40 protein-coding genes and 1 pseudogene (2 of these 41 cut by a window edge) are annotated in these 57671 nt (G+C 61.8%); 18 read left to right on the top strand and 23 right to left on the bottom strand.

Annotated elements, in window-relative coordinates; genetic code table 11:
• The 6 genes from AC07UX_RS11535 to alr form a co-directional block, all read right to left on the bottom strand.
• On the bottom strand, positions 1-1542 hold the 5' portion of the coding sequence (locus tag AC07UX_RS11535; protein ID WP_495192142.1) for a TonB-dependent receptor domain-containing protein. Its footprint begins 423 nt before the window's first position; the window shows 1542 of its 1965 coding nt (coding positions 1-1542); its start codon is at positions 1540-1542; its stop codon lies off the left edge, out of view.
• A gap of 215 nt (positions 1543-1757) precedes the next feature.
• Positions 1758-2627, bottom strand: a complete 870-nt coding sequence (locus AC07UX_RS11540) for a LysR family transcriptional regulator (RefSeq protein ID WP_495192143.1) — start codon at positions 2625-2627, stop codon at positions 1758-1760.
• 92 nt (positions 2628-2719) lie between these two features.
• On the bottom strand, positions 2720-3589 hold the full coding sequence (locus AC07UX_RS11545) for a Rossmann-like and DUF2520 domain-containing protein (RefSeq protein WP_495192144.1): 870 nt from the start codon (positions 3587-3589) through the stop codon (positions 2720-2722).
• Positions 3590-3634: 45 nt separating this feature from the next.
• Positions 3635-3979 (bottom strand): RidA family protein, encoded by a 345-nt coding sequence (locus AC07UX_RS11550; protein ID WP_495192145.1) that lies wholly within the window; start codon positions 3977-3979, stop codon positions 3635-3637.
• Between the two features lie 19 nt (positions 3980-3998).
• A complete protein-coding gene (locus AC07UX_RS11555; protein ID WP_495192146.1) occupies positions 3999-5255 on the bottom strand; it encodes a D-amino acid dehydrogenase in 1257 nt (418 codons plus the stop codon).
• Positions 5252-6385, bottom strand: coding sequence for an alanine racemase (gene alr / locus AC07UX_RS11560; protein WP_495192147.1), 1134 nt, complete (start codon positions 6383-6385; stop codon positions 5252-5254). The genes AC07UX_RS11555 and alr overlap by 4 nt, the downstream gene beginning before the upstream one ends.
• 115 nt (positions 6386-6500) lie before the next feature.
• Here alr and AC07UX_RS11565 point away from each other — a divergent pair, with 115 nt between their 5' ends.
• Positions 6501-6965, top strand: a complete 465-nt coding sequence (locus AC07UX_RS11565) for an Lrp/AsnC family transcriptional regulator (RefSeq protein WP_495192148.1) — start codon at positions 6501-6503, stop codon at positions 6963-6965.
• Between the two features lie 128 nt (positions 6966-7093).
• Entirely contained in the window at positions 7094-7360 is a 267-nt protein-coding gene (locus tag AC07UX_RS11570) for a hypothetical protein (protein WP_495192149.1), read from the top strand.
• A 239-nt stretch (positions 7361-7599) separates the two neighbouring features.
• Here AC07UX_RS11570 and AC07UX_RS11575 read toward each other — a convergent pair whose 3' ends face one another.
• The 8 genes from AC07UX_RS11575 to AC07UX_RS11610 all read right to left on the bottom strand — a co-directional run bounded on the left by AC07UX_RS11575 (position 7600) and on the right by AC07UX_RS11610 (position 19741).
• Positions 7600-8190 carry a TetR/AcrR family transcriptional regulator gene (locus AC07UX_RS11575; RefSeq protein ID WP_495192150.1) on the bottom strand — a complete coding sequence of 197 codons (591 nt, stop codon included), beginning with the start codon at positions 8188-8190 and terminating at the stop codon, positions 7600-7602.
• A gap of 55 nt (positions 8191-8245) precedes the next feature.
• Positions 8246-9469, bottom strand: coding sequence for an FAD-dependent oxidoreductase (locus AC07UX_RS11580; RefSeq protein WP_495192151.1), 1224 nt, complete (start codon positions 9467-9469; stop codon positions 8246-8248).
• Between the two features lie 138 nt (positions 9470-9607).
• Entirely contained in the window at positions 9608-9850 is a 243-nt protein-coding gene (locus AC07UX_RS11585) for a hypothetical protein (RefSeq protein ID WP_495192152.1), read from the bottom strand.
• Between the two features lie 189 nt (positions 9851-10039).
• A complete protein-coding gene (locus tag AC07UX_RS11590; protein ID WP_495192153.1) occupies positions 10040-11773 on the bottom strand; it encodes an acyl-CoA dehydrogenase family protein in 1734 nt (577 codons plus the stop codon).
• Between the two features lie 127 nt (positions 11774-11900).
• Positions 11901-13547 carry an alkaline phosphatase D family protein gene (locus AC07UX_RS11595; protein WP_495192154.1) on the bottom strand — a complete coding sequence of 549 codons (1647 nt, stop codon included), beginning with the start codon at positions 13545-13547 and terminating at the stop codon, positions 11901-11903.
• Between the two features lie 23 nt (positions 13548-13570).
• Entirely contained in the window at positions 13571-15859 is a 2289-nt protein-coding gene (locus tag AC07UX_RS11600) for a TonB-dependent receptor (protein WP_495192155.1), read from the bottom strand.
• A gap of 183 nt (positions 15860-16042) precedes the next feature.
• Entirely contained in the window at positions 16043-16243 is a 201-nt protein-coding gene (locus AC07UX_RS11605; RefSeq protein WP_495192156.1) for a hypothetical protein, read from the bottom strand.
• A 96-nt stretch (positions 16244-16339) separates the two neighbouring features.
• Complete coding sequence (locus tag AC07UX_RS11610; RefSeq protein ID WP_495192157.1) at positions 16340-19741, bottom strand: acyl-[ACP]--phospholipid O-acyltransferase; 3402 nt, start codon at positions 19739-19741, stop codon at positions 16340-16342.
• A gap of 187 nt (positions 19742-19928) precedes the next feature.
• Here AC07UX_RS11610 and AC07UX_RS11615 point away from each other — a divergent pair, with 187 nt between their 5' ends.
• The gene (locus tag AC07UX_RS11615; RefSeq protein ID WP_495192158.1) at positions 19929-20543 is read left to right on the top strand and encodes a TetR/AcrR family transcriptional regulator; all 615 of its coding nucleotides are present in this window, start codon (positions 19929-19931) and stop codon (positions 20541-20543) included.
• A gap of 42 nt (positions 20544-20585) precedes the next feature.
• Here the strand turns inward: AC07UX_RS11615 and AC07UX_RS11620 are convergent, their stop codons facing one another.
• The 3 genes from AC07UX_RS11620 to AC07UX_RS11630 all read right to left on the bottom strand — a co-directional run bounded on the left by AC07UX_RS11620 (position 20586) and on the right by AC07UX_RS11630 (position 27071).
• Positions 20586-22841 carry a TonB-dependent receptor gene (locus AC07UX_RS11620; RefSeq protein WP_495192287.1) on the bottom strand — a complete coding sequence of 752 codons (2256 nt, stop codon included), beginning with the start codon at positions 22839-22841 and terminating at the stop codon, positions 20586-20588.
• Positions 22842-23036: 195 nt separating this feature from the next.
• On the bottom strand, positions 23037-24668 hold the full coding sequence (locus tag AC07UX_RS11625) for a Na+/H+ antiporter (RefSeq protein WP_495192159.1): 1632 nt from the start codon (positions 24666-24668) through the stop codon (positions 23037-23039).
• 75 nt (positions 24669-24743) lie between these two features.
• Positions 24744-27071 carry a putative bifunctional diguanylate cyclase/phosphodiesterase gene (locus tag AC07UX_RS11630; protein WP_495192160.1) on the bottom strand — a complete coding sequence of 776 codons (2328 nt, stop codon included), beginning with the start codon at positions 27069-27071 and terminating at the stop codon, positions 24744-24746.
• A 347-nt stretch (positions 27072-27418) separates the two neighbouring features.
• Here AC07UX_RS11630 and AC07UX_RS11635 point away from each other — a divergent pair, with 347 nt between their 5' ends.
• The 9 genes and pseudogenes from AC07UX_RS11635 (at position 27419) to AC07UX_RS11675 (ending at position 36907) form a co-directional block, all read left to right on the top strand.
• Positions 27419-28078, top strand: coding sequence for a hydrolase (locus AC07UX_RS11635; protein ID WP_495192161.1), 660 nt, complete (start codon positions 27419-27421; stop codon positions 28076-28078).
• Positions 28079-28140: 62 nt separating this feature from the next.
• Positions 28141-28296 (top strand): annotated as a pseudogene (locus AC07UX_RS11640) (DUF1427 family protein); the annotation flags it as partial.
• Between the two features lie 41 nt (positions 28297-28337).
• Positions 28338-30263: an amidohydrolase gene (locus AC07UX_RS11645; protein ID WP_495192162.1), complete on the top strand. Its 1926-nt coding sequence runs from the start codon at positions 28338-28340 to the stop codon at positions 30261-30263.
• Positions 30264-30426: 163 nt separating this feature from the next.
• The gene (locus tag AC07UX_RS11650) at positions 30427-31326 is read left to right on the top strand and encodes a VOC family protein (RefSeq protein WP_495192163.1); all 900 of its coding nucleotides are present in this window, start codon (positions 30427-30429) and stop codon (positions 31324-31326) included.
• 5 nt (positions 31327-31331) lie between these two features.
• Entirely contained in the window at positions 31332-31754 is a 423-nt protein-coding gene (locus AC07UX_RS11655) for a DoxX family protein (protein ID WP_495192164.1), read from the top strand.
• On the top strand, positions 31747-33105 hold the full coding sequence (locus AC07UX_RS11660) for an alginate export family protein (RefSeq protein ID WP_495192165.1): 1359 nt from the start codon (positions 31747-31749) through the stop codon (positions 33103-33105). Before AC07UX_RS11655 ends, AC07UX_RS11660 begins: the two co-directional genes overlap by 8 nt.
• Before the next feature lie 101 nt (positions 33106-33206).
• Positions 33207-33908: a YoaK family protein gene (locus AC07UX_RS11665; protein ID WP_495192166.1), complete on the top strand. Its 702-nt coding sequence runs from the start codon at positions 33207-33209 to the stop codon at positions 33906-33908.
• A 76-nt stretch (positions 33909-33984) separates the two neighbouring features.
• Positions 33985-35526, top strand: coding sequence for a right-handed parallel beta-helix repeat-containing protein (locus AC07UX_RS11670; RefSeq protein ID WP_495192167.1), 1542 nt, complete (start codon positions 33985-33987; stop codon positions 35524-35526).
• Between the two features lie 46 nt (positions 35527-35572).
• Complete coding sequence (locus AC07UX_RS11675) at positions 35573-36907, top strand: MFS transporter (protein WP_495192168.1); 1335 nt, start codon at positions 35573-35575, stop codon at positions 36905-36907.
• On the opposite strand, the gene AC07UX_RS11680 is transcribed toward AC07UX_RS11675, so the two are convergent.
• Positions 36868-39165, bottom strand: a complete 2298-nt coding sequence (locus AC07UX_RS11680) for a glycoside hydrolase family 3 N-terminal domain-containing protein (RefSeq protein WP_495192169.1) — start codon at positions 39163-39165, stop codon at positions 36868-36870. The genes AC07UX_RS11675 and AC07UX_RS11680 overlap by 40 nt on opposite strands.
• A 23-nt stretch (positions 39166-39188) precedes the next feature.
• Here AC07UX_RS11680 and AC07UX_RS11685 point away from each other — a divergent pair, with 23 nt between their 5' ends.
• The 4 genes from AC07UX_RS11685 to AC07UX_RS11700 all read left to right on the top strand — a co-directional run bounded on the left by AC07UX_RS11685 (position 39189) and on the right by AC07UX_RS11700 (position 44889).
• Positions 39189-39314 (top strand): hypothetical protein, encoded by a 126-nt coding sequence (locus AC07UX_RS11685; protein ID WP_495192170.1) that lies wholly within the window; start codon positions 39189-39191, stop codon positions 39312-39314.
• A complete protein-coding gene (locus tag AC07UX_RS11690; protein WP_495192171.1) occupies positions 39311-40369 on the top strand; it encodes a LacI family DNA-binding transcriptional regulator in 1059 nt (352 codons plus the stop codon). Before AC07UX_RS11685 ends, AC07UX_RS11690 begins: the two co-directional genes overlap by 4 nt.
• Entirely contained in the window at positions 40366-43341 is a 2976-nt protein-coding gene (locus AC07UX_RS11695) for a TonB-dependent receptor domain-containing protein (protein ID WP_495192172.1), read from the top strand. The genes AC07UX_RS11690 and AC07UX_RS11695 overlap by 4 nt, the downstream gene beginning before the upstream one ends.
• A 72-nt stretch (positions 43342-43413) precedes the next feature.
• Positions 43414-44889, top strand: coding sequence for a glucoamylase family protein (locus AC07UX_RS11700; RefSeq protein WP_495192173.1), 1476 nt, complete (start codon positions 43414-43416; stop codon positions 44887-44889).
• 290 nt (positions 44890-45179) lie between these two features.
• Here the strand turns inward: AC07UX_RS11700 and AC07UX_RS11705 are convergent, their stop codons facing one another.
• The 3 genes from AC07UX_RS11705 to AC07UX_RS11715 form a co-directional block, all read right to left on the bottom strand.
• Entirely contained in the window at positions 45180-47027 is a 1848-nt protein-coding gene (locus AC07UX_RS11705) for a gamma-glutamyltransferase family protein (RefSeq protein ID WP_495192174.1), read from the bottom strand.
• A 75-nt stretch (positions 47028-47102) separates the two neighbouring features.
• Positions 47103-50228 (bottom strand): TonB-dependent receptor domain-containing protein, encoded by a 3126-nt coding sequence (locus tag AC07UX_RS11710; RefSeq protein WP_495192175.1) that lies wholly within the window; start codon positions 50226-50228, stop codon positions 47103-47105.
• Positions 50229-50361: 133 nt separating this feature from the next.
• Positions 50362-50676 carry a hypothetical protein gene (locus AC07UX_RS11715; protein WP_495192176.1) on the bottom strand — a complete coding sequence of 105 codons (315 nt, stop codon included), beginning with the start codon at positions 50674-50676 and terminating at the stop codon, positions 50362-50364.
• Here AC07UX_RS11715 and AC07UX_RS11720 point away from each other — a divergent pair.
• Positions 50675-52555, top strand: a complete 1881-nt coding sequence (locus AC07UX_RS11720; RefSeq protein ID WP_495192177.1) for a gamma-glutamyltransferase family protein — start codon at positions 50675-50677, stop codon at positions 52553-52555. The two genes, AC07UX_RS11715 and AC07UX_RS11720, sit on opposite strands and share 2 nt — an antisense overlap.
• A gap of 17 nt (positions 52556-52572) precedes the next feature.
• Positions 52573-55530, top strand: a complete 2958-nt coding sequence (locus AC07UX_RS11725) for an amidohydrolase family protein (RefSeq protein WP_495192178.1) — start codon at positions 52573-52575, stop codon at positions 55528-55530.
• Positions 55531-55828: 298 nt separating this feature from the next.
• On the opposite strand, the gene AC07UX_RS11730 is transcribed toward AC07UX_RS11725, so the two are convergent.
• Both AC07UX_RS11730 and AC07UX_RS11735 read right to left on the bottom strand, forming a co-directional pair.
• Complete coding sequence (locus AC07UX_RS11730; RefSeq protein ID WP_495192179.1) at positions 55829-57154, bottom strand: NAD(P)/FAD-dependent oxidoreductase; 1326 nt, start codon at positions 57152-57154, stop codon at positions 55829-55831.
• 95 nt (positions 57155-57249) lie between these two features.
• Positions 57250-57671, bottom strand: the 3' end of a protein-coding gene (locus AC07UX_RS11735) for a carbohydrate porin (RefSeq protein WP_495192180.1). 883 nt of this gene lie beyond the right edge of the window; only the last 422 of its 1305 coding nucleotides appear in the window; its start codon lies off the right edge, out of view; its stop codon occupies positions 57250-57252.

The following is a 57671-nucleotide window of genomic DNA, read 5'->3' on the forward strand; positions in this document are numbered from 1 at the left end:
GGCCTTGTCCACATTGACATAGGTCGTGGGCGGGCGGCCGATCGAACTGAGCGGTTCATCGACGCACCAGGCATCCGCCGCCAGACAGGTAACGCGGGTGATCTTGTCATTGAAGCGCGTATCATAGGCAGTCAGGCTGGCGTTGAAGCGGCCGCGCGAAAAGAGCAGCGCCGCCTCGATCGTGCGGCTGGTTTCCGCTTCCAGATCGGGATTGCCATAGATGGTGCCACCCCGGCTGGACTGGCCCCAGTCAGGGATGGTCTGGCGCAGGCTGGGCGCGCGGAACCCCTGCGAATAGCCGCCCTTGAGCGTCAGCGCCGGGTTTATGTTCCACACAGCATAGACGCGCGGGGTCCAGTGGACGCCATATTGTTCGTCATTGTCCATGCGGATGCCACCGGTCAGCGCCAGGCCATCGAGCAGCTTGAGTTCATTCTCGGCGAACAAGGCCCAGCTGGTCCGGGTGGTGCCAGTCGTGGTGGAACCGGAAAGCAGGTTGCCGGTCAGGTCGGTCAGATCCTCATAGCGGTAGAAGCCACCCAGCGTCAGCGTGTTGGACGGCAGCGGAATTACCCAGAGGCTCTGAGCGACGGTGTTCTTCACTTCCTTTTGCGCGGTGACGTTTTCGGCATCCTCATATTGAATATAGGATTCCGAGGTCGCGAAACCCCATTTGCCGCTATGGCTGATGGAGCCGACCTTGCGTCGCTGATCCTGAATATTAACCGTGCCTGCGGGCGCGGTGGCGGATGCCTCGATCGTCTCGCCCGAAATCTGCGTGACCTTTTGGCGATAATAGCCCGCTTCCAGCAGGATTTCGTGATTGTCATTCAGCGCGAAGCCCAGTTTGCCGGCCAGGCTTTCGTCATGGCGTTCGGGTGTGCCGCCGATCACCTTGTCGCCCTCGCGCCGGTTGATCGCACCCTGCAACTGGATGCCGACCCCCTTCGTCACCGGGCCGGACAGATAGAAATTGCCGTCGGCGAAATTGCCATAGTCGGATCCCAGCTGCATCGTGCCGTTGATCCGCGCGCTGCCGCGCCAGTCGCCGCCGATGCGACGGGTAATGATGTTGACGACGCCGCCCATCGCATCCGATCCGTAAAGGGACGACATCGGCCCGCGCACAATCTCGATCCGCTCGATCGCTTCGAGCGGGGGCAGCTGGCCCCCTTCGCTGATATTGCCGCCGTTGGTGCGGGATTCGCGCGAGGACAGCCGCTTACCATCGACCAGGATCAGCGTATATTGCGGTGCCATGCCGCGAATGGAGATATCACGGCTATTGCCCTCGCCCGGCGTGACGGTGACGCCGGGCACTTCCATCAGCGCATCGGTGACTTCGCGATAGGGCATGCGATCCAGCGTCTCGCGATTGATGACGGTGATGGAGGCCGGCGCATCGCGCACCTCCTGCTCGCGACCCGCAGCGGTCACAACGATCTGGTCGCTGTCGGCGGTGACATCGGCGGCAAGGGCGGTAGCAGGAAAAAGAATGGCGGCAAGGGCGCTGCTGGCGCGCAAAAGGGTCTGGGCCTTCATGGAAAGTCCTTGGGTTGAACGACTGGACGGGCGTGCGAACACGCCCTTGGATCAGGCTGCGACAGGAAGCGCAGGCCGGCGATGATGGTTTTTTGGAAGTCCCCCGGCGCCTTGACGGCACTCTCAAATGCGATTGCTTCGCAGCTGCATTTGTCGCATCACTCCCATCATTCCAAATATCAATTTTGAATAGCGGACTTGCCGGATATGATCGTTCAGACGGCTTCGGCCAGCTGATCGATCAGCCATAATGTGGCAGGATCACGCGCCCTGCGCTCATGCCACAATATCCAATAGTCGAAGCCCTGGATCTCGGCAGGTGATGGCAGGCAGGCAAATCCATGCGACGAGGCGAAACGGTGTGCCGCACGGGTCGGCATGGTCAATATGGCGTCGGTGGCGCCGATCAGATCCGGCGCGGCGTAAAAATAGGGGAGCCGCGCCACCAATTGCCGCTCCGCTGCCCGATCGCCCAGGCAGGAATGGACATGGTCGATATCGGGATCGCCCACCTTGACCGCAACATGCGGCCAGGCCAGATAGTCGTCGAGCAAAACCGGCCGGTCCGGTCCGCGCGCGGTGATCGGATGACCGCGCCGCACGATCAGCGATTGCGTTTCGCGGAACAAGTGGCGCGCATGAGTGAGCGACAGGTCAGGCTCAAAGCCATAGATGATGAGGTCCAATTCGCCGGACGCCATCTTCTTGAACATATCCCCGGAAAAAGCGGATATGTCGATCCCGCAACCAGGCGCCGCCCTTCCCATCGCCTTCAACGCAGGCGATACGACCGACAAGACGCCATAATCGGTCGCGGCCACACGAAAATCACGCTTTAGCAGCGCGGGATCGAAACTGGCTGGCTCCAGCAAGGCACTGCTCATCGCCAGCCAGGCTTCCAGTGGCTGGGCCAGTTCCTCACCGCGCTGGGTCAATGTCATCCCCCCACCCGATCGCACCAGCAGCGGATCAGACAATATCAGACGCAACTGGCCAAGCGCGCGACTGACCGTCGGCTGGCTCAGCCCCAGACGCTGGGCCGAACGGCTGACGCTGCGGGTTTGCAGCAGCATGCTGAGCGTCATGAGCAGATTGAGATCGATAGGCTTGATCGGCCGGCTCCAGATTGCGATTTCGTCGCATTAGCCAGTGCGCAGGACCGCTTCAAGCAGCCCGATCAGTCCAACATGGTTCGCAACGATGGAGACACAGATCGGCCATCTTTTCCCAGCGCATCGAGCGTTGCGACGGCCATGGCGCGATAGGCTGGCAACAGGGGCGGCTGGTCGGCAGACAGCGCCGCAAGATGCCGATGGATCGTCTCCGCATCGCCCCGCAACAGGGGGCCGGACAGTGCCGCCATGCCGCGATCCAGGCTGTTGTCCAACGCTGCGCGGGCCAATGGCCCCAGCAGCGCGGCGGGATCGGCAATGCCCGCCGCCGCCAGCGCATCGCGCGATCCGGCGATCAATGTGACCAGATGATTGGCCGCATGACATAGCGCGGCATGATAGAGAGCGCGCTGCCCCTCCTCCACCTGCTCCGCCACGCCGCCCAGCAAGGCGACCAGCTGCCGCGCGGCCAGGATGGCCGGGCCGGAAGCTGTGATGACGAAAGTCGCACCGACCATGCGCGCGCGCTCCTGCACGGGATCGCCAGTGAAGGTCATGGCCGGATGCACCGCCGCCGTCAGAGCGCCGCGCTGCTGCAACGGCGCAAGCAATGCCGCGCCGCTCCGACCGCTCAGATGCAGGATGAAGGGCGCGGCACCATTGGGCAGGCAGTCGGCAAGATCGGTAACGATGTTGGCGATGGCATCATCCGACACCGCGATCAGGATCAGGTCGCACTGCTGCGCGACCGCCACCAGACCGGATGCAGCGCCGCTGCCAGGAACAGCCGCGACCAACACGGCAAGGCGAGCGGGATCGCGGCCCCAGATCAGCGGCGGTTCCGCCGAATGGGCGCGCAAAGCCAGCGCCATCGCGCGCGCGACGCGGCCGGTGCCGATGATGCCGATCCGGCGATAGCGTGTTAAGCTGTCCATGGCGGCGGCTGAACCTCTATCCTTCGCCTCTTTCACCGGAAAGGATCAGGCGACCGCCGCGATGATGATGATCTCCACCTTGTAATCGGGCGTCGCCAATCTGGCTTCGCCGGTCGCGCGGGTGGGCGCGGGCACATCGGCGATCCAGGCATCCCAGACCGCATTCATTTCCTCGAAATCCGCCATGTCGGCCATCCAGATGGTGGCGCGCAGGATATGCGCCTTGTCGCTGCCGGCCAGGCCCAGCAGCCGCTCGATCTCCTCCAGCGCGCTTTTGGTCTGCGCGGTGACGCTGTCGCCTTCGCCGACCTGCCCGGCCAGATAGACGGTGTCGCCGTGAATGACGATTTCGCTCATGCGCGGGCCGGTTTCGATGCGGGTGATGGTCATGGCGTTTCCTCTTTGAAGATCAATTGCTGTAGCGCGACAGGGCCAGATCGGCCGTCTCGATAGCGGGCTTGGTGCCGCTGATGATATCCGCGATGACATGCCCCGACCCGCAGGCCATGGTCCAGCCCAGCGTACCATGGCCGGTGTTCAGGAACAGATTGTCGATCTTCGTCGCGCCGATTACCGGAGTCGAATCCGGCGTCATGGGCCGCAGGCCGCTCCAGAAAGTCGCGCGGCTCAAATCACCGGCACCGGGGAAGAGCGTGCCGACGCTATGGTCCAGCGTATTGTGCCGCGCCTGTGGGAGATCGTTGGTATAGCCCGACAATTCGGCCATGCCCCCCACCCGGATGCGATCGCCCAGCCGGGTGATCGCCACCTTGTAGCTTTCATCGAGCAGGGTCGACACCGGCGCACCTTCCGCTTTCACGATCGGCACGGTGATGGAATAGCCCTTCACCGGATAGACCGGCAGGCGCAGGCCGAGCGGCGCGACGACCAGCGGCGAATAGCTGCCCATGGCGACCAGATAGGCACCGCCCGTCACGGGTCCCTCCGCCGTATCGACATGGGCGATGCGACCGCCCTCCGTCGCGAGGCCCCGGATGGTACGGCCCATCAGGAACTGCACGCCGCGCGCTTTTGCCATATCCGCCAGCGCGTTGGTGAATTTGAAGCAATCGCCCGTCTCGTCATTGGGCAGGCGCAGGCCGCCCACGATCGATGCTTCGCTGGCGGCCAGCCCCGGCTCGGCGGCCAGGCAACCGGCCCGGTCCAGCACTTCGAACGGCACATTGTCGGCGCGCAACACCTCGATATCCTTGGCGATGCCGTCCATCTGCTTCTGTTCGCGGAACAGTTGCAACGTGCCCTGACTGCGCTCGTCATAGCCTATGCCCGTCGCCGCCCGCAGCGCTATCAGTCGGTCGCGGCTATGTTCGGCCAGCCGCACCATTCGCCCCTTGTTGATGCGATAGTCGGTCGCGTTGCAATTGCCCAGCATCGCCACCAGCCAGCGCAGCATCGCCATATCGACCTTGGGCCGCAAGATCAGCGGCGCATGCTGCATGAACAGCCAGCGCAGCGCCTTGGCCGGGATGCCCGGCGCGGCCCAGGGGGAGGCATAGCCCGGCGAAATCTCACCCGCATTGGCAAAGCTGGTTTCCTGCGCCACGCCGCTCTGGCGATCGACCACGACCACCTCATGCCCGGCCTCGGCCAGATACCAGGCCGACGTGACGCCGATCACGCCGCCGCCCAGGATGACGATCTTCATGCCTGCTCACTCCTCATATCGCTAACGGCCGGCGCGGGCAGATAGGTCCGGTCGTATCGGCTGCCGAGGCGGGTCAATATTTCATAGCTGATCGTGTCGGCCTGCGCGGCGACATCGTCGATCCTCTGGTGCGGGCCGAGCAGTTCGACCGGCGCGCCGGGATAGAGAAGATCAGCGGGCAAATCGGTGACGTCCAGCGCCATGCTGTCCATCGACACCCGGCCTAGCACCGGGACATGGATGCCACCGATATAGGCGCTGCCGCGACCACTGACATGGCGTGGCCAACCATCGGCATAGCCCACTGAAATCGTGGCAATCTGCGTCGGCCGATCGCAGCGATGGGTCAGGCCATAGCCCACGCCGGCACCCGCCGGGACCTGTCGCAACTGCATGATATAGGCGTCGAGCGCGACGACCGCCTGCATCGGATTGGGCATGCCATGCGGCGCGCCGCCATATAGCGCGATGCCGGCGCGTACGATGTCGCCATGCTGCACGTCGGGCGCCATCGCGCCACCGGAATTGTCGATGGAGCGCGGCACGCCGGGGAATTGCGCCGCGATCCGATCGAACCGGCTGCGCTGGTCAGCATTGACCGGGTTGGACGGCTCATCGGCGCAGGCCAGGTGAGTCATAACCAATTGGATATCGATCTCTTTCAGGCGGTCCGGCTGATCCTGCAAGACCGCCAGTTCCGCCGGCGTGAGGCCCAGCCTCGACATGCCGCTATCGACCTGCACCACGCCGGGCAGGCTGGCGCCCAAAGCGCGCGCCGTCGCGGCCCAGGCATCCACTTGCACCAGTGCGTTAAGTATCGGCACCGCGCCGATCGCGGCACATTCCGCCTCGGCGCCGGGGCGCAAGCCGTTCAGGACATAGAGGGTGGCATCGGTTGGCAAATGGGGCTTGAGCGCCCTGGCCTCGCACAGATGGGCGACGAAGAAATGGCGGCACCCCGCCGTCAGCAGCGCCTGCGACACGGCGATGGCGCCAAGGCCATAGGCGTCCGCCTTGACCACGCCCGCTACCGCAGCCGGCGCAACCTGCGCCGCGATCGTCCGGTAATTGGCCACGATCGCACCCAGATCGATGCACAAGTCGGCCGCCGTCCCATAATCCATCGCCATCCCCTTCCGATACCGGCCAAGCTATCCAACGTTTCTGCGAATAGGCTATCGAAGTGCGCGACTTTCTTCGAATATATCGTCATATAGGACAGGATATTGCAAGAGATACGCATAAATGGCCAATAGCCTCGACAATGCCGACCGCGCGATCCTGCGCCTGCTCAAGCTCAACGCTCGCCGTTCCAATGCGGAAATCGCAGCGGAGGTCGGCCTGTCCGCTTCCGCCTGCCACCGGCGCATCCGACAGTTGGAGGCCGAAGGCTATATACGCGGATACACGCTCGTTACCGGCGGGCGGGACGACGGCGCGATCGTCAATGTGCTGGTGCAGGTCACGCTGGACCGCCAGACCGAGGATTTTCTATCCCGCTTCGAACATGCGGTGCGACAATGTCCGGAGGTGCGGGAGTGTTTCCTGATGACGGGATCTGTCGATTACTGGCTGCGGGTAGAGGTGGACAGCGTCGACGCCTATGAACGCATCCACGGCGAAATATTGTCACGCCTGCCAGGCGTGACCCGGATCAACAGCAATATCGCCATGCGCGACGGCCTGCGCCCCCGGCGCGGCAAGGGGTAGGCGGGAAGCCCAGTTGCTAGACGGGGGCTTGCCCGGACATTGGGCTGACCCGCAAGGATGCAGATCGGCTGGGCAGATCGACCGGTGACAAGTCAGTCGCCAACGGCACCGACGACATCCCCACTTTCATGATGAAGGTCATGGTTTCGGGCGCACGTATGTCGGCCAGCGGATCGGCCTTTACCGCCACAATGTCCGCCGCCTTGGCGGGAATGATGGAACCGACCTCCTTGTCCAGCCCCATTTGCTACGGCAAAATTTTCCTATCAGGACATTTTCCGACGCCCGGATGGATTGCGGTCATGCAGAGCGCGATCAGCGAAACGACCGCTGATTGGGTGATTGGACGCATCCGGACGCATTGCATGGGCTCGCAGGGCAATGCTCTCATATAAATGGTGTTTCCGAACAGGACATGGGCGAGGCCGGCTTTATCGTCACGCGCCCAGTTCATCTCAGGGCATAGTCGAGGATCAAGGCCGAACGCGACAACGTTGGACAGGTGATTCACATTTTCAACAGAGATATTTTCTTCATGGATATTTTTTGTCTTACATGAAGAAATATAGCGAATAAGGATACAGCTGGTCGATCAAGTAAAACCCGACATCCACTGCACTAGCCCGGGCAGACTTCAGCCGCCATGGTGCCGAAAGATAGCGACGATCTGGGCGGCGATGTCCGCCGGTGAGAGCCGCCCGGGACCATACCAGTCGGCTACATTGTTCAGCTGCGACAACAGCAGGTTGCGGTAAATTGAGCGATCAAAGTCTGGTGGCAAGGGCAGCCCGTCCACCAGCGACCGAAACAGGCTTTCGAACCGATCCCGGCGCGCGACAAGCTGCTCGCGCACTGGGCCGGGCACTTCCCGGAAGTCATTCATCATCGGCATGGTCAGCGAATCCGGCGCGAGTTGAATGTCCAGCAAGGTCGCGCACGCGGCCAGCAATCGCTCCCAAGGATCATGCTGCGCACTTACCGCCGCGTTGATCCTTTCAGCCGCCACGTCGAGCGCAGCATCATGGAGTTCGACGAAGAGCGCGTCCTTGGACTTGATATGGTGATAGAGCGATCCGCCCAGGACGCCGGCCTGTTCGCCGATGTCGCGCATGGAAGTGCCACGATAGCCCTTTCTGGCGAAGATCTGGGCCGCGATCTCCAATATTTGACGGCGGCGCACCGACCCCTCTTCGTGCGATCCATTGGCAAGGCTGCGCTTCTTCATCCCTGTCGCGCTAGCATATCTCCCCATGGCCGCGAAGCCCCGCCATTGCGGCGCGTCAGGCGGCCGTCCTTCCAGGCGTGGCTATACGATACATCAATTCCGCAATAACCCGCACGGCCGCTTCCGCCTCCGCGCGGTCGGGCTGTTCATTGGGGTCGTTATAACCGGCAAAGTCGTTGGCGCCGCTCGACTGGACGATGATGCCGTCACGGCGCGACAGCAGGCCGACGTCGCGGTAGCTGATCCCGAATTGCAGTTCAGGCTGTGGGATCAGCCAGGCCAGCTGGCCCCGGACCGGCAGGATGGATTCATCCTGCCACAGGGCGCGTGCGCCGTAGCCTGTGGCGTTGATGAGGGTCTTTTGCGTCAGCCGGGTCAGATCATGGGGCGTATGAAATTCGGCCTGTTCGAAGCGTCCGCCTGCTGCCAGAAATTCGCTGGTCAGTCGGTCCGACAGGCTGGCGATGTTGAATTGCAAGGATTGCGATCGGCGCACGAAGGGCGTGGGAAATGGGTGGGTGCCGGCCGGCAGATCGACCGGCGCCGGCGTCAGATCCGCTGCGCGATCATGATAATCGACGAAGCCGGGACTGCCACCGCGATCCCGCAGGTCATGGGCCTGCCTGAACGGAATGTCGGATAAAGCATAGCGGTCCGTCCATTCGACCGGTGTGCCGGCAAGGCCCAGATAGGATTGGAAATGGGTGAAGGACATGCGGCACATCGCATCCCATCGCGCGGGAAAATCGCTGGATATCCCCTTTTCCAACGCAACACGCGATGCCGGCGACCATGTGCCGGTGGCACGTGATGAACGAACATAGGGCGCACGTTCCCGTGCATGGATAGTGACGCGCGCGCCGGCGCGTTGCGCCAGAAGTGCCGAGGTCATGCCCAGCGCGCCTGCGCCAATCACGCCAATGTCGCGATCGCCACCAGACAGCGCCTTTTCGACCGCGATGCTGCTCGATCCCCAGGACAGGGACCAGCCGCTGCCGCCATGACCATAATTATGGACGACCAGATGATCCCCCACCCGTTCCGTATCGAGACGCGGGCCAGCTGCGCGAAAGGGGCGCAGACAGGTGGTGATCCGAAAAATACGGTCTGTCTGCGCCCGGACGAGCGGAAAGGGATCGAGCGGGTCATAGCGTCGGCGGCCCGCGATCATTCCATTGGCGATCGACATAGTGGGGGAAGCGCAGCCCGCCACCAGACCCGCGCCGCCCAACGCCGCGAGCGATGCGAGCAAAGTCCGGCGATTAATGTCATGCAGCATCGGATATGTTTCCCCCATTGGGTGACCGGACATTCAGGCGCGCGCGGGCATGTTCATAGCTGCCATTGATACCGAAGGCCCCGTGAGACGAGGTTTTCGGCACGGCCGGGCTGCCGCTGGCAATCTGCGCCGCGTAGGTCACCGGATCGATCTTGTCCGGATAGATGTCGCACAGATTTTTTGCACCGAGCGCGATGGTAAAGGCAGGTGTGCATCATAGCCTGTCTCCAGATCGGTAATCCCCTTGCTACCGATGATGTTACGACGATAATTGCCGTTCGATCCACCATCGATCAGCACGCAAGACTTGCCATAAAATGTCTCCCGCAGATTGAAGGGGCATTTGGCGACCTTCCACAGGACGCCGAAAATGACCTTCAAATGAGGCTGGGTGGTTTCAAGGAACGAGAGCGCATTGAGGATAGACCTGACCGGACGCCGCGATCGAAATGGTCAAACCTCATAGGCACTGGGCGACCGACAAGCGCCGAAGCCTCTCGCGCATTACCGGGTGAATCCCGCCATTTTGTGACTATCAGGATGAAGGCATGACAGATTCAAAGTGCGCGATCAGAAAGCGTCACCGTCCAGGGCCATGATCGCACTTTCGCCCGCCGCAATGCTCGCGGCCAAGCCGTGAACCTGGGGCAACATGCGTTGAGCGAAGAAGGCTGCCATGGCGCGCTTGGCTTCATGCAGCGGACTGTCGCCTTGCGCCGCACCCGCCATCTTGCTCCACATCCACCCCATGGACACCAGCGCAAAGAGGCGAAGATAATCGACGGCCGCAGCGCCCGTCGCGTCAACGCCGGCGCCGCGCAACGACAGCGTCGTCGATCGCAGCAGGGCAAGGGCTGCCAGGCTATCGTCCGCGATGACCGTGCCTTTGCCGGCTTCCAATTCTTCCTGGATCAGGTCGAAAAAGCCATCGACGACCGTGCCACCGCCCAGCGGAAGCTTGCGCCCGACCAGGTCCATGGCCTGCACGCCATTGGTGCCTTCGTAAATCTGCGCAATCCGGGCGTCGCGTACATATTGTTCCATGCCCCATTCGCGAATATAGCCGTGGCCACCAAATATCTGCTGCGCCTGCACCGCGCTTTCGAAACCGAAATCGGTGAAGGACGCTTTCACTACCGGGGTCAGCAATGCGACCAAAGCGTCCGCTTCGGCGCGCTCGGCCGGATCGGGATGATGGTGCGCGCGATCGAGTTGAAGCGCCGTCCAGCCGCCCAAAGCGCGACCAGCCTCCACAAAGGCACGGATGTTGAGCAGCATGCGGCGAACATCGGCATGTTCGATGATTGCGACCGGGCCGCGCGCACCATCGGCGCTCCGCCCCTGCAACCGTTCCTTGGCGTAGCCGGTCGCCTGAATATAGGCTGCCCCGGCAACACCCAGTCCCTGAATGCCGACCATCAGCCGTTCGGCGTTCATCATCGTGAACATGGCGGCCAGGCCCCTGTTCGGTTCTCCCACCAGCCAGCCGGTCGCTTCGTCGTAATTCATGACGCACGTCGGCTGGGCGTGGATGCCCATCTTCTTTTCGAGCGCCCCGACCGACATCCCATTGCGGACGGTGAAGGCTCCGTTTTCGTCCTGCAGGAATTTGGGCACCAGAAACAGGCTGATCCCCTTCACACCCGCAGGCGCATCCGGCAGGCGGGCGAGCACGAGATGCACGATATTGCCGCCGAAATCATGATCGCCCGACGAGATGAAGATTTTTTGGCCCGTGATGGCATGGCGCCCGTCACCAAGCGGTACCGCCTTGGTCTTAAGCAAGGCAAGGTCGGTCCCGGCCCCGCTTTCAGTGAGGGCCATGGCACCGGTCCATTCACCGCTGATCATGGGCGGCAGATAGGTGGTTTTCAGCGCATCGTCGGCATGGGCCATGATCGCTTCGCATGCACCGCGCGTCAGGCCGGGGAAAAGGCCGAAGGACAGGTTCGACGCCGCCATCATTTCATCGAACCAAAGCTGAAGGATGAACGGCAGGCCCTGGCCGCCATAGGCCGGATCGGCGGAGACGGATGCCCAACCTGCCTGCGCGAAGTCGCGCCAGGCCTCGGCAAAGCCATGCGGGGTCCGTACCGCGCCATCCACCAACTGACTGCCCTGTTCGTCGCCTTCGCGATTGATGGGATGCAGCCGGTCGGCGCACATGCGCCCGGCTTCTTCCAGCACCGCCGATGCCAGTTCCGCATCGACCTCTTTCCCGATCTCCGCCATCGCCATGTCGAAGCCCAGCACCTCGTTCAGCAGGAAGCGATAATCGTCGATGGGCGGAATATAGCTGTACATTGGGCCTCTCCCATTTTGGCAGAGCCGATTTATACCAAACATCTGTTACAGTCAAATATAGGCACTCTGCCAGACAAGCGCGATCGGGGCACTTCGCCATCTCGAGATGGCGAAGTGCCCCATCTGCTCAGGCGTCCTGCAACAGCTTCGCGCCGCGCTGCACCGTCATGCGGTGGGAGCCGGCCAACGCCGTGGTGCGGGTGCGGATATCCTGCATGAAGTGCCAGGAGCCCGCGACCTGTTGCGGCGTGACGTCCAGCGAGACATAGCCGCGCTGGCTGGCGTCGCAGAAAGCCATGCCGGGATTGACCGCACGCAGGGCGCGAGCGACGTCGGCCGGCGGCACGCCCTTGGCATAGGTCTCGAAGCCCGGCGAAGTGACGCTGTGCCCGGCGAATTCCACGCCGACCCGGTCCTTGCGCCCGCCCTGCCCCGGTCCGCGCTCGCCCAGATTATAGCCCCAGGCATTGTGGCTGTCGCCCGACAGGACGACCAAGTCCGCGTCCGCCGCCAGCGCCGCATCATAGAGACGGTTGCGCGCGGCTGGATAGCCGTCCCAGCTGTCCATATTGTAGGGCAGGCCCGCCTGAGAGGCGGCGACCGCACCGGCGAGCGTCTTGCGCACGATATCCGGCGCATTGGCGGGCACCCATTCGGCCGCATTGGTCGGGAAGCGCCCATAGCCCATGATGACCTGCTGCGCGAGGATCTGCCAGGTGGTGCCGGCCTTTTTCGACGCGGCAAAGCCGTCATAGAGCCATTTTTCCTGATCCGCGCCCATGAGGGTACGGTCCGACGCGCTCCAGGCGCCGTCGCGAAAATCGGCCAGCGCCTTGGCCAGATCGCCACGCCCGGCGACCGCTTCGCCGACGCTCAACTGCTTGTTGCGCGCGGTGATGCGGGTTTCGGGTCGGAAGATGGTCGCCAGCGTGCCGATCTGGAAACTGTCATAGTTCGCATCGGATACGGGCATCCATTCGCGATAGACTTTCTGCGCTGCCGCCTTGCGTACCGACCATTGGCCTTCCTTGTCCGGCTGATGATTTTCGGCGCCATCCTTATAGGCGTCATTGGCCAGTTCATGATCGTCCCATTGGGCGATCATCGGGAAGGCGGCATGCAGCGCCTGAAGATCGGGATCGAGCCGGTAGGAGGCATAACGCAGGCGATAATCGGCCAGCGTCACCATCTCGTTCGCCGGTTCGACGATACGGCCGGGCACCGCTTCTTCCAGGCTGGGATAATGGCCGCGATCATATTCGTAGAGATAGTCGCCGCAATGAATCACCAGGTCGATATCGCTGCGCGCGGCGGCATGGCCATAGGCGTTGAAGAAGCCGAACGGCATGTTGGAGCAGGAGAAAAGGCCGATGCCGAAGCGTGACACGTCACCCTGCGGCAGGGTGCGGGTGCGTCCAAGGCGGCTGATGCGGCCATCTGGCGCGATGAAACGGTAGAAATACCATGCGTCCGGCTGAAGGCCGGTGACGGTAATCTTGGCCGTGTGATCGGCATCCGCATGGGCCGTGACCTCCCCGCCGGAAACGACCTTCGTAAAGGCGGCGTCAGTGGCGACTTCGGCGCGCAGCTTGGTGTCGCCGGACCCGACATAGCGGGTCCAGAGCAGCACGGAGGTGGCGCCGGGTTCACCGCTGGCGACGCCATGGGTGAAGCCGCGCCCCGACAGGATGGCGGCGGCACCGGGAATGGACATGGCGCCCAGGCCCAGCATGCTGGCCTTGATGAGCAGGCGGCGGTCTATGGTGAAGCTCATGGCTGTCTCCTTCCTTGTTCGGTTCAGAAGCGACCGGTCAGTTGCACGCCGTAGAAGCGCGGTTCTGCCGGGATGTAGGTCGGGATACCGAAGGCGCCGCCGGTATTGCCTGCGTCGAGCAGATAGTTTTTGTTCGTGGCGTTGCGCATGAAGCCGGAGATTTCATAATGGCCATCGGCGAAGCTGACGCCGGCGCGCAGGTTGACCAGCGTTACCCCATCCTGGCTGATGGCTTGGATGTTGGGCACTTCGAAATAGATTTTGCTGCGATAGGTGACGCTGGGCGTCGCGAACAGGCGCATGCCGTTGCCGATCGGCGCGTCGATGGTGAAGCCGGCCGCAGCCTGGAATTTGGGCTGAAGGCGGAACTGGTCGCCGGCGAAACGGCCATTGGCGGCCTTGTCGTCGATGCCGCCGTCGATATAGCCGCCATTGGCGAAGATATTGAGCGAGCTGGTCGGCTGGATCATGACTTCCGCCTCGACCCCCAGATTGCTGGCCGTGCCGGCACTCATCGTGCGGGCGACGCCATCACTGCCCACGACGCTGACCTGGAAATTGTCGTATTTCTGATAATAGACGCCCAGCGACCCGGAGAAGATACCGCTATTGCCCTTCAGACCGACTTCATAGTTCCAGACATTTTCTTCGGCGACCTGACTGATGCGCGCCACCCCGCCGGCTGCGGCATCGAGATTGACGGTCGGCGAACGGCGGCCCTTCGACACGGTGGCAAAGCCGTTCAACGCTGGCGAGAAACGATAGAGGATGTTGAAGCGCGGCAGGAAAGCGGCGAAGCTGCCCTGTGTGCGGAGGACGCGACCGTTGGTGTTGATCTGGCCCGGAATCAGGGGTGCGCCGCTCAGCACCGAATTGGGCACGGTAGTGACATAGCCCGAACGACGCTTTTCGATCAGGCCGCGCACGCCGGCGGTCAGTTCCAGCGACGGGCTGGCCAGCCAGGTTCCATCGGCGAACATCGAATAGCTGTCGTTCTTGCCCTGATTTTCATAGACGGAGCTGTAGGGAATGGCTGTTGCAGCGCCACGGGTTAGTATTGCGGTCGCCTGCGATGCGGTGACGGTGCCGTCGGCCGCGATGCAGGCGAGGCCCGGAATCAGCCGCGTCGCGCACTGGATATAGGTGCCTTCCTCGGTCGAAAAGGGCACGCGCTGATGGTTCTTTTCACGGAAGCCATTCCAGCCGAACGACCCGCGGAAATGATCGCCGGCATAGGAGAAGCGGGTTTCATGGCTGACCTGCCAGCCCTTGGCTTCCTCACCAAACTCCAGATACCAGGCGGCCGAGCCGTCGGCGTCGAACACTTCATTGCTGTCGAACTTGCGATAGCCATTGACCATCGTGAGCGTCCAGTCGTCGGCAATGTCCCAGCTGAAGGTCAGGTTCGCGTCATAGACGTCGCGGTGCAGCCCCAGTTTGGAGGCGCCCAATACGGAAGCCGAGAGCGGCGATCCGCTGAGATTGGCAGAACCGAAAGGATTGCCCGGACCTTCCGACGTTGGCAGCGCGAGCGAAACGAAGGGCGTGCCCGAATTGCGTTGGCGGTCGTAGGTCAGGATGAGGTCGGCCGTGAAGCTTTCGGTGGGCTTCAGCCGCAGCGAGCCGCGCACGCCAAGCTGGTCGCGGGCATAGAGATCGTCCTGCGTCGCGGACAGATTCTTTACGTAGCCGTCCCGGTTCTTCCAGGCGAAGGCGATGCGGCCGGCGACCTTGTCCGATCCGCCGTTGATAAAGCCGCTGAAAAGTTTGGAGTCATAATTGCCGTAGCCGGCGTTCAGTTCGGCCGAAAAGCCGGGCTTGGGTCGGGCGGAGATCATGCTGATCGCGCCGACGGCGGAGGCGGTACCGAACAAGGTCGCCTGCGGCCCCTTGATGACCTCGATCCGCTCCATGTCGTAAATGTCCTGATAGGACCCACGCGAGCGGGAAATATCGACGCCGTTATAATAGAGGGTGACGCGCGGCGCCTGCTGGGCCGATCCGCTGTCCGACGTGATGCCGCGAATGACGATGCCGGGATTGTTGGCGCTCTGCTCCTGAATATTGAGGCCGGGGATATAGTTGGACAGTTCGTCGAGGTCGGACACGCCGATTTCCTCCATCCGCTTGCCACTGACGGCGGAGATGGTGATCGGGACATCCATCGCGCGCTGCTCGATCTTTTGCGCGGTCACGATGATCTGCTCGCCGGCGCCGGCCGTATCGCCGTCAAGCGCGGCGGTCTGGGCAACGGCCGGGACGGCGGCACTGCTGGCGAGCAGCATGGTGAGGAGGTGAAAACGGCGTGTCATGTGGCGAGCCCCTGTCGAACTGGATGGGGACGCCGCTGCCCAACGGATGTGACCTGCTGGCGGCTTGCAGATGACAAGTCAGTGAAAATTCAAATATTACAATGTCATGTAAGGTATCGACTTGGGTCGCTGACCCTGTTCATGCGGGCGAGCGACCGAGTGAACGGCAAGTTCGCCGTAGCGTCAGCCCTTGGGGGTGACCCAGACTTCGACCGGCGCGACGAATTTGCCCGGTGCGGGCTTGCCTACATTCACGCGATCGGCCGTAACCCGCTCCCCATTTTCCAGATGGAAGGTCACCCAAGGCTTGGGCATGCGGCCGAAGGTCATTTTCTGAATGGGCTGACCGGTGGTCGAATTCATGATGGTTGCGATGATGCTCATGGATCAGGCCGGTAGCGGTCGTCCTGGCATGTCGTCCATCGTTCATCCGGGTTTTCCACAGATTTCAACATCGGTCATAAAATCGCCCTACCCCCTCTATCCTGCCTCTGACGCCAGATTGCCCATCGTCACATAGTCGAGCTTGCCGGTACCCAGCACCGGCAACGCATCGCGTTCACGGATGTCGCGCGGAATGGCGAGTTCGGTCACGCCATTGGCACGGCCCCAGGCCTGAAGCTCGCTTGCCTTCGCGCCCTTGCGCGTGGTGAACAGCACGAGTTGCTCGCCCTTTCGTGCGTCGGGGCGGGTGACGACGGCATGCTCCGCGTCGGGCCAGAGCGCCGCGGCATATCCCTCCACGGCGGGTAGCGACACCATCTCCCCGCCGATCTTGGCGAAGCGCTTGGCACGACCCCGGATCGTGACGAACCCGTCATCGTCCATGGTGACGATGTCGCCGCTGTCGTGCCAACCTTCTTCCGGCGGTTGCAGGATGCCGGGCGCATCAGCCTTCATATAGCCGGCCATGATGTTGGGACCACGGATCGACAAACGACCGCCTTCGGCAATACCCGGCACATCGTCCAGCTTGGCCTCGATGCCCGGCAGCAGACGGCCAACCGTGCCCGCGCGGAAGTGCATCGGCGTGTTGACCGCAATCACCGGGCCGGCTTCGGTTGCGCCATAGCCTTCCAATATGCGCAGGCCGAACTTGTCGGCATAGGCCCTGCGGGTTTCGTCACGCACCCGTTCGGCGCCTGCAAAGATGTAGCGCAGCGAATAGAAGTCATATCCATGCGCCATGCGGGCATAGCCGGACAGAAAGGTGTCCGTACCGAACAAAATGGTCGCGTTGCTGTCATAGGCGAGCGCGGGAACGATACGATAATGCAGCGGACTGGGATATAGCAGCGTCTTTACGCCGTGCAGGACCGGTAGCAGCGTACCCCCGGTCAGACCGAAACTGTGGAAGACCGGCAGAGCGTTGAGTACGACGTCCGCGCTGTTGAAATCGATACGCGCAGCAAGCTGACGGCAATTGGATAGCAGGTTCCGATGGGTCAGCACCACGCCCTTGGGCAGGCCTTCCGATCCGCTGGTGAAGAGGATGACGGCGGGCGCATCCGCGGCGATGCGCAGCCGGCGATGGTTGTAAGCGGCAAAACGGCTGGCGACGAGTGCGCGCAATTTGGCAGCAACGCCGATGGTCGCGCCGATATCCTCCAGCCAGAGGATGGTCAGTCCGTCCGTTTCGAGCGCAGCGACGATGTCGCCCAGCCTGGCCTGATCGACGAAGCCGCGGGCGGTGACGATGCTGCGGATCCCGGCCGCGGTGCAGGCGGCTTTCAGATTGGTGAGACCTGCCGTATAGTTGAGCATCGCCGGTATACGGCCATGCGCCTGAAGTGCGAAGAAGGTCGCGACCACGGCCGACACATTGGGTAGCAGCACGCCGACAGCTTCCCCCGATCGGGTTGCTGCGGCCAATGGACGGCCAAGCGCCAGACTACCTGCCACCAGTCGATTGTAGCTCATCGGCTCGCGCTTGATATCCTCCACGACCGCAGCCTTGCCGCCGTTGATATGGCGCGCCTCCAGCAGCGCTTCGAACAGCGTCTCCTCGGTGCGCGAGGTGGCGAAGATCATGCCGCTCATTTCGTCATAGAGGCGGCGGCCGGCGATGGCGCGGCGGGCGCGGGCCGTCATTTCCCTTTCTATGCTGAAGCGGCGCGGCGGCAGCACGGTCAGCGTGATCTTGGGGAAGCTGCGCAGGCGGACCTTGCCGCGCAGGCGGGAAAAGGGCGTATATTGCGCGCCGTCGATACGGACCGGGATGATAGGCGCGTCGGCCTTGTCCGCGACCATGCCGGGGCCATCGAATATCTTCATCAGCGCACCGGTGACGGTGATGCGACCTTCGGGGAAGATGACCAATGTGCGCCCTTCGCGCACCGCCTTCACCATCGCCTTGGCCGCCATCGGATTGGTCGGATCGACCGGGAAAGCGTCGAACAACGGCAGGAATGGCTTCACCCACCAGGCCTTCGCGATGTAGGTGTTGACCGCAAAGGTCGGCTTTCCAGGCAGGAATGCGGCGAGCAGCAGCCCGTCGAGGAAGGAGACATGGTTGACCACGACCACGGCAGGGGTGCCGGCGCGAGGCATATTTTCTTCGCCCGCAAGCTCGATGCGATAAAGGAAGCGCAAGATGCCACGCACGATCGCCTTGATGACGGTTTCGGGCAGCAGCCAGCAGGAGATGAGGGCGATCGTCAAAGTGGCAAAGCCCATGGTGCCGATGACGCCCGGTACGCTTTCGCCGCGCGCCAGCATCAGCGTGACGACCAGAACGACGGCGACACTGACGGCGGCGTTCAGGATATTGTTGGCGGCAATGGTGCGCGAACGTTCCTCACGGGGAGCATGGGTCTGGAGGATCGCATAGAGCGGCACGATGAACATGCCGCCTGCAAAGGCGATGCCGAACAGGTCGATAAGGATGCGCCCACTACCGGCCGTGGCGATGAAGGTCGCGATAGTGGCATCGGCGGTCACGGGCACATAAGCGCTGGTCGATAGCCAGAGGTCGATCATGAAGCCCGCCAGCGCCAGCGCCGAAATCGGCACGAAGCGGGCCGACACTTCACCACCGAGCAGACGATTGACCAAGAGCGATCCGAGCGCGACGCTCAAGGAAAAGACCAGCAGGAACAGGGTTGCGACCTCCTGCTTTGCCTGCAACACGCCACTGACCAGCGGCGCGAACTGGGCGAGAAGAACGGCGCCCACGGCAAAGAACCAGCTGATGCCCAGGATAGAGAGCCAGACGCCCCGACCATGGCGCGCGGCCTTGAGAATCTGCCAGGTGCTGCGGAAGATATTGGGATCGATCCGCAACCCCTGCGCGACCGGCGGGGCGGATGGCACGGCAAGGCTGGTCAAAAAACCCAGTAGCGCCACGCCGACCGCGATCAGGCCTGCGGTCTGAGCGGGGATGACGCCCGCCAGCAACTGACCGCTCAGGATCGCGAGGAATGTGCCCGCCTCGATCAGGCCGGTGCCGCCCATCATTTCCTGTGGATGCAGATGCTGTGGCAGGATCGAAAATTTGACCGGGCCGAAAATAGTGGAGTGCAACCCCATGAAGAAAAGGCAGGCCAGCAGCAGCGGCACCGATTGCAGCCAAAAGCCGATTAAAGCGGTGCCCATGATGATGATTTCGGCCGCCTTCACTGCGCGCACCAGCTTTGCCTTGTCCCAGGCATCGGCGATCTGGCCGGCCAGGGCAGAAAAGAGGAAATAAGGCAGGATGAACAGACCCGTCGCGATCGTCGCCAGCAATTCAGCCTTGTCCGGCGCGGCACGGAACAGCACGAAATTGGCGAGGAAGAGCAGCGCGAACTTCAACAAGTTGTCGTTGAACGCCCCCAGGAACTGGACGACGAACAACGGCGCGAAACGGCGTTTTACCAATAGGGACAGGTCTGGTGCGGACATGAAAGATCCCCCGAACGGAGAGCGTGTAAGCGGCAAATATAGACGGGCCGTTAATCGCCATCGGCCCGCGAACAGGCCGCTCGGCAAGATCGGCTGCCCGTATCGCCGAGAAAGGGACTATCAAGGAATTAAACAGTGATCAATTAATAAATTGGACAGTGGATAATTAAATTTCTAGAAGGCGTCCATGGGCAGGCGATCCGATCATAGCCGTGCGGAACTGGAAACACTGGTTCTGGAAGAAGGACATCGCCATATGGCAGAGGTGGGCTTTGCCCGTTTTTCCGCGCGCGAGGTGGCCAAGCGCATCGGCTATTCTGTCGGGACTCTCTATAATGTGTTCGGCAGCTACGACCTGCTGATCGCAGCGATCAACACGCGGACCTTCGAACAATGGACGCAGCATCTGGAGGATCGGCTTGCCAGAGCGTCGGTTGACCCGATCGCAACGCTGGTCAAAGGCTATTTCAGCTTCGCGGCTGAGCATATGAATTTGTGGATGGCGATTTACGACCATCGGCTGCCGGCCGGCATGGCGATGCCCGAAGCGCTGGCCCTGCGGCGCGGGACGCTGACCGACGTGATCGTACGGGAAATCGCTGCAATCCTGCCGGCAAGCAACAGGGACAAGGCCCCTCGCCTCGCACGGTCGCTGGTCGCCACGGTGCATGGTCATTGCACCTTTGCCCTCAACGGCAGTTTCGCGCTGCTGGGCGAAACCGATGCGCTGGGCATGGCGACGGCCCGGATCAGGGAGGCACTGGCTGCGGCCGGCGCCAATGATCCGCTGCCGAAAATATAGTAGGGGCGCGAACCGATACCGGCCGCGCCCCTGTTCTGATCGTTACAGCTTGTTGCTCAGCGACACGCCGATGATGCGCGGTTCGTTGAACACGGGCGCCATGTAATTTTCGATCACGCCCTTCATGTTCTTTTCGCCCGTGATGTTGCGGGCAAAGGCGGCGATCTCATATTTGCCGTCCGGCGCGGTGTAGCCGATCTTCAGGCCACCTTCGAAGTCGCCCTTCGAGTAGAATTCCTGCGTCTTGTAGAGCACGAAGTTGGTGTAGCCTTGGATGTTCCAGTCGGTCGCCGCGAACAGCTTGCCACCATTGCCCAGCGGCACATCGTAGCGGGCTGCGATGTTCGCCGTATATTTCGGCGCGTTGGGCAGCAGGTTGCCGTCGATCTGGGCGAAGACGCCGCGCGCGTTGGTCACGGTCGGATCTTCCACGGTGCAGACCACCACGCCATTCAGCGTACAGACCTGCGCATAGACATTCTTGTCGTTGATTTCGCTATGGAGCAGGCTGAGGCCGGCCGACAGGGTCAGATTTTCGAACGGACGCGCTTCGAGGTCGGCTTCCAGGCCATAGGCCTTGGCCGCGTCGGCATTGAACAGGACGCCGTTGCCGTTCACGTCGTTGCCGTTCAGCTGGATGTCCTTCACCTTCCAGGCGAAGCCCGACAGGTTGAAGCGCAGGCGATTGCCCAGCAGGCTGGTCTTGATACCGCCTTCGTACGACATGATCGTTTCCGAATCCGCCGTGGTGAAGTCGCTGTTGAACACGGCCGAGCGGCCCTGGATGGTCGGGCCGCGGAAGCCGCGCGCGACGCGGGCGTAGAGGCTGACTTCAGGGCTGACTTCATAGAGGGCGCTGACGTCCCAGCTGGGTTCCTTGCCGGTCAGCTTCACGTAGCGACGACCGCCGTAGGTCGACACGCCCGCCACGTTTGCGGTGGCGCGGACCAGACGGGTTTCCTTCGTGTCCTTGGTGTAGCGGCCGCCGGCGGTGATGGTGAAGCCGGGGACGACTTCATAGCTGGCCTGACCGAACAGGCCCCAGCTTTCATTCTTGTTGCGCAGGCGCACCCAGTTGTTGGGGTTGTTCGCCGCGCCGGTCAGAAAATAGGCACGCTGATAGAAATCGGTGGTATCGCGGCTGTCGAAATACATGCCGCCGACCTGCCATTTGAAGGCGCTGTCGCCGTTGCTGGCAAGGCGCACTTCCTGGCTCAGCTGGTCGAGGTCGCGGACATTGCCCTGGCTCTGGCCAAAGCCGTTCGCGACGCCGGCCACCGGATAGTCCGCGCCTGCGCCACCGTCCGTATCGCCACGGCTGTAGCCGCTGGTGGTTTCATAGGCGGTGATCGAGGTCAGCGTGACCGGACCCATGTCGATCGCGATATTTTCCGAAGCGCCATAGGTCTTATAGGCCTGCGGGTTGTTCATCGCTTCGTCCAGCGCGATCTTGCTGCGCGGTTCGCCCGCAACGCTGTTGCTGCCCTTGGTGAGGCCCGCGCGGTGGAAGATGGTCGAGGTGCCGTCATAGTCGCGGGCATGGACGCTGGTCAGCATCGACACATTTTCGGTCGGCGTCATCAGCAGCTGAAGGCGCACGTCCTTCTCATTATAGCCGCCCATCGCGTCCTTCCTGGGGCTGACGGTGCCGTCGGCGCTGGGGCCGGTGTAGGTATTGTCGACCCAGTCGTCGCGATGCTGGTAGAGCGCCGACACGCGGAAGGCGAGCTTGTCGGCGACGATCGGGCCACCGATGCCGCCGTCGAAGGTGACGGTATTATAGCTGCCATAGCTGGCCTGGGCGCGACCTTCCCAATCCATCGAGGGACGGATGGTGTCGAACTTGATGATGCCTGCCGTGGTGTTGCGACCGAACAGAGATCCCTGCGGGCCGCGCAGCACTTCGACCTGGTTGACGTCGAACACCGGGTTCGACTTCAGCACGACATGCTCCAGGACGACATCGTCCTGGATGATCGACACAGGCTGCGAAGCGCCGAGATAGAAGTCGATATTGCCGAGGCCGCGAATGTAGAAGCGCGGGAAGATGCGACCGGTGGTGGTTTCGGCGTAGAGGCCGGGCACGCGGGCGGCGAGTTCGAGGATGTCGCCGCCGCCGGCGGTGAGGTTGCGCAGCGCATCGCCCTGCACGACGCCGACCGAAACGGGTACCTTCTGGAGATTTTCCGAGCGACGCTCGGCCGTGACGACGATCTCGTCCAGCTGATCGGCGCTGGCGGCTTCCTGCGCATAGGCGGCGTGCGCCGTCGTTAGAGCGCCAAGCGCGGCGGTCAGCATGAGTGCCGACCGGGTGAAGATGGTGTTGGACAAAGTCGTTCCCCGTAATCGTGTTTTGCAAAGGCCCAACGGCCCCCATGGGCGCGGCGGCTAGGGTTCGATCATGTCTTTATTGTGACATAATGTTGCTTGAGCGTGCCGACTGATCGCAAAGTGGCGGGTTGTGGCAATCGCGCCACAGCCGGTATTTTCGGCTCACCCGCGGAAACGGGCCTCCGCCAGGTCCAGTTCGCGCGTCAACTTGCGCGCGGTGCCGCCGCTTACCAGCCGGTCGCGGATAAGCTGGGCCAGCGTGGTGCGCTCCGCCTTGATCCCGACCAGCGCAAATTCACTGGCGAGGCGTCGGCCCGCGCGCGCCTCGTCCGCCTGCTGCCCGCTCAGCCCCTCGATCCGTTCGCGATACAGATCCATCGCGCGCGCGCCAGCCATGGCGTAGAGGTCCGCATCGCCGCGATCCTCTGCCAAGGCGTGCTGGTGCCGCTCTATCGCCTGGATCGCGGCATGGGCGGCCACGATACGCGCGCTGTCCTCTTCCGCCTGCTTGGAAGGTTCCGGCGGCATGGTGAGGCCGTTGAGCAGGAACGGCAGTGCAATGCTGGCGAGGATGAGCGAGACGACGATCACGCCTGCTGCCAGAAAGATCGCCAGATCACGGGCCGGGAAAGCCGTGCCGTCGTTCAGGGCGAGCGGCAGGGTGAGAACACCAGCCAGGGTGATGGCGCCGCGCACACCGGCGAAGGAGGTGGCCGCGACCAGACGCCATTCGGGGCTCTGCATCTCGCCCGACCTATGCGTCTTGCGCAGGATGGTGAGGTGGAGCGAGGCCCAGACCCAGGCGAAGCGAAGCAAGGCAAGGCCTGCGACGATGGCAATAGTATAGATCGCCAGCCACCAGGGGGACGCATGACCGGTGAGCGCCACGGTTTGATGCGCGCCCTCCAGAATGCCGGGCAATTGTTCGCCCAGCAACACGAAGATGATACCGTTCAGGGTAAACTGAATCATGTCCCACACGGAATTGCGTCGCATGCGGGTGATCGCCATCGTCTGGCGCGAGATTTCGGCAAATGTCATGGTGACGCCGGCCGCGACCGCCGCCAATATGCCTGACGCATGGATATGTTCGGCCAGCATGTAGGAGCCGAAGGGGATGAGCAGGCTGACGAGAATCTGCGATCCGGTATCCTCGCCCCAGCGTTTGGTGACGAACGCCTTGGCACGGGTGACGGCCAGCGTGACGACAACGCCGATCACCAGGCCTGCGCCGGCCACCCACAGGAAATTGACGGTCGCCGCCCCGGCGGAAAAAGTGCCGGTCAGGGCAGCCGCAACCGCAAAACGCAGGCATACCAAGCCCGATGCGTCGTTCAGCAGCGATTCCCCTTCCAATATGTGCATCATCCGCTTGGGGATGGGCACGCGGGCGGCGATGGCGGACACGGCGATGGGATCGGTCGGCGATACGACCGCCGCGAGCGCGAAGGCGACCGCAAGCGGCATGGCGGGTATCATCCAGTGGATGAAGAAGCCCATGCCGACGACGGTGAGGAGGACGAGGCCCAGCGCCAACTCCACCACGGTGGAGACGTCCTTGAGCAGTTCATCCTTGGGGATGCGCCAGCCATCCAGAAAGAGGAGTGGCGGAAGGAAGAGAAAGAGGAAGAGTTCGGGGTCCAGATCGACGCGGTGAGATGTCGACAGGCCGATAATGGCGCCGAGCAGGATCTGCACCAGCGGCGTGGGTATGGAAACTGGCAGCATTCGGGATACCGCCCCGCTGACGACCACGGCCAGCAGCAGGAAAAGCACGATCGATACTGTCTCCAAACCATCACTCCCTCTTTGGATGTGACGGAACCCTAGAGGTGGAAGGATGATGGGAGCAACCCCGAAGGCGGGTTTTCAGCCCGCGTTCGCGATCGGGCAGAGATTCTCCGCCTGGGCCAGGCAGGCGGGTACTGCTTCGGCAGGCATGGCGCGCGCGTAGAGGAAGCCCTGTCCCACATCGCAATTTATGTCGCGCAGATAGGCTTCCTGCGCTGCCGTCTCTATACCTTCGGCGACGATTTCAAGGCCCAGGCAATGACCCAGATTGACGACGGTGGAGGTGATCGCTTCCGCATCCGTGCTGGTGCCGATGCGCTGGATGAATGAGCGGTCGATCTTGAGCAGATCGACGGGAAATTGCGTCAGATGCGAGAGCGACGCATAGCCGGTCCCGAAATCGTCGAGGGCGATGCGAATGCCATGACTGCTCAGAGCACGCAATTCGCGTTCCACATCACCGGCGCCATGGCCCAGGAAGACATTTTCCGTGACTTCGATCTGGATACAGGCGGGCGGCAACTGGCGCGCCGCCAAGCTGCGTATGACCTTGTCCGCAAAGCCACCCTGCCGGAAATCCGCCCCTGCCACGTTGATCGCCACATGACCGAAGGGCAGGCCGGCGCGCGTCCACTGCTGGATATCGTCCAGCACCTTTTGCAGCATGCGTTCGCTCAGCAGCGACCCCAGCGCCGGATCTTCGAAGGCCGCGTGGACCATGTCGGGCGAGCGCAACTGGCCTTCATGGTCCCGCCAGCGCAGCAAAGCCTCGAACCCTGTGACCTGCGACGTGCGTAACCGCACCTTGGGCTGATAATGGGGTATGATGGTATCGTGGGTCAGGGCCTGGCGGGCGAGCGCGATCATGGTCTGATGCCGTTCGACCTCTACCATCATGCCCGGTTCGAAGATGCGCAGCCTCGCCCGGCCCCCGGTCTTGGCCGCATAGAGGGCGATATCGGCGGCCTTCATGATTTCCGAGCGGGTGCGGCCGTCGCGGGGGATGAGGCTGGCGCCGATGCTGGCGCTGGATTCCAGCAGGCGGCCGCCATGGTCGATCGGCGTTCGCAGCTGGTCATAGATATTCTGCGCGACCTGCTCGACAGCTTCCACCGAACGGGCGGCGATGACCAGCGCGAATTCGTCGCCGCCGGTGCGGGCGACCAGATCGCCCTCCCCCACGGCGGCACGGAGGCGTTCGGCAAAGGCGCAGAGCAGCGCGTCGCCGCCGTCATGACCAACGCTGTCGTTGATGGTCTTGAAATTATCGACGTCGATGATGAGCATCGCCGCTTCCATGTCCCGCCCGACATTGGACAATGTCGCGTCCAGATGATCCTGAAGCAGCGCGCGGTTGGGTAGGCCGGTAAGCGCATCATGCTGCGCCATCCATACAGCCTTTTCCTCAGATTTCTTCTGATGGGTTATATCGCGAGCGACGACGATCAGCCGGCCTGATGCATCAGAGGTCTTGTTGATCGCGATATCGAACCAGCGCCGCTTCGCAAGTTCGGGCGCCAGTTCCGTGTCCGGCATGAGGTTGAGGATCAAATTGGCTGGCTGGCTCGCCTTTGCCTGCTCCAGCATCCTTTGGGCGGCGGCGCGATCATCCTCCGCAATTTCGTCCAGCCAGTTTCGACCGATCAGATTCTCTGCGGGCAAGCCGCCTTCCGGCTGATTGTGGAAGATGATCCTATAATCGCTCTCAAGGACGAGCATATGGTCGGGACTGGAATGCAAAATGGTGTTCGTGAGTGACTCGCTGCGCTCCAGATCGGCAAGTGCGGTCATCCAGGACACCAGCATCTTGTGCAGGGCGAAGGAGGCCGAGAAGATGGTCAGCATGAAGATCGGCAACTGGACGCTGATGACGGGCAGAACCGGATCGGCCGTCAGGCTGCCCGCGACCGCACATGGCCCAAGCGCCAGGAAAACCATGGTAGCCGCCAGCCGGGGCGTGCCAAAATTGCGCAGACATATGCCGCACACCATCGCCGCGGCGGACAGACAGGCAATGGTCGCCAATATCCAGTCGCCCGACAGGATGCAAAGCGACGTGCCGATACCGACCGACAGGGCCCACAAACAAGACAGGAGCGCAGACAGGCCGCGCGGCGGCGTCGCGCCTGCGGCCATGCGTTTCTTGCCATAGATCAGGACGGTCATCCGTACCAGACCGAGGCAAATTTCAAATAGCAGCCAGCCCAGGAACGGCCCGGTGGGGTGACGCCAGGCAGCGATCGTCGCCACGGCGGTCGCGTTGAGTACGCCGCCCAGGAAGATGGGCAGCGAGGAGAAAAGACCGTTTTTCAGCTGATCCGCAATCACTTCCGGCACCCTGGTCCTCGAATCGAGGAGCCATTCGGTCAGGCGCGTGAGAGGGAAAGGCTGCACGTAAATGGTCACTCGATCGGTTCGTCCCATCGCACGGAATATGCAACAGGACGAAGGCATGGCGGCCCAGCCAAAGGCAGGGAACGTCCGTCAGATGACCATCATCTATAAGATATTGGTTTTTAATAACTTAACCGCGTGAGCCCGAAGCAGGTCACATCAACCGCGTCTCGGATGGACGGTAATATGGGCCTGCCGCCATGCGTGGCGATTTCCGCCCTCTGCCAGACCAGCTGACTTTTCTAAAATATAGAATGTTTAGGCACATTTTATCAGCCTGTTTCATATTAATGGTCGTGGCTAGAACGACATCAGCCCGAACGGACGGGCACAAGACAATTTCAGGAAGGACGTTCGCCATGACCATCACTGCCACCCCGACCCCCGCCAAAGCCCTGCTGTCGCCCACCAACCATGCTCTTGTGCTGATCGATTTCCAGTCGCAAATGGCCTTTGCCACCAAGTCGATCGCCCCGGAACTGTTGCGCAACAATGCTGCGCTGGTTTCCAACGCCGCGGCGGGGTTCAACGTCCCTACCATATTGACCACCGTCGCCGAAAAGAGCTTTTCCGGCCCAATGTTCAGCGAAATTACAGAAGCCTTCGACAATCAGCCGATGCTGGACCGCACGTCGATGAACACCTGGGAAGACGCCGCCGTCATCGAAGAAGTCAACCGTATCGGCAAGGATCGCATCGTCTTCGCCGGACTGTGGACCAGCGTGTGCATCGTCGGCCCGGTCCTGTCCGCCATCGAACAGGGTTTTGAGGCCTATGTCATTACCGATGCCAGCGGCGACATATCGGACGAAGCGCATGAACGCGCCGTCGAGCGCATGATCCAAGCCGGTGCCAGGCCCGTCACCGCGCTGCAATATCTGCTCGAACTGCAACGCGACTGGGCGCGGACCGAAAGCTACGACATGACCACGGGCGTTGCCCGCAAGTGGGGCGGCGCCTACGGCCTGGGCATCACCTATGCCAAGACCATGTTCGGTGCGTCGGAAGGCGCCCACTAAGCATCGTCGGGGAGCCGCTTGATCGTGGCTCCCCCCTCCCTTCCCTGCCGAAGGACACGCCCATGAAACCCTATCTTCTTTCGCTTGGCGCCGGATTGCTGGTCGGCATCGCCTACAGCCTGATGGGCGTGCGATCGCCCGCGCCGCCGATCATCGCCCTGATCGGACTGGCGGGGATATTGCTGGGCGAGCAGATGCTGCCGATCGCCCACCGCCTGATCGCGCCTTGGGCCCATAGCCTCCCTCCGGAGAATGACGCATGATCACCCGCCGCCAGGCGCTTGCCAGCGCCGCCACCACCGCACTTCTGACCGCTACGGAAAGCCTTGCCATGACCGGAAAAGACATCATCATCATCAATGCCAAGGTTACGACGCTGGACCGGGAAAATCCGGTGGCGCAGGCGGTGGCGATCCGCAACGGTACATTTCTGGCCGTGGGCAGCGAGCAGGCGGTGCGTGCCGCCGCCGGTGCCGATGCGCAGACGATCGATGCCAGGGGACGTCGCCTGATCCCCGGCCTGATCGACAGCCACATCCACGTCATTCGCGGCGGTCTCAACTATAATATGGAATTGCGTTGGGAAGGCGTGCCGACCCTGGCCGACGCCATGGCGATGCTCAAGACGCAGGCGGAAAACACCCCTCCGCCGCAATGGGTGCGCGTGGTCGGCGGCTTTACAGAACATCAGTTCGCCGAAAAGCGCCTGCCCACGATCGACGAGATCAACGCCGCCGCGCCCGATACCCCGGTCTTCATCCTGCACCTCTACGATCGCGCGCTGTTGAACGCGGCCGCGCTGCGGGCCGTGGGCTACGACAAGAACACGCCCAACCCGCCGGGCGGCGAGATCGTCCGCGATGCACAGGGCAACCCGACCGGCCTGCTGCTGGCCCAGCCCAATGCGACGATCCTCTATGCCACGCTGGCCAAAGGGCCAAAGCTGCCGCAGGAATATCAGCTCAATTCGACCAGGCATTTCATGCGCGAACTCAACTCGCTCGGCGTCACCAGCGTGATCGACGCGGGCGGCGGGGCGCAAAATTATCCCGATGATTATGAAGTCATCGACAAGCTGCACAAGGATGGCGAACTGACGCTGCGCATCGCCTATAATCTCTTCACGCAAAAGCCCAAGGAAGAGTTGAAGGATTTCGCCAGCTGGTCGACCAAGGTGAAGCCGGGCGATGGCGACGATAGCTATCGTCATAATGGCGCTGGCGAGATGCTGGTCTATTCGGCCGCCGATTTCGAGGATTTCCGCGTCGCACGCCCCGACATGCCGCCAGAGATGGAAGGCGATCTGGAGCCGGTCATCCGCCTGCTGGCCGAACGCCGCTGGCCCTGGCGGATGCATGCGACCTATGATCAGACGATCGGTCGCGCACTCGATGTGTTCGAAAAGGTCAATCGCGACATTCCGTTGCAGGGGCTGAACTGGTTCTTCGACCATGCCGAAACAATCAGTGAGCGCAATATCGACCGGATCGCGGCGCTGGGCGGCGGCATAGCGGTACAGCATCGCATGGCTTTTCAGGGCGAATATTTCGTGGAACGATATGGGGCCAAGGCGGCCGAAGCCACTCCACCGATCAAACGGATGATGGCGGCCGGCGTGCCCGTGGGTGCCGGTACCGATGCCACGCGCGTCGCCAGCTATAATCCATGGGTCTCGCTAAGCTGGCTGGTGACGTCGAAGACGGTCGGCGGGTTGGCGCTTTATCCTGTGCGCAACCGGCTGGACCGCGAGACCGCGCTGCGCCTCTGGACAGAAAAGAACACTTGGTTTTCGAACGAGGTCGGCAAGAAGGGCCAGATCAAGAAAGGGCAACTTGCCGATCTTGCCCTGCTGTCCGACGATTATTTCTCCGTCCCGGAGGACGAGATTATTCATCTGCGCTCGGTGTTGACCGTGCTGGGCGGCAAGATCGTTTATGGCGAGGGCGACTTTGGCCCGCTGGCGCCGGTCGCGCCCAAGGCTATGCCCGACTGGTCCCCGGTCGCGACCTTCGGCGGTCATTATCGCCGGGGCGATACAGCCAAAAAGCTGGCGTCCGCCTGCGGTTGCGCCTCATCCTGCGGGGTCCACGGCCATGATCATGCCGTAGCGCTGGGTGCCAATGTGCCCGCCGCAGATGTGCAGAGCTTCTGGGGTGCGTTGGGCTGCGGCTGCTGGGCCGTATGATCGCAAAGCCGCCCTCTCCCGGCAAGGAGGGGGCAGCTGCGCATTTCAAGAATATGGAATATGATCGTCGAAATTATTCGGATCGATCCGCATAAATTCTGCGCTTAGACCGGTCCGGCACCATCGACCAAGAGGGCTGACCCTCTCCAACCGGAGCAATGACATGAACCGCATCACCCTGATGATGGCGACCGCGCGGGTCGCCATCAGCCCTGCCCGCGCGCCCGCAAAAGCGGCGCCTGCCGCCAGCACCGACTATGCGGTCGGCCCGCAATATGACACCACCCATGTCTATGTCGATCGCCAAGATTTCGACCGCTTCATCGCCAGTTTCACCGCTACATTCGGCGGCACGATCAGCAAGCAGCGCGTGTTCCAGGTGACGCCCACAGCCAGCCAGACCAAGTCGCAGCTTGCGCTGACACCTGCCGGCACCGTTTCCGTCTTCGGTTTCCTGACACCTGTCCCCTATCCTTTCGGGGCGGAGCGGACAGGCTATCTGGTGAGCGACATGGACGCGGCAGTCGCTTCTGCCCTGAAGCATGGCGCCACCCGCCTCATCACCAGCTTTCCTGATCCCATAGGCCGTGATGTCGTGGTCCAATGGGCGGGCGGCGTGAACATGCAGCTGTATTGGCATACGGTCAAACCCAACTATCCCGCGCTGAAAACGGTACCGGAAAACCGCATCTACCTGACGGCCGATGCCGCCAATCTGTTCGTGAAACAATGGATTGGTTTCGCGCATGCCAAAATCGCGTCGGACGAAAAATCAGCCCCGGGCGAGGAAATCAGCCAGCCAGGCAAAAGCTATCGCCGCATCCGCCTGACGTCGGGCTATGGCAAGATGAGCGTCATCGTGTCGGACGGACAACTACCCTGGCCCTATGGCCGTGACGTGACCGGCTATGAGGTCTCTGATCTGAACGCCACATTGGCCAAGGCCAAGGCAGCCGGCGTCGAAACGCTGGTGCCGCCCCATGAAGAAGGCGGCCGCCAATCCGCGATCGTCCGTTTCCCCGGCGACTATATCGCCGAAATACACAGCATCGTCGGGAAGTGAGTGTCATGACCGTAAACCCCCGCTTCGTCTCCCTCCTTCTTGCATGGCGCCCTACATGGTTTCTCGCCAGGCTGATGCTGGCCAGCGCCTATATATTGGGTGGCATCGTCAAGCTGACTGACTGGCAGGGTGCCGTTGCCGAGCAGGCCCATTTCGGCATGAGTCCGCCAGCTTTGCGGGCGGCATTGACCATCGCGCTGGAGCTGCTCGGCCCGCTGCTGATCCTGTCTGGTCGGCTGGTATGGCTGGGTGCTGGCATGCTGGGCGTCTTCACCCTGCTCGCCGCCTTCACGGCCAATGCCTTCTGGGCGATGCCCGTCGGGCGGGAGCGCTTCATGGCCACCAATGCTTTTTTCGAACATATCGGGCTGATCGGCGGCTTCATCCTCGTGGCGATGATCGCAGACCGGAAGCGGGCCGATGCGTGAATGCCTCCTGTCCTGCCTCGCGCTGCTGGCGCTGCCGGTCCCGGCCGCTGCCCAGCAGCGCGAAGCGTGGCAGGCGCCGACGCTGAGCGTCACCCGCTATGACGAGGATTGGTCCGATCTTGCAGATGCCGAAAAGCGCGCCCATCACTGGACCGGTCCATTGAAATATGTGCCGCTGGGCGACGATGCATGGCTGTCCACCGGGATCGAATTGCGCGCGCGCCGCGAGAGTTACGACGGTAATCTCTGGGGCGGTGCCGATGCACCGGACGATCATTATCTCTGGCTGCGGGCCATGCCCTATGTCGACCTGCATGTCGGGAAGATGCGTGCCTTCGTTCAGCCAATCGCGGCTTATGCGATCGGCGTGGCACCTTCCGCCAGTCCGATCGACCAGACGCAGGTCGATCTGCTCCAAGCCTTTGGCGAAGTCGATCTGGGGCCCGTCACCTTGCGCGCGGGACGGCAGATGCTGTCGCTTGGCACCGAAAGGCTGATCGGTACCCGCTATGGTCCCAATGTGCCGCTTGCCTTCGATGGTGCGCGCGCCGACGTCAGGGTCGGCCAGGCGACCGTCAGCCTGCTTGCGATGAGGCCGGTGCAGCCTGACGCTGGCAGTTTCGACGATGCGACGTCCCGTACAAAGGCGCTTTGGGGTGCCTATGCCACGCTGCTGACATTCGACGTTTATTATCTGGGCTATCGCAATCGTGCCGCTCGTTTCGGCGGGGTGGAGGGGCGCGAATTGCGCCATAGCATCGGTTTGCGATCCTATGGCGGGCGCGGCAATTGGCACTGGAATGTCGAGGGCGTCTATCAATTCGGTCATTTCAAAGGCCAGCGCATCGCCGCCTGGACGCTGGGCACCGAAGTCGGCCGTAGTTTCCCCAATCTGCCTTTGGCGCCCGACGCGACGCTACGCTTCAACATCGTAAGCGGCGACAGGAAGGCCGGCGACGGCCGCCTCGGCACCTTCAATGCGCTTTTCCCTAAGGGTAAATATTTCGGCGAATTGTCGCCCGTCGGTCCCACCAATATCGTCAGCCTCAACCCGCGTATCAGTGGTGCGTTGGGGGACGGCATATCGGCCAGCCTTGCCGCCATGGCCTATTGGCGCTCCAGCAAGGATGATGGCGTCTATGATATTCCCGGCAATCTGATCCGCGCGGCTGGCAGCAGTGACGCCCGCTTCATCGGCAAGGAGGCAGAGATTACGATCGCTTGGCAGGCGACGGCGGAGTGGGAAATATCGACGTCCTTCTCCGCCTTCGCGCCCGGCCCCTTCATCCGCGATACCGGTCCGGCCAAGACGATCACCATGCTGGGGCTGGAAAGCAATTTTCGCTTTTGATCTATTCCATATTTTGGAACGAAATCACGCATATTATTCGACTGCATGCAATTGCCGCTTGTCCATAGGATCGACCGCATGATCCCATCTGGAGACTGTTCATGACTGCGCCTGCCAAAAGCCCTTCCCCCCTGCCATGGCTCCTGCTCTTGCTGTCCGTAACGACCGGCCTGGTCGATGCGATCAGCGTTTTGGGGCTGGGCAAGGTGTTCACCGCCAATATGACGGGCAACATCGTCTTTCTGGGCTTTGCCGCCGTCGGTACGCCGGGCTTTCAAGTCGCCCCCTATCTGGTCGCGATCTCGGCCTTCCTGGTGGGGGCGCTGGCGGCCGGCCGGATCGGCAAATATCATGCCGGTCTGCCGTTGCGACGCTGGCTGCTGGTCGCCGCCCTTGTCGAGGCGATCCTGCTATGGATCGCAGCCGGTGTGTCCATAGGCTTCGATGTCCCGGCCCAATCGCCGGGCTCCAGCCTCTATGCGATCATCGCGCTCACTGGCCTGGCCATGGGATTTCGCAATGCGACCATTCGCCAGCTCAAGGTGCCGGACCTGACGACCACCGTGCTGACGCTGACGGTAACCGGCCTGGCTGCGGACTCCTCGCTTGCGGGAGGGAGCAACCCCAATTGGGGCCGCCGCATCGGCAGTGTCGTCGCCATCTTCCTGGGCGCCGCCATCGGAGCGCTGCTCGTCACCCATGGCGGGCTGACGAGCCCGTTGTTGCTTGCCGGCGCTTTGGTCCTGGGCGGAACGCTGGCCTGCATGTTGCATCCGGCAGCCGGAGACATTGTCGCTGGCTGATATATGTTTCACTTTCCGTTCAGCGCCGTGTCGCTAAAGCGGCGGCGGATCATGCAGTAAATCAAGGGTTGGGACGTTGGTTAAATTCTGGGGCGCTGCTGTCCTGTCGGCCTGTCTGTCAGCGGTCAGCACCCCATCCGTCGCCTTCGCCACCACCTATTATTTCAATTCGGTCAAGGGCGACGATCGGTTCAGCGGCACGTCGGATGCGCAGCCGTGGAAATCATTGTCGCGGATCAGGGACGTCGCCCTGCAACCGGGCGACCAGTTGCTGCTGGCGGCGGGCTCGGCCTGGAAAGAGCCGCTCACCATTACGCGATCTGGCAGGGCCAATGCGCCGATCACCATCGCCGCAACCGGCATAGGACCGCGTCCACGCATCGATGTGGGTGGCATATCCCCACATGGCGTGGCGATCATCAACGCGGAATATGTCACGATTGCGGGTCTGGAAGTCACCAACGATGCCAGCGATCCTGCGCCGCGATATGGCGTCCTGATCTCCGCGCAGGATCGCGGCGTTACGCGCGGCATTCGGGTAACGGACATGTATGTGCATGACGTGCGCGGCACCAACGCGCGCAAGGATAATGGCGGCATCGTTTTCAGCGCGACCGGGCAGAAACTCGCCACGCGCTTTCGCGACCTGATCATCGAGCGGAATATCGTGTGGCGCGTCGATCGATCCGGTATCGCCGGGATCAGCGACCGGGTGACGTTCAGCAACTGGTTTCCGAGCGATAAAGTCGTGATCCGCGACAATTATGTCGAGGATGTCGGTGGCGACGGCATAGTGCCGCGGGGCACCGACGGCACGCTGATCGAACATAATATCGTCCGCTATGCCGGCAGCCGAGCGCCCGGTTACAGCGCCGGCATCTGGCAATGGAGTACGGACAACAGCCTGATCCAGCTGAACGAGGCCGCCTATACCCGCACCCGTTATGACGGGCAGGGCTTCGATTCCGACTTCAATTCGCGGCGCACCACCCTTCTCTACAATTATAGTCACGACAATGCCGGCGGATTCCTGCTCATCTGTTCCCCCAAGCGGAACGAGAAGGACAATCTGGGTAATCGCGGGACGGTCGCGCGCTACAATGTCAGCCGCAACGACGGTACGCGCATCTTCCAGCTGTCGGGAAATGTGTCGGACGCGCTTGTCGAAAAAAATATCGTCCATGTCGGCAAAGGCATGGATGTGCAGATGATCGTAGCAACCAACTGGGATGGTTGGGCACGGGATGTCCGCTTTGCCAGCAATATATTCAAGGTGGCGGGCACGGCCCGTTATGGCAGCGAGATCGGGCGCAACGGTCCGGACTATCTGATCCAGGCAGGGTTCGCGCCGGTCGAATATATCCGTTTCAAGGACAACAGCTATCTGGGCCGTCATGTCGACTTGCCCGATGATGGCGCGAAGCAGTCGGTCATTCCATATATGGAGGAAAATGCAGATTGGGCCGTGCCGGTCTTCGATCCGGCCAGGCCGGACGACTTTCCCGGCTTCATAGTCCGGCATCGCGCCTGGATGTTGGCCATGTTGCAACGCGAACTGCAATCGGCGGTGGAATTGAAGTCGTCCCGGCGTATTTCCATCTTCGAAGCCCGGCGCTAAACGGACGGTCCTGACAAAAGCGGATCGTCGGCTTATCAGGGGGGAGATGCCCGGTTCCGCCCATCCCCTGCCGCGCGCTGAAGCGGCGCATCCGGTGCGAGCCGTGGCTTTTGGCGCAGGCGACTATGCGTTCAATCTCTATTGGCAGACGGTCAGCCTCTATCTGCTTTTTTTCTATACCGACCGGCTTGGTCTGACGCCGGATCGGGCGGGGATCATCATGGTTGCGGGCGCCTTTGCCGATGGACTGGCCGATCTCGCGATCGGGCTGGCGGCAGACCGTTGGCGCATGCGGTATCGACGGATCGTGGCGTGGGGAACGGCGCCACTGGCCGTGCTGTTCATGATGCTGTTCATGCAGCCGGCGCTATCGGGTGGACGGCTGTTCACGCTCGTTCTTACCGTGCATCTGGCCTTCCGCATTGCCTATGCGCTCGTCAACCTTCCCTATGCGGCCTGGTCCACGCGGGTGAGTGGCGATGGGACGGACCGGACGCTGATGTCGGGATCGCGCATGACATTTGGCGCGCTGGGCGCGGTGACTGTCGCCTTTGCCATGCCGGTACGAGGGGCGGGTTATGACGGCATGGCGCTGCTGCTGGCGCTGGTAGCGACCTGCGTTCTGGCCGCCGTGGTCTGGCGCGTGCCGGAAAGGGTGCCTGTCGAAAAGCCACAGGCCGCGCAACGGACCGTTCGGCGGGATGTGTGCGCTTTATTCCGCAACCGCCCCTTTCTGATGCTGGGCGCCGCCACCTTATGTGTCACCATGGCCGGTGCGATCATCGGCCATTCGGTGCTCTATTATTTCACCTATATTCTCTCAGCCCCAGGCGCGGGCAAACAAGCACTGGCCGTCATGGGCGTGACCGGTGCAGTGGCGGTGCCGCTGTGGACGGCCTTGGCGATGGTCGTGGGGGCACGGGCCAGCTGGTTGATTGCGGCGGCTTGCGGAATGTCTGCACTTGCCGGCTTCGCTTTCTGGCCAACAACGCCGGGCATCCTCGTCTCGATCGTCACCCTGACCATATTGCAGGCGGCAATGAGCGGATTTCACCTGGCGGCCTGGGCCATGTTGCCGACAGCGGTGGACCATGGCGAACGCATTAGCGGCTTTCGCGTGGAGGCGACGGCGTTCAGCCTGTTCATGCTGGTGCAAAAGATCGGCATGGGCCTGGCCGCACTGCTGCTGGGAATGGCCTATGCCCATTGGGGCTATAGAGGCGGCACGCCCGATGGCGCGGCGCGCGCGGCCATCACCTGGCTGATGATCGCCGGTCCCATGGCGACCATTGCGGCAGGCGCAGCGATCATGGCTTTCAACCCGCTGCGCGGCCGCTCAGGTCAGACCAGCACGAACATGTCCGAAACCCCCTCCGCTTGAGCCGACGGCGCAACCCAGAGGCGGAATTTGCCTGGCTCCACGGTCGGCTGCATATCCTGCCCCAGGAAAGTCAGGTCGTCGCGCTTAAGCGTGAAGCGGACCTGTCGCGTCTCGCCCGGTTTTAGCGCGACGCGCTGGAACGCTTTGAGCTCACGTACCGGTCGGGTGATGCTGGCGGTGATGTCCTGTACATAAAGCTGCGCGACCTCGATCGCCTCATACCGGCCGCTGTTGCGGATGCTGGCCACGACGGTCAACTCGCCACCCGCCGTCAGCCGACCGGCGCCCATGTCGAGCTTCGTATAAACAATCTCCCCATAGGTCAGGCCATGACCGAAGGGAAAAAGGGCGGCGTTCGGCGCTTCGCGATAATGGGCCTTATAGTCCTGACGCGGTCCGGGCGGGTTGGGGCGGCCGGTATTTTTATGCGCATAGTAAAGCGGTTCCTGACCGCTTTCATAAGGGAAGGAACAGGGTAGGCGCGCCGACGGGCTGGCCACGCCGAAAAGAATATCGGCGATCGCCATGCCGGACATGGACCCCAGGAACCACGTCGCCAATATGGCTGGCGCTTCCTTTACCACGCCATGCAGGGCGAGAGCGCGGCCATGGCGCAACAATATGACGACCGGCTTGCCGGTCTGCGCGACAGCTTCGGCCAGCGCCATCTGGGCTGCAGGGATGGTGATATCGGTACGGGATTGCGCTTCGCCCGACATTTTCTGACTTTCGCCAATTGCCAGCACGACAATGTCGGCGTCCTGCGCCGCAGCGACGGCGGCGTCAATCCCGCCGGCAATCGGCTTTTCAATGCCCGATCCATCCACTGCAACAACGGATTGCGGGTCGGCGACCACGGCCCGCATCCCGCTCAACAGATCGACGGCATCGGCGTCCGTGCCATAGACGTTCCACGGCCCGATCAGTTCTCGCTGTCCCTGCACGAAGGGGCCGATCAGCGCGATCCGCTTGCCCGATCGCGGCAGAGGCAGCAGATTCTCCTCATTTTTGAGCAGTATGATCGACCTTCTGGCCGCGTCGCGCGCGACCGCCAGATGCTCCGGCGTACGGACCCGCGCCTTCTCCCGCTTCGGGTCGATCCGGCGGAAGGGGTCGTCGAACAGGCCGAGTTTGGCCTTGAGCGTCAGGACGCGGCGGACCGCTTCGTCGAGCCGCGCCATGGGGACTTCGCCCGCCTTCACCAGATCGGGCAGATGACGGATGTAGAAGCCGGATTGCATCGACATATCGACCCCCGCGAGGAAAGCGAGTTTGGCCGCCTCCCGCTCGTCGGCGGCAAAGCCATGGTCGATCAGTTCGAAGTCGCCCGTATAGTCGGATACGACCAGGCCATCGAAACGCCATTGCCGACGCAATATGTCGGTCAGTAGCCAGTGATTGGCGGTTGCCGGCACGCCGGACAATTCGTTGAAGGACGCCATGACGGTTGCAGCCTGCGCATCCAGCGCGGCCTGGAACGGCGGAAAATAGATTTCGCGCAGCGTCCGTTCCGACACGTCCACACTATTGTAATCCAGCCCGCCTTCGGCCGCGCCATAGGCGGCGAAATGCTTGGCGCAGGCGGCCATGGCATCGTCCGCCGTAAGGCCCGACCGACCCTGGAAGCCGCGCACCCGCGCATCGGCCATGATTCGGCCAAGCAACACATCTTCGCCCGCGCCCTCTATTCCGCGCCCCCAGCGCTGATCGCGGGCAATGTCCACCATCGGCGCGAAGTTCCAGTCGATACCGGCCGCCGTCGCCTCGACCGCGGCGATGCGGGCGGTCTGTTCGGCAAGGGCGGGGTCGAAACTGCCCGCTTCGGCCAGCGGCATGGGGAAGACGGTACGGAAACCATGGATGACATCGGCCGCGAAGATGAGCGGAATTTTAAGCCGGGATTTCCGGGTGGCGACCAATTGCATCTGGCGCGCCATTTCCGCACCGTTACCATTGAAAACGCCGCCGATCCGCCCGCGGCGCACATCTGCCAATTGCTGCTGAAAGCTGGATTTGGAAGGCGATGTCGGATTGAGCGCATTGGCAGCCCCACCGGCCCACGCCGCCGCCATCAGCGTGACCTGCCCCGCCTTCTCCTCGACCGTCATCCTGGCGATCAATCCGTCCAGATCGGCCGATGCCACGCCACCATCCCCTGCTTGCGCCAGCAACGCGCGCGCCGGCGACGACGCCCAGGCCGCCACCGCACCGGCGCCGAGGAGTATCGCACGACGCGAGATCGAGGAGCGGGGCTGCATGTCTTTCTCCTAAATTTAGAGGCGTGGCCGATGTCATCGAGCACCGGTTCGCCATCCTATTGCAGTATCCTTTGGTTTCTTGTAACCGGTTACAAGATGGATCGGCAAGCCATGTCGGCAAAAAAGCAGAAGATAAGGGCAGAGGATGAACGGCAAGGCTATCGGACAGGCGACGATTCGCGACGTGGCACGCGAAGCCGGCGCTTCGGTCGCGTCCGTATCGCGCGTGTTCAATCGCCTGCCCAACGTTCGCCCGGAACTCAAGGAACGGGTCGAGGCGGCCGCTCGCAAGCTCAACTATGTTCCCCATGCCGGCGCCCGCAATCTGAGCCTGGCGCGGACGGGCGTGATCGGCGTCGTCCTGCCCGATCTGCATGGCGAGTTCTTCTCCGAAATATTGCGCGGCATGGAACGGGAGGCTGCGATGCGCGGGCGCCACCTGCTGCTGTCGAACATGCATATGGGGCTGGGCGATGGGATAGAGGCGCTACGCAATATGCGTGGGCGGGTCGATGGACTGATCGTCATGGCGCCGCATATCGATCCGGATCTGCTGTTTGCGCATCTGCCCGTCAGCATTCCGGCGATTTTGCTGAACGGCCCGGAAAACCGGCAGGGCCGGCCCGAATTGCGGATCGACAACGCCGCCGGCGCACGCACGATGGTCGAGCATCTGATTGCGACCGGCCGTCGTTCCATCGTGCATATTGCCGGAGCACAAGGCAATATCGAGGCGACCGAACGCGCGCGGGGCTATAGCGAAGCCATGATGTCGGCCGGCCTCGTTCCCCTGATCTTGCCCGGCAATTTCGACGAAGAGTCAGGCCATCTCGCGGTTCAACGGCTGCAAATGCAGCAGGCCGACGTCGATGCGATCTTTGCCGCGAACGACATGATGGCGATCGGTGCGCTGGTCGCGCTGCGCGACATGGGCGTCGATGTGCCAGGACAGATCGCCGTTGCGGGCTTCGACAATATTCCGCTGGCGCGCCTGATCAACCCTGGCCTCACGACCATGGCGGTCGATATCGCCGATCTCGGTGCGCGCGCGATTAACCGCCTTTCTGCGATCATCGATGGAGAAATCGTTCCGCAGACGGAACTTAGACATCCCAGCCTCATTGTTCGCAACAGCACGAACAAACAACAACGTAACGACCACCCCGATGGGAACGGGGATAAGACAGGGGAACAGATGCCATGAAAAACACGAACGCGATCCGCCTCTTGCTTGCAAGTGCCACCGCGCTCAGCAGCATCGTCGTAATGACTGCGCCGGCCAGTGCGCAGACGACGGTAGCCTCCATCCGCGGCCGGGTGACGGACTCCGCTGGTGCGCCCGTGCCCGGCGCGACCGTGACTCTGACCAGCGCCGGAACCAGCCGCGCCCAGACGGCGACCACCGGCGCCAACGGCACCTATATCCTGAACGGCGTGCGCGCCGGCACATATCGCATCGCTGTAGCCGGTTCCGACAAAGGCACGTTCGAACAGGATATCGCCGTCGGCGTGGGCCAGGCCGCCACGGTCGATGCCCGATTGGGCACGCCAGCCACCGACACGGCAGCGGCCACGCCCGACGATGGCGCCGGCAGCCAGATCGTCGTCACCGGCAGCCGCCTGCGCGAGACCCGGACCAGCGAAATCGCGACCAATATCAGCCAGGAGCAGATCCGCGTCCTGCCGCAGACCGATCGCAATTTCCTGAGTTTCGCGGCACTGGCGCCAGGGGTCCGATACAAGGATTCGGAAACCGACAAGGGGTTTTCTTCGGGCGCGTCTCCCGCCAGCCAGGTCAACGTGTTCATTGACGGCGTCAGCCTGAAGAACAAGCTTCGCGAGGGCGGCGTGGCGGGGCAGCAAAACAGCCGTGGCAACCCTTTCGGCCAGCTCGCCGTCCAGGAATTCCGTGTCATCACGCAGAATTACAAGGCCGAATATGAGCAGGCCGGCGCGGCGGTCATAACAGCCATCACCAAATCCGGCACCAATGAGTTTCATGGCGAGATATTCGGCCAATATACCGACCGATCGCTCACGCAGAAAAGCTATCTCGACAAGCGCGACGGCAATGCCAAGCCCGCGTTCGAGCGCAAGCAATATGGCGCGTCGCTGGGCGGTCCGATCATCAAGGACAAGCTGTTCTTCTTCATGGCTTATGAAGGCAATGATCAGGATCGCGCCTTCAATGTGAAGTCCAACGGTTCGCCCGACGCGATCAACGAATTCGAACAATTTTCCGGGCGGCGCATTTCCGATTTCGAAGGTGCGTTCGTCAGCCCGTTCCGCAGTGATTTCTACTTCGGCAAGCTGACGTTGACCCCGAACGAAAATCAGACGTTCGATTTGTCCTACAGTCGTCGTGAAGAAACCGACGTGCAGGGATTCCGCGACAATGTGTCCTACGAATATGCCGAAAACAAGATCAACGTAGTCGACACCTATCAGTTCAAATGGACCTATGACGACGACAGCGTGGTCAATGAGTTCAGTGCCAACTATCTGAACTACACATTCAATCCGGTTGCGATCAACCCCGGTTTGCCTGCCTATGATTATCAGGGCGTGATCCTGTTCGGCGGCAAGGATTCGACGCGACGCGAAGTGCAGCAAAGCTATAACTTCCGGAACGACCTGACCTATACCGGGTTCAGCGGCCACGCGATCAAGTTCGGTGCGCGCGTCGAATTCACCGACATCAGTTTCGACAATCAGGCCTATATCCAGCCCCGCTATTATTTCCGCCGGGAACCCAACAATAATCTGAACTTCGCCTTCCCGGCTGAAGCGCGGCTCGGCCTGGGTTCAGGCCTGATCCAATCGTCGAACACGCAACTGGGCTTTTATATTCAGGATGACTGGGACGTCACCGATCGGTTGCAACTGAACCTTGGCCTGCGCTGGGATCATGAAAGCAATGGGTTCAACAATAAATATCGCACGCCTGCTGCCGCAGCGGCGGCATTGCGCGGATTGCCGACGACATCCTATTTCAATCCCGAAGACTATATCAGCGACGGGAACGACCGCAGCCCGTTCAAGGGCGCCTTCGCCCCACGAGTGGGCTTCTCCTGGGACATCAAGGGCGATCGCAGCACCGTCGTCTTCGGTGGTGCCGGCCGCTATTATGACCGCAACAATTTCAACAATACGGTCGATGAACTGTCGCGTACGATTAACCCGATCGGCCTGTTTCGGTTCTCGGCCGACGGCCTGCCGCGTGACGGCCAGCCTACGGTCGCGTGGGATCCTGCCTATCTGACCCGCGATGGGTTGCTCGCCCTGGTCAATGCCAATCCCGATGTTGGCCTGCCCGAACTGTTCGCCGTCAAGAACAACGCCAAGCCGCCGGTCAACGACCAGTTCTCGCTGGGCGTACGCCAACGTATCGGCATTTTCGAAACCTCGCTCACTGCTTCCTATCAGCGCGGGCGAAATGGCTATACCAACCTGTTTGCGACCCGGAACGGGGATGGTTTCGGCAGTTGCTGCGATGCGGCCTCGCTCGCGGCAGTCCGCGCGGCAGGCTATTCCAACGTGCTGATCGGCTATGACGGGCTCGATACCCGTTACAAGGCGCTCTATTTCACGCTCGACAAAAACTATACCAAACAGTCTGGATGGGGCCTGAACGTCGCCTATACCCTCAGCAAGTCGGAGAAAAATGGCGGCGACCTGTTCAGCCTGGACGCGCCGACGCCGGATTCCTATGGCTGGCGCGCGTCGCCGGGCGACGAACGTCATCGTCTGGTGATATCGGGTATCGTCGATCTTCCGCTCGGCTTCCAATTCTCCACACTGACCACGCTGGGTTCGGGCGAAGCCTACGCCGTCACGGACGGGACGAACGGCGCGTCCTCCGGACTGAACGATTTCACCGCCCGCTACCCTAAGAAAAACTGCATCAAGGGCGTCTTTGCATTCTGCGAAGTCAACATGACTTTGACGAAGACCTTTCCCCTCTTTGGCAAAAACGATCAGGTCAATTTCGCCGTCGATGTGCTGAACGTCTTCAACAACAAGAATTTCAGCGGATTCGATGGCTTCTTCAACAACAGCATCAACCCTGCGACAGGGCAGATTACCGACCCGCTCGACCCGGCCGATGGCCGGTATGCGGCCAATCTGATGACCCTGCCGCGCCGTATTCAATTCCGCGTCGGTTATCGCTTCTGATGGCCGCGCATCCCGCAGCGGACCGGTTCTGCACGATCTGGTCCGCTGCGGTTCTGCAACTGGAGTAAACTATTGCTGGACAGACGGACGTTCGTTGGCACGGCGGGAGTGGGCTTGGCCGGGCTATTGTCGGGCTGTGCCACGCGCGCACCGGAAGTGCCGATCGCCGAAGGGCCGATTGCCGTAGATGGATGGACTAAACTGGACCATCGTCCTGCGCTGGATGTGGAGGTCAGCCCTCTGATCGACGACATTCAGAAGCTGGCCTTCCGCTATTTCTGGGAAGTCACCGACAAAAAGACGGGCATGTCGCCCGATCGCTGGCCGACACCATCCTTCGTATCGATCGCCGCCGTCGGCTTTGCGTTGACCGCTTATCCGATCGGCGTCACGCATGGCTGGATCAGCCGTGACGAAGCGCGCGAGCGGACGCTGACGACGCTCCAGTTCCTGGCCGCGGCACCCATGGGCGACAAGCGCACCCAGGTCAGTGGCAATCACGGTTTTTTCTATCATTTCCTCGGTTCCACCAAAGGCTATCGTTTCGCCTTGTCCGAATTGTCGACGATCGACACAGCGCTTCTGATGGCGGGCGTGTTGTTCGCGCAAAGCTGGTTCGACGATCCCCTCCATCCCGACGAAGTGAAGATTCGCGATCTGGCGGAAAGACTCTATCGCGCGGTGGAATGGACCTGGATCACGCCGCGCGCGCCCTTCGTATCCATGGGCTGGCATCCCGAAAGCGGCTTCATTCGCTCCGACTGGGAAATCTATAATGAGGGGATGATCCTCTATATATTGGGCATGGGGTCGCCGACCTTCCCGCTGCGCGACGACACATGGAACGTCTGGAGCACCCAGTTCGAAACCAGTTGGTCGTCGCGCTGGGGTGATCCGCACCTGCATTTCGCGCCCATGTTCGGCCACCAATATAGCCATGTCTGGGTCGATTTCAGGGATATTCGCGATCGATATATGGCCGGCAAGGGGATCGACTATTTCGAAAACAGCCGCCGGGCCACTTATGCCCAGCGCAACTATGCGATGGAAAATCCGGGCGGCTGGGCCGGCTATGGCGCCGACTGCTGGGGACTGACCGCCTGCGACGGACCGGGCGATTTCAAGATGACGCTGGCGGGCAAGGAACGGGAATTTTACAGCTATTCCGCGCGTGGCCCCGGCGAACGCGATGATGGTACGCTGGCGCCCACGGCGCTGATCGGCTCCCTCCCCTTTGCGCCTGAGATCGTTGAGCCGACCATTCAGGCCATGTATTTTCGCTATGGCGAGCAGCTTTACGACAAATATGGCTTTCTGGACAGTTTCAACCCGACGATCATCCGCCGCCCGGCCCAGCCATTCCGCCACGGCGAGTTCCGCCTGGGAGTCGGCTGGGTGGACAAGGATTATCTGGGCATCGACCAGGGACCAATCGTCGCGATGATCGAAAATTATCGCTCCGGCCTCGTCTGGAATACGATGAAGAAAAACCCGCATATCCGGCGCGGCCTGCAACGGGCCGGCTTTACCGGCGGGTGGCTGGGTTGATAGTCTTGCTACACGCCTATCACCCGGTCAGGTTTAGACACGCCCTTCGCAATGCAGACCCCATATACCCGGCTCTGTGAGCGTACCGCGGGCCCAGCCATCGAAGCCGGTCAAGAACTGGCTGGGCTTTTGCGCGTCGAAAACATTACTGGCCGGCAGAAGGCGCCGAAATGCTCGCCATCCTGATCATCGTAACGGGGTGGTGCAGGCGATCGCCATGAGGCGACCGACCGTTTCTGCCACGCTTGCTCCCTCCTCCTCCTGACCTTCGGATGGATCGTTCTCCCCGTTCAATAGCCGATCGCATAACCCATCCGGCGAGGATCGGCTCCGCCGTTACGGGTGCCTGACCCGTCGACCAATATGCCCTGGACGCTTCCGATCGCATAGGGGCCGACCTTTTCGATTTTGTGTCCCATCGTCGCCAGTTGCTGAAGGAGGGGGTCGGGAAAGCGCCCCTCGGCCTGCACGGTGATCGCCGCGCCGGGCTTGTAGAAATTGGGATCGGCATCCAGCGCAAAGCGTGGTGCCTCGATGGCTGCCTGCACGGGCATGGCACGATCGACGATGTTGACCAGAAACTGGAACTGGGTCTGACCGATCGTCTCGCCGCCCGGCGATCCGAACACCAGCTTGAGGCGGCCCCTTTCCAGCACGATCGTTGGGCCATTGCCCAACAGCGCGACCTTGACGGGCGCGACCTTGTTGGGATGGCCCGCATAGGGCGCGGACGAACCAAGGCGCAGGCCATTGTTGAACAGGATGCCGGTATTTCCCATCACCAGGAAAGTGCCAAATCCGCCACCCACCGTCGTGGTCACGGCAATGGCATTGCCGTCGGCATCCACTGCGGAAAGACTGGTAGTGTCGCCGCCCCGCGTGTGGTCGTCTCCCACGGCAGCCAGATGCTGTTGCGCCCGTTCCCGAACAGCATTGTCGAACGCAGCCGCATTGCCGCCTTCCGGATAGACGCCCGCTCTGGTCAGATCAATGCGTTGACGACGCTGCGCTGCAAAGCGCTTCGATAGCAGCCCTGCGACAGGCGTTTGCGCGAACCTGGGATCGGCGGCATATTTATATATGTCCGCCTTTGCGATCTTTATGGCTTCAATCAGCAAATGCGTGAATTGCGGGCTGTCCGGCGGGATAGCGGAAAGGTGAAATCCCTCGACCAGATTGAGCTGCTCGCACATTTCCAGGCCCGTGCGGGACGTGAGCGGGCTGGCATAGACATCCAGGCCCCGGTAATTGGTCGTAACAGGGTCGTTCCATTGCGGCTGATAGTCCTTCAGGTCATCAAGCCGCAGCCAGCCACCTGCCTGTGTGGAAAAGCGCGCAAACTCCTGCGCGATTGGCCCTGTATAAAAATAGTCATAGGCCGCTTGAAGCGCACGGTCACGGTCGCCCCCACCCTTCAGCGCGGCGGTTTCTGCGTCCGCCAGCGCCTGGAAAGTGCGAGCCAGGTCAGGATTGCGGAACAGGGATCGTGCCGCCGGCGGTTGTCCACCTGGTAGAAAAATGGCCGCACTGCTCGGATAAAGCGCCAGCGTCTTTTGCGCCCGCGTGATGAAATTCGCGATCGATGCTTCCAGCGGATGTCCATCGCGCGCATAGCCGATCGCAGGCTCCAGCAGGGTGGAAAGGGGGAGTTTTCCGAACCGGCGTGCCAGCGCGATCCAGCCGCCAAATGCGCCGGGCACCGTCAACGCCTTGGGTCCATGATCCAACGCTTTGGGGTCGCCATCCGGATCCAGCAAGCGTGGCGCCCCGCCCGCAAAGGCCAGCGAATGCACCTTTCCGCTTTTGCGATCGAGACAAGTGGCAAAGCCATTGCCCCCCGCGCTCGATGCCCATGGCTCCACGACGTTCATGACGGCCATGGCCGCGATCACCGCGTCAGCCGCCGTACCGCCCTGCATCAACATGCGCGTCCCGGCCATGGCCGCCAACGGATGACCGGCCGTCACGCCGCCATGCGGCATCGGGACTTCGACACGATGGGCAGAAACGGCGGCGCTGCCGGTACGCGGGGCGTCCGGCGCGCGACTGCCTGACTGGGCAAGGCCACGCGAAGGCAAAGCCGCGACCAGGGCGCCGGTCAAGCCGGCCGCGATCAGTTCCCGACGGTCCAAAGCCATATCAACTCCTGTTCATCGCTTGAAACGGAAAAGGCGCGGCGTCTTCATCGACGCCGCGCCTTTTGCCATATGCCTTTAGAAGACCTTCTTCAGGCTGGTGTACCAGTAACGCGCCTGCGGCTGGTAAAGGTTTGACAGATAGCCGGTCGATGCCAATGGCGGATCTTTGTCAAATATGTTGCGGGCGCCGATCTGGATTGTGGTGCCGTTGAGCGGCCCGTCATTCTTGAACGTATATTGGCCATAGAGATTGACGGTGGTTTGACCCTTCACAGTCCAGGGATTAGCCGCCGCATCGCGCACGCCATTTTCATAGACACTGTCGATATATTGGGTGAACGCGCCCAGTTTCCATGGGCCAAGCGACCAGTCGAACGTCGCCGAGATGCGCCAACGCGGCTGGCCATCGCGGCCGATAACGTCGCCACCGCCCTGGATCGGCACACCGGCGTTGATCTCGCCAGCCGCCTGCCCGGCAATCACCTGCTGCACGCCAGCGGGTGCATCGACATAATAGCTGATCAGGCGCGATGCGTTCACGTTCAGAGAGAAGCTGCCAATGCCGGTATTGGGCAGAACATAATCCAGATTGAAGTCGATACCCTGGACGGTGACCGGCAGCAGGTTCTGGAAGTTGGCGATGACATAGAGAAGTTCGCCGACTGGCGCGAGGCCGGTCCCGTTCGTCCGCGCAATGTCGTCCGCCGTCGGATCACGGCGAATGACATTCGGATTGCTGCTACCCTGGACACGCATCAAGTAATCGAGATTGAGCGCATTCTGATAGTCCAGCAGGCCCACGACATTCTTCTGCTGAATCTTCCACCGATCAACAGTGAAGGTAACCTTGCCAAGGCCGTCGCCCAGTTGCGGGGAAAAGACCGCGCCAAAGCTCCAGCTGGTGGATTCTTCAGGCTTCAGATTGGGGTTGCCGCCGCTGCGGCGCAGCACTGAAACGTTACAGACGGCACTTGAAAAATTGGCCGCGCGACGGGCGCGGACGTCGGCGTCGCACAGCACATAGTCGAAACCGCCATTCACGCGATCCAGCGTGGACGTATTGATCACCTCAAGGTTCGGCGCGCGGAAGCCCTGGCTCCACGAACCGCGCAACATCATGCCTTCCAGCAATTCCCATGATGCAGCAACCTTAGGCTTGGCGACCGACCCGACGTCGCTATAGTCTTCATACCGACCGGCCAGCTGGAAGTTCAGACGCCGGAACATCGGGATGTTCATTTCGGGGCTGAAGATCGGGATGGCCAGTTCGGCATAGGCCGACTTCACGTTGCGCTTTCCGCGCACGTCCGGGCTGGGGCTGGCGCCGCCAAGATCGGAACCATAAAAGACGCCGGTGACAGCGTCGGTGTAGGTGGTATCGACGCCAGCGATACCGCCTTGATAGGTCGAGCGATTGTCATGATAGGTTTCGCGGCGCCATTCGATACCGGCTGCGACGCCAATGCTGTTGTCCGCCCACAGGCCCAGCAAATTGGAGTTCGAAACCTTGAAGTCCCACAGCGCCAGGGAGGTGCGGGTCTTGCGGGTGGCCTCTATCATGAAGCTGTCGATCGTCGCCTGGCTGTTGGGCGTGCAATCGCCGACCGACGGCGTGGCGACGCAGCCGCCATTGAAAGGGTTATAGGCGTCAGGCGTCGTGCGATTGATGGCCGCTTGCAGCAAGGTGTTGGAGAAGTTTTCCTGCGTGTCCGCAGCCGTCGCCCAGGTATAAAGACCCGCCGATTCCCATTCGAAATCGCCGACATTACCGCGCAGTCCGCCTAGAAAACGATATTGGTAATTGGTTACGTCCACCTTGCGCGACCCGACATCCGCATAAGTCAGCGACGTGATCTGAATCGGCAGTCCGGTCACCGGGACGACCGCGGGATCCAGTCCCGGCAGGCGATTGGGCGATCCTACCGGGCCGAGCGGGTTCCAATAGGCATTCGCCGCCACGGTGATCGGAATATTGGCCAGCGATCCGGGCGCACCGATAGTCGAGCTGGTCTTGCCGCGATAGAAGCCGAGTTCACCGAAGAAAGACAGCGAGTCAGACAGTTCATAGTTCAGATAGGAAAAGATGTTGATACGCTTGACCGAAGGCTGCACGGTCAGGTCGTCGAACGTCGCGGGCGAATTGAACCGCAGATTGGAATCAGCGCCCGACATTTCGGTCACGCCATTGCCGTCGTCATAACAGGTATTGGGCGTTCCCGTCGCGATGCGACATCCCGCGTTGGCGCTGGGCTGGATATGGAACTGACCCGAACTGTTGGTAAAGGTCGTGCCGTTGCTGGTCAGCGTCCGGTTCAGGAATACCGCGCCGCCACCGGGGCGCACGACCCGAAACGTTCCCCATGGCGTCGCGGTCGCCGTACCGTTCCATGCGGCAACATTGGCAAAGGAGGTGCCAGCCACATAGCCACGCCGATCGACACTGGCGGTATAATCCTGATCGCTCAGATACAGTTTCGATTTCTGCGCATAACCACCGAATATGGAAATATTGCCGCGGCCTTCGTTGAAGTCGAATCCGACCAGGCCATTGGCTTGAAACTCGCGCAGATTGGTACCCTCGGCACCCCCATATTGAACGTCGAACTTCGCACCTTTATAGTCGGAATTCAGGACGTTGTTAACGACACCGGCCACTGCGTCCGATCCGTAAAGCGCCGCCGCGCCGTCACGCAATACTTCCACGCGAGAGATATTGCCGACCGGAATGGTGTTGGCATTGTAGCCGAAAGTCGGCACGCCGGAATCGACGACGCCCGTAATTGCCTGCGATGTCGGATGAAGCACCGTACGGCGGCCGTTGATCAGCAACAGCGTATTGCCCTGACCAAGGCCGCGCAGGGACACTGTCGATACGTCGCCGCGCGCGGCGTTGGCATTGCCACCACCCAGCACCTGTTCGTTGAAGGTCACACCACCAAGTTGTGGGATAGAACGATAGAGATCAGCGCCGGAAACGGCTGCCACAGCTTCGATCTGATCCTCACCCACAATACTGACGGGCAATGCGCCGGCTGTATTGGCACCCCTGATTTGGGAACCGATCACCACGATTTCCGCGTTTGGCTGTTCATCGACTTGCGGCGCGACGTCGTTGGCGCCTTGCGCGTGGGCTGCGCCGGTCATCAGCGCCCAAAGGCTGACACCGGCCAGAGCGACAATCGTTTTTTTTCTACTGCTCATCGTTCGTTCTTCCCCTGTGATGAAGCACATGCGCCGACCCTCCCGGCGCATTGCCTTTTTCAGTCTGGCGATCAGGTCGGTTCGAAATAGACGTCACGAAGATTGAACTACGATGGCCAAAATGGACGTTAGTTCAGAATTTATACCGACGGAAATCCCCGAAAACTGGAATTCCGGCATCCTCTCCCGGCACGGATTTTCTCGATCGTCGTCGCCCTTGCGGCAGCAGGGTTTGGTCGTACGCAATATCCGCAATCGCGTACGATCCTTCACCTAAGACAGATGAGAACGAAATTTCCGCCATGAATTTCGAAATATTTTGTAATCTTTCAAATTTTGTCGGCAAATAGAGGATCGCAACGACTTGCGCGTTATGAACGACGTCGGCAGGCGCGCGCCTTCCCTCGGACCGCACCGCAAATGCCGACCACAGGGGATTTTCATTCATGAGCGAAACCGAAAAGCAGGTATTGAGCCGTCGCGACTTCGCGACCCTGGCGGCAGGCGGCCTCGCCGCGCTGGGTAGCGGAACCTCCGCTGGCGCCCAACAGAATGACAAGGCGCCCAAAGCGGCGATCGAACCCACCCGACTGGTGAGTGCCGGAGAAACTTTGCGTCCGGAAATCGTGGGAAATTTCGGTATCGTCGCAGCGGGCCGCCATTATGCCGTAGCGGCAGGCACGCGCATATTGATGGCAGGCGGCAACGCCACGGATGCGGGCGTCGCGGCGGTGTTCGCGGCGGCGGTCACCGAAATCTCCCACTTCGGTTTCGGCGGCGAAGCACCGACCATCATTTTTGACGCAAAGATGAAGAAGATCTCGCTCGTCAGCGGCCAGGGCGTTGCCCCCGGCCTCGCCACGCCGGACAGGTTTGCCGCCGCAGGCGTCATCCCTGGCAATGGTCCCAATGGCGGCACAGTGCCCGCAATGGTCGATGCCATGGCGCTGGCCCTCCAACTCAATGGCACGATGACGCTGGATCAGGTGATGCAGCCCGCCATCGAACTGGCCGATGGCTTCGTCATGTATAACTTCCTTGCCGAAGTCTTCGTCAGCCAGCAAAAGGCCACGTCCAAATATAAGGACGCCTACGACGCCTATTATCCGGGCGGCAAACTGCCCAAGACAGGCGAAATCTTCCGCCAGCCCAACCTCGCCCGTACCATGCGCACCATCGCGGATGCCGACCGCGCTGCCTTTGCAAAGACCAAGGACCGCAAGGCTGCAATTCAGGCCGGGCGCGACGCTTTCTACAAGGGCGACATCGCCCGCCGCATCGGTGCGGCCATGGAGCGCGACGGCGGCCTGATGCGCTATGAGGATCTCGCCAGATACAAGGGCAAGGTCGAAACGCCGGCCATGACGAAAGTCTTTGGGTATGAGGTGTATAAGGCCGGCTTCTGGAGCCAGGGTCCGGCCATGCTGATGGCGCTCAACATCGCAGAGGCAGCAGGCATCGCCACCATGGAGCCGGGGTCCGCGCCCTATCTCCATACCGTGGCGGAATCGATCAAGCTCGCCTTTGACGATCGCAACATGTATTTTGGCGATCCCGACTTCGCGACCGTTCCCATGAAGGGCCTGCTATCGAAGGACTATGCCGCGGCGCGCGCGAAGCAGATCGGGCCGAAGGCGTCGCTCGACCATCGCTTCGGCGATCCATGGGCGTTCGAGGGCAAGGCCCGCACCACGCCGGTCTTCACGCCGCACATGCTCAAGGCGCCGCCCAAGCCCACGGCGGACACGACCGCGATCGAAGTAGTCGATAAAGATGGCAACCTCTTCTCCTGCACCCCCAGCAGCGGCTGGATGCTCGGCGGCGCCTATGTCGCGGGCGACACCGGCGTCCCGATGAGCAATCGCCTGACCGTCTTCGACCTCGATCCTACCAGCCCCAATGTTCTGGCACCAGGCAAGCGCCCGCGCACCACCCTGTCCCCCTCAATGATATTGAAGGACGGAGCGCCCTACCTGGCGATCGGCACACCGGGCGGCGACAATCAGGATCAGCAGATCATGAACGTCCTGCTGCGCGTCCTCGCCTTCGATCAGCCGCTACAGGCCGCGATCGAGGCACCCCGCATCAATTCCAACCACTTCCATGGCTCCTTCGGCATCAAGAAGGATGAACCGGGCGTGCTGGAAATCGAGGATCGCGTGCCCCCTGCGGTACGTGATGACCTGACCGCGCGCGGTCACAAACTCGATGTGCTGGGGCCGTTCGCCGTATCCACCGGCATCGTGGCGACCGGCGTCGTGCCGGGCAGCGGCACCTTGCGCGGCGGGGCGGATGTCCGCCGCGAACGCTATGTCTTCGGCTGGTAAGGGAAAGATCCAAGATCATGAAATCCGCCATCAAACTCCTGTCCCTCGCTCTTTTGTCGGCAAGCGCCACCAGTGCTCTCGCCCAACCCGCGAATTTGCCACCCCCGGGCGGCGAAAAGCCCGTCGCCTTCGACGTGCATGAAGGCACCTCCATGGCCGTGTCGGTATCCCCCGACGGCAAATGGCTGGCGATGGACTTGCAGGGCAGCCTCTGGATCCTACCGGTGAAAGGCGGCAAGGCGACCAGGATCACCGATTATTTCAACGACGCACGTCAGCCTGTCTGGTCGCCCGACGGGTCGCGTCTCGCTTATTTCTCCTATCGCGACGGTGGCTATGATCTCTGGACGATCAAGCTGGACGGTAGCGACATGCAGAAGTTGACCGACGGCGCCTATGACGACCGAGAACCCGCCTGGTCGCCAGATGGTCGAACCATGGCTTTCTCGTCCGACCGCAGCGGCAATTACGACATCTGGACGCTAGACATCGCCAGCGGAGCGATGAAGCAGATCAGCAGCAACGGCCGCGAAGATCGCCTGCCGAGCTGGTCAACCGATGGCGCGCGCATCGCCTATGCCGGCATCGATGGCGCGAAGACCGCGCTTTACGTCGCCACCCTCGCCGATGGACAGGAAAGCCTTCTGAAACAGGTGGAGGGCAAGATCGACGCCCCATCCTTCGGTCCGGACGGCCAACTCGCCTATGTGGTGCAAGACGCGACGGGCAGCCATCTCGACATCGACGGCAAAACCGTCAGCGGCAGCGAAAATGTCTTCCCCTTCCGCGTCAGCTGGGGAAAAGGCGGCACCTATTATTATGTCTCCGACGGCAAGATCCGCAGCAGAAAAGGCGCGGCGCTCTCCACCGTCGATTTTGCCGCCACGCTCGAAGTCATCAAGCCCGCCTATGCTCGCGCCAAACGCGACTGGGACAGCACGGCTCCGCGCAAGGCGCTGGGCATCGTCCATCCCACCCTCTCGCCCGACGGTAGCCGCATTGCCTTTGCCGCGCTCGGCGACCTCTATGTCATGTCGTCCAAGGGCGGCGTACCGGAAAATCTGACGAAGGACGGCGCGCTCGACACCGATCCCGCATGGTCGCCCGACGGCAAGAGCCTCGTCTATACATCCGACAAGGGCGGCGGCCTGCCGCAGCTGTGGATACGCGACCTTGCCACCGGAAAGGATCGCCGCCTCACCGACATCGACACCCAGCCGCTGGGTGCGGCATGGTCGCATGACGGCAAGCGCATCGCCTATATCGACGTCGATGGCCGCTGGGGCGTTGCCGGCGTCTGCATCGTGGACGTCGCCACCGGCAAGATCACCCGATTGCAAGGGTCGCTGGGTCAGCCCGGCAGCCCCAGCTGGTCGCCCGACGGCAAATATGTCGCCATCGCCCTGTCGCACAAATATTCCAACAGCTTCCGCGAAGGCACCAACCAGATCTACATGATCCCGTCCGACGGGGTCGGCAAACCCTTCTGGCAGATTCCGGAAAACAATATGTCGATGGACACGCGCGCGGGCGGCGGCCCGACATGGGCGCCCGATGGCACGAAGATGGCGGCCATCTACGAAGGGCTGCTCAAGATCTGGCCCGTCGCGCCCGATGGCAAGCCGCTCGGCCCGCCGCGCGCCTACACCTCCGACATCAGCTATTTCCCGACATGGGCGGCCGACAACAAGACCATCCTGTTCCAGTCGGCCGATGCGCTGAAATCCATCGACATCGAAACCGGCACGATCACCGACATTCCGGTGGACCTGACCTACCGCATCGCCAATCCGACCGGCCGCACCGTCATCCATGTCAGCAACCTCGTGGACTCGGTCCGCGACGTGACCCAGCATGACAAGGACATCATCGTGGATGGCCACCGCATCGCCGAAATACGCGATCACGATCCGGCGCTGCACAAGGCGGAGCATTTTGTGGACGGCACCGGCCTCACTGCCATTCCTGGCCTGATCGAACATCACAGCCACGCGCAGAAGGATTTCGGCTCCAACCTTGAACGTGCATGGCTGGCCTATGGCATCACCACGGTGCGCGATCCGGGCACGCAGATCTACGACGCAGTAGAGGATCGCGAGGCGGCGGAATCGGGCGTACGCCTGTCGCCGCGCCTCTATGTCGCGGGACCGCTGCTCGAATGGCAGCGCGTCTATTACAAGATGGGCGTCGCCGTTTCCAGTCCCGCCCATCTGGAGCGGGAATTCGTGCGCATGCGCGCGCTCAAATATGACATGATCAAAAGCTATGTCCGCATGCCCGACCTCTATCAGCGTCAGATCGTGCGCGCGGCGCATGACATGGGCATCCCGGTCAGCGGCCATGAGATCTTCCCGGCGGCCTTTACCGGCGTCGATGCGACCGAACATATGGGCGCGACCAGCCGTCGCGGCTATTCCCCAAAACAGGGGCCGCAGGGCATGGCCTATGAGGATGTGATCCAATTGTTCGGCCGCAGCGGCCGCACGCTTACCCCCACGAATTTCGGTGCGATGAATCCCTATCTATCGAAGAATCCGGGTTATCGCGACGATCCGCGTCTGAACCTCTATCCCACCTGGGCGCGCGAGACGATCAGCGGAGCCGATCCGATGGCCGCGATGCTCAAACCCTTGCTGGACGGTCAGTATAAGAGCCTGAAGAAAATGTATGATGCGGGCGCGCTGGTCACGGCGGGTACCGACACGATGATCGCCAACAACCTGCATGCGGAAATATCCTCCTATGTCGATGCGGGCCTGACGCCGTTCCAGGCCCTCCAGACAGCGACCGTCAACTCGGCGAAGGATCTCAATCTGGACGCCGGCACTCTTGAACCGGGCAAGCTCGCAGACATCGTCCTGGTGGATGGCGATCCACGCGAAAATATCGCCAATACCTTCAAGGTGAAAAAGGTGATGGTGAACGGCGTCACCCATGATGTTGACGATATTGTCCGAAGCGGTGTTCGGAAATAGCGGCCGCTGTCATCGCCCCCGCGTTTTGCCTGTCGATAGTAACAGTGAAGGAGGCAAGGAAGCTCCTTGCCGACTTCGACACTGGGACAAATAACCGTTACGGCATATCAGCAGATTGACACGGGACGCTTGCCGCTGACGGCATAGGGTGGCAAGCGCCGCGAAATCGACAAGATTACCGAACTGCCCGGCGAGCGTATCGAGTTCGCCGCGCCGATCATTTTCACCTTGCCCGCATGATAGGCAGGAAGGACGATGGTTTATGCGGCCTTGCCGATGAGGGGCGCCAATCCCCTGCTCAATGCAATTTCAGGCGCGGCCGTACGAAACGATTGATATGACTGACCAGGATCAGCGCTGGACCGCGTATCTTTCCATGTACGGCGAGCAGGTGCATGCGATAGAGCGACATATAGACGAAGCGGGCAAGGCGCCCCTCCACCGCCATGCGTCCTCCCACCAGCTTGCCCATCAGCGATCCGACCGTCGAATAGCGGCTGAGCGATACCAGCGAGCCATGATCCTTATAGACAAAGCTCCGTAACGCTCGCCCCGCCATCAACCGACCCAGATTGTCGAAAACGGTATCCGCCATCTGATGCGCGGCCTGCGCGCGTGGCGGCACCGGCCGATCGGCGCCATCGGGCGTGTAGGACGCGCAATCGCCCATCGCAAAGACCCGATCGTCGGCCAGGCTTTGCAGCGTCGGCCGCACAATGACCTGCCCCGCACGGGACAGCTCCAGATCGTCCAGCCCATCGCGGATCGACGCGGCCTTTACCCCGGCTGCCCAGACCTGAAGATCGGCGGCGACGAAACCGCCATCCCTGGTTTCCATCCCCTCCGGCGTGGAGGCGGTGACGGCGACACCGGCGCGCACCTTGACGCCCAGCACCTCCAGCTCCTCACGCGCGGCGTCGGCCAGTCGATCGGGCAAGGCAGGCAAGATGCGCGGCCCCGCCTCCAGCAAGGTAACGTCGAGCCGCTCGCGATCGAACACTTCAAGCCCGTAATAGCCCAGCGCATCCGCCGCATTATAGAGTTCCGCCGCCAGTTCGACCCCGGTTGCGCCGCCGCCGACGATCGCGATCCGCACCCGCGCATCCGATGCCGGATCGGCCGACATCGCGCGCGATACGCGCAGGCAATGGTCGAGCAACTGGTCGCGGAAACCATCAGCCTGAACGCGGCTATCGAGAAACAGGCAATTGTCCGCAACACCGGGCGTCCCGAAATCGTTGGTTACCGAACCATAGGCCAGCACCAGATAATCATAGCGAACCGAATGGGCGCGTACGACTTCGCGGCCCTTGGGATCGAACACCGGCGCGATGTGGACACGCCGCGCGCTGCGATCGATTCCCTCCAACGTGCCATAGAGGTAGCGATAGCCCCACCGGTGGCAGTGGCTGCGATAACCCACTTCGTCCAGACTGGCGTCGAGCGATCCAGTCGCGACCTCGTGCAGCAATGGCTTCCAGATATGGGTGCGATTGCGGTCGATCAGGATGATGTCATGTCGCTTGCGACCGTAGCGGGCGCCCAGCTTGCGTGCCAGTTCAAGGCCGGCGGCGCCGCCCCCAACGATGACGATCTGGGTCTTCTTGTCAGGGATCACGTGCATTCCTCTATGATCGATAGGCTGATGGATTGATCGCCGACGTGCTGCGTGCCTGCAAGGCAGAATGTCAACAGCTGGAACACAGTCATAAGCCTGGATCAGAATTGCATCTTGACCTGCCCGCCCAGCGCCAGCGCATCATGGTTGCGGCTATAGGTGAAGGCGCCCGGATCAATAATATATTGCAGGTCAGGCCGGATACTCAGCCAGCGACGCAACTGGATGCCATAGCTGAGTTCGATGGCAGTCTCACCCATCGGCAGTGCGGCATAGCCACCGGGCATATCCTGTGCCTCGGTCGCTGTGTGGCGCAGGCGCGGATTGACCTGTGCATGCACGATGCCCAGCGAGATGCTATCCGTATCGCGCCCTGGAAAAGTGCCGATCTTGACCAGCCCGGCCGCATACCAATGGGTGATCTGCGCCGACGACGCCGGATTGGCGGTAAACTGCCCGAAGATCGACAGGCTGCGGCTGCCATTGCCGTCTCGTACTATCATTTGGTCGGCCAGTGCATAGA

The organism is Sphingobium sp. GW821-FHT02B05 (assembly GCF_059421905.1).

Bases quoted from the DNA above. Each gene is read 5' to 3' on its own strand.
- AC07UX_RS11540 (WP_495192143.1), bottom strand. From the start codon at position 2,627: ATGACGCTCAGCATGCTGCTGCAAACCCGCAGCGTCAGCCGTTCGGCC.
- AC07UX_RS11545 (WP_495192144.1), bottom strand. From the start codon at position 3,589: ATGGACAGCTTAACACGCTATCGCCGGATCGGCATCATCGGCACCGGC.
- AC07UX_RS11550 (WP_495192145.1), bottom strand. From the start codon at position 3,979: ATGACCATCACCCGCATCGAAACCGGCCCGCGCATGAGCGAAATCGTC.
- AC07UX_RS11555 (WP_495192146.1), bottom strand. From the start codon at position 5,255: ATGAAGATCGTCATCCTGGGCGGCGGCGTGATCGGCGTCACGTCGGCC.
- alr (WP_495192147.1), bottom strand. From the start codon at position 6,385: ATGGCGATGGATTATGGGACGGCGGCCGACTTGTGCATCGATCTGGGT.
- AC07UX_RS11565 (WP_495192148.1), top strand. From the start codon at position 6,501: ATGGCCAATAGCCTCGACAATGCCGACCGCGCGATCCTGCGCCTGCTC.
- AC07UX_RS11570 (WP_495192149.1), top strand. From the start codon at position 7,094: ATGATGAAGGTCATGGTTTCGGGCGCACGTATGTCGGCCAGCGGATCG.
- AC07UX_RS11575 (WP_495192150.1), bottom strand. From the start codon at position 8,190: ATGAAGAAGCGCAGCCTTGCCAATGGATCGCACGAAGAGGGGTCGGTG.
- AC07UX_RS11580 (WP_495192151.1), bottom strand. From the start codon at position 9,469: ATGCTGCATGACATTAATCGCCGGACTTTGCTCGCATCGCTCGCGGCG.
- AC07UX_RS11590 (WP_495192153.1), bottom strand. From the start codon at position 11,773: ATGTACAGCTATATTCCGCCCATCGACGATTATCGCTTCCTGCTGAAC.
- AC07UX_RS11595 (WP_495192154.1), bottom strand. From the start codon at position 13,547: ATGAGCTTCACCATAGACCGCCGCCTGCTCATCAAGGCCAGCATGCTG.
- AC07UX_RS11600 (WP_495192155.1), bottom strand. From the start codon at position 15,859: ATGACACGCCGTTTTCACCTCCTCACCATGCTGCTCGCCAGCAGTGCC.
- AC07UX_RS11605 (WP_495192156.1), bottom strand. From the start codon at position 16,243: ATGAGCATCATCGCAACCATCATGAATTCGACCACCGGTCAGCCCATT.
- AC07UX_RS11610 (WP_495192157.1), bottom strand. From the start codon at position 19,741: ATGTCCGCACCAGACCTGTCCCTATTGGTAAAACGCCGTTTCGCGCCG.
- AC07UX_RS11615 (WP_495192158.1), top strand. From the start codon at position 19,929: ATGGGCAGGCGATCCGATCATAGCCGTGCGGAACTGGAAACACTGGTT.
- AC07UX_RS11620 (WP_495192287.1), bottom strand. From the start codon at position 22,841: ATGCTGACCGCCGCGCTTGGCGCTCTAACGACGGCGCACGCCGCCTAT.
- AC07UX_RS11635 (WP_495192161.1), top strand. From the start codon at position 27,419: ATGACCATCACTGCCACCCCGACCCCCGCCAAAGCCCTGCTGTCGCCC.
- AC07UX_RS11645 (WP_495192162.1), top strand. From the start codon at position 28,338: ATGATCACCCGCCGCCAGGCGCTTGCCAGCGCCGCCACCACCGCACTT.
- AC07UX_RS11650 (WP_495192163.1), top strand. From the start codon at position 30,427: ATGAACCGCATCACCCTGATGATGGCGACCGCGCGGGTCGCCATCAGC.
- AC07UX_RS11655 (WP_495192164.1), top strand. From the start codon at position 31,332: ATGACCGTAAACCCCCGCTTCGTCTCCCTCCTTCTTGCATGGCGCCCT.
- AC07UX_RS11660 (WP_495192165.1), top strand. From the start codon at position 31,747: ATGCGTGAATGCCTCCTGTCCTGCCTCGCGCTGCTGGCGCTGCCGGTC.
- AC07UX_RS11665 (WP_495192166.1), top strand. From the start codon at position 33,207: ATGACTGCGCCTGCCAAAAGCCCTTCCCCCCTGCCATGGCTCCTGCTC.
- AC07UX_RS11675 (WP_495192168.1), top strand. From the start codon at position 35,573: ATGCCCGGTTCCGCCCATCCCCTGCCGCGCGCTGAAGCGGCGCATCCG.
- AC07UX_RS11680 (WP_495192169.1), bottom strand. From the start codon at position 39,165: ATGCAGCCCCGCTCCTCGATCTCGCGTCGTGCGATACTCCTCGGCGCC.
- AC07UX_RS11690 (WP_495192171.1), top strand. From the start codon at position 39,311: ATGAACGGCAAGGCTATCGGACAGGCGACGATTCGCGACGTGGCACGC.
- AC07UX_RS11695 (WP_495192172.1), top strand. From the start codon at position 40,366: ATGAAAAACACGAACGCGATCCGCCTCTTGCTTGCAAGTGCCACCGCG.
- AC07UX_RS11705 (WP_495192174.1), bottom strand. From the start codon at position 47,027: ATGGCTTTGGACCGTCGGGAACTGATCGCGGCCGGCTTGACCGGCGCC.
- AC07UX_RS11710 (WP_495192175.1), bottom strand. From the start codon at position 50,228: ATGAGCAGTAGAAAAAAAACGATTGTCGCTCTGGCCGGTGTCAGCCTT.
- AC07UX_RS11720 (WP_495192177.1), top strand. From the start codon at position 50,675: ATGAGCGAAACCGAAAAGCAGGTATTGAGCCGTCGCGACTTCGCGACC.
- AC07UX_RS11715 (WP_495192176.1), bottom strand. From the start codon at position 50,676: ATGAATGAAAATCCCCTGTGGTCGGCATTTGCGGTGCGGTCCGAGGGA.
- AC07UX_RS11725 (WP_495192178.1), top strand. From the start codon at position 52,573: ATGAAATCCGCCATCAAACTCCTGTCCCTCGCTCTTTTGTCGGCAAGC.
- AC07UX_RS11730 (WP_495192179.1), bottom strand. From the start codon at position 57,154: ATGCACGTGATCCCTGACAAGAAGACCCAGATCGTCATCGTTGGGGGC.